Below are 56389 nucleotides of genomic sequence, written 5' to 3'. Positions count from 1 at the left end.
GTACCGCAACCACGGCACACACGCCGAGGCGATCGAGATCACACTCGATCACGACCAGACCGACTTCCGCACGCTGCTGGAGTTTTTCTTCCGATCCACGATCCAACTACGAAGAACCGCCAGGGTAACGACGTCGGTCTCAGCTACCGCTCGGCGATCTATTACGTGGATGAAGAGCAGAGGAAAGATTGAACCCGTCGGTCCCTTCTGAGAGGCCGAGCCCGAGCACCGAGATTACTTGGAGCGCTATCCCAACGGATACACCTGCCACTTTGTCCGCCCGGGATGGCGGCTTCCCACATGCGCGAGGGATTGATGGCGGGCGCCTGAGCGGTCGCGTCGTGCGAGCGACTCGAGAAGGTCACTGATATCCAACGGAGATCCGTGGGTCTGGAACGAACCTCCAGGGTGCGGTGGCTGCGGGCCTCACTGATGTGGGGGCGTGGAGCGTTCAGGCTCCGGCAGTGTCGACGATGATGTTGGTGCGACCGTCAAGGTGGCCGATTCCACCGTGCACGCCACGGTCGGCGGCTTCCGGGCTGCTGATCGTGACGGAGGCGAAAATGCTCACGGTTGGTTACGCTGTCGATACGATGGGTGGTGAGCGACACATGGTCACGCGCGGATTCACGGGACGTCCTCGACGCACGGAAGGCGCGGTCCCGCCGGGGCAGTTCGTCACCAGTGACTTCCCGGTCCTCACGGCGGGCCCGACCCAGCACGTACCGACCCGCGCGTGGGAGCTGGTGGTCACCGACGGGACCACGGAGAGGACCTACGCGTGGGCATCGCTGCGCGATCTGGGCGTGGTGGACCTGACCACCGACATTCACTGCGTCACGCACTGGTCCAAGCTGGGGACGACCTGGCAGGGCGTTCCGGTGGCGGCCGTGCTGGAGGACGCCGGGGTGGCCGACGAGCCCTACGCGCTGGTGTCCTCGTACGGCGGCTACACCACGAACGTCCCGGTGGAGGACCTGGTGGACCGCGACGCGATGGTCGCGGTGGGCTACGAGGGCGGTCCGATCCCGGCCGAGCACGGCGGGCCGGTCCGGCTGCTGGTGCCGCACCTGTATCTGTGGAAGTCTGCCAAGTGGTTGCGCGGGATCCGGGTGATGCCCGAGGACGAGCTAGGGTTCTGGGAGAACGCTGGCTACCACCACCGCGGTGTGCGCGGACATCGTCGACGCCCTCGGACGACCATCGGCACCACGCACACATTCACGACCTCGTCACTCCGACACCAGGCCGGGTCCTGTTCGGGCCGGCGGTCACGATCTCCTTCTTCCCCTCCTGTTCGGTGATGGTGGACCCCGAGACCCACACCTTCGGCGCTCTGTTCCAGCAGGCGGTGGGCGTCAAATCCGACGATGCCCGGGGCAAGGTGCTGGTACTGGCGAGTAACGGCCACCGCGACGTCTCCATCGGCGGCGGCACCAAGCTTTCCCTGCTGGCGCGCTACGGCCTGGCCGGTGTGCTCACCGACGCACGGCTGCGAGACTTCGCCCAGCTGCAGTCCTTTCGTCTCACCACGTTCGAACCGCAACTATCACAAAGCTGCATGAAGACGGCTCTGGCCGGCGGTACACGCCCCCGGGGGAAGGTGCGGGAGACCCCTACTTCCAGCTCGCATACGAGTACTGGGACAAGGGCTGGCACAATGCCCTCTCCCTTCCGGGCAAGGCCATGCTCCTGATCGCCTCGAACCAGAGGAAGCTCGAGTTCACTCTGCCTCAGGAGCGGATACCCGACTGGTACGGCATTTCTGCCGACAGCGCTGGCAAGGGCATCCGTGAGTTGTCGAAGCACGGCATCCTCGTTCAGGTCGATGAGGAGTGGTTCGACACCCTCAAGACTCGATCAGGCCGGGGATTGCGTCCCGTTTACAGCTTGTTGCCGCCCTTCACCCCTCGTGCTCTCGGAGGGCCGACGCCTGACGAAGAGACTGCCACTGTGCTTTTCTCGGGCACCGCTTCGAAGAATTGAGGGTCGCACCACTCCGCATGTGGTTGGCGCCGTGGCGGAGCGGTGCGACTTCACCAGCACATATCACTGGATTCCGGAGTACCTCTTGAACAAGCACTCCATCGGACTCCCCTCCACGGAGAGCCCTACCCCACACTCTACGACCCGGTGGCGCCGCCGTAGCCGCCGCTACTTGCGCATCATTTTCATGAACGCCTTGAAAGGCGCTGGGTACACACTCGGCGGCGCGGCCGTCACCTGGCTGATCTGGTGGGTTCAGACAGGCTGACACGGCAACGCGAACGCTGGCTGCCGCGAGGCGTACAGGTTCGATGGGCGGGTCGATCCGCTCGTGATCTTGCGACAAACAACCCCCGGGTATGGCCTGGGGGTTCGTATTGGAGCGGGTGACGAGAATCGAGCTCGCGCCCTGGAGCCGGAGCACCTGGAGCGCTTCTACCGGAAGATGCAGAGCAACGGCAGTTCGGCCGGGACGGCTCACCATGTGCACCGCACGATGCGCGTTGCCCTCGGTGAGGCCGTACGGCGCGGGCACGTCCCAACGAATGCAGCAGAGATCGCCAAGGCACCGAGGCTCGAAGAAGAGGACATCGAGCCGTACACCATCGAAGAGGTCCAGAGCCTGCTCCTGGAGGCGTCCAAGCTCCGCAACAGCGCGCGGTGGGTCCTCGCCCTGGCGCTCGGGCTCCGTCAAGGGGAAGCGCTCGGGCTGCACTGGGAAGACGTCGACCTCGACGCGGGCTACGTGCGCATCCGCAAGAACCGGCTTCGGCCGAAGTACCGCCATGGCTGCGGCGACCCCCCGTGCGGCAGAAAGGCCGGTTACTGCCCTCAGCGGCAGCAGATCCGGCGCGAGCACAAGTCCACCAAGTCCCGCGCCGGTCGTCGCACGGTCGGTCTGCCCGATCCGCTGATCAAGCTGCTGCGCCACCACCGGGAGGAGCAGGAGCGGGAACGGATCGCGGCCGGTGCCGACTGGGAGGACAAGGGATACGTCTTCGCCTCCCCAACCGGCGGGCCGCTGAGCCCGAACACCGACTACCACGTGTGGAAGCGGCTGCTTCGGGACGCGGGCGTACGCGACGGTCGGCTCCATGACGCTCGCCACACCGCGGCGACCGTGCTTCTTCTCCTCGGTGTCCCGGACGTCGTCGTGGACGCGATCATGGGCTGGGAGCCCGGGGGAGCGGCCCGGATGCGGGCTCGCTACATGCACATCACCGGGCCGATACTGCGGAAGGTGGCTCAGCAGGTTGGAGATGCGCTCTGGGAGCCGCCCGAGGGCAAGTGAGACGGAAACTGAGACGGAGTACGACGAAGGCCCCGACCATGATCGGTCGGGGCCTGTCGTTTGCCCTGGTGGGCGGTGCGGAGGATACGAGATTCGAACTCGTGAGGGGTTGCCCCCAACACGCTTTCCAAGCGTGCGCCCTAGGCCTCTAGGCGAATCCTCCGCGGGAAACAATACAAGACCAGATGCCGTGCTCGCGAACTCGTTCCCAGCCCGGTCGATCCGCTAGGGTGGGGGCCAGCCCCTCACGCGGCGCTATCTCACCGAACTCCCCCAGGGCCGGAAGGCAGCAAGGGTAAGTGAGCTCTGGCGGGTGCGTGAGGGGCCCTTTGCGTTGCGACGGGGGCCGGAGTGGGAGCGGGCGGCTCCGGATGTCGGTGGGCCCCGATATCGTCGTAAGGGTGTCGTCCCTCGCGCTGTACCGCCGCTACCGCCCCGAGACCTTCGCGGAGGTCATCGGGCAGGAGCATGTCACCGGCCCGCTGCAGCAGGCGCTGCGCAACAACCGGGTCAATCACGCGTATCTGTTCAGCGGTCCGCGAGGCTGCGGCAAGACGACCAGTGCGCGCATCCTGGCCCGCTGTCTGAACTGTGAGAAGGGTCCCACCCCGGCGCCGTGCGGGGAGTGCCAGTCGTGCCAGGACCTCGCGCGGAACGGGCCGGGGTCGATCGATGTGATCGAGATCGACGCCGCGTCCCACGGCGGTGTGGACGATGCGCGTGAGCTGCGCGAGAAGGCGTTCTTCGGGCCCGCGTCGAGTCGTTACAAGATCTACATCATCGACGAGGCGCATATGGTCACCTCGGCGGGGTTCAACGCCCTGTTGAAGGTGGTCGAGGAGCCGCCGGAGCATCTGAAGTTCATCTTCGCGACCACCGAGCCCGAAAAGGTCATCGGCACCATCCGGTCGCGTACGCACCACTACCCCTTCCGGCTCGTGCCGCCGGGGACGCTCCGGGAGTATCTGGGGGAGGTCTGCCGGAGCGAGGCGATTCCGGTCGAGGACGGGGTGCTGCCGCTGGTGGTGCGGGCCGGGGCGGGGTCCGTGCGTGACTCGATGTCGGTCATGGACCAGCTGCTCGCGGGCGCGGCTGACGACGGTGTGACATACGCCATGGCCACCTCGCTGCTCGGTTATACGGACGGCTCGCTGCTCGACTCGATCGTGGACGCCTTCGCGGCGGCCGACGGCGCGGCGGCGTTCGAGGTCGTCAACCACGTGATCGAGGGGGGTAACGACCCCCGGCGCTTCGTCGCCGATCTGCTGGAGCGGCTGCGCGATCTGCTGATCCTCGCCGCCGTGCCGGACGCGGCGGACAAGGGGCTCATCGACGCCCCGGCCGATGTCGTCGAGCGGATGCAGGCGCAGGCGTCGGTCTTCGGCGGCGCCGAGCTGAGCCGGGCGGCCGACCTGGTCAATGAGGGCCTTACGGAGATGCGCGGGGCCACCTCGCCGCGGTTGCAGCTGGAGCTGATCTGCGCGCGGGTGCTGCTGCCCGCCGCCTTCGACGACGAGCGATCCGTGCAGTCGCGGCTGGAGCGGCTGGAGCGCGGAGCCCTCGCGGGCGGTCTGGGCGGTGGCGGCGGTGCCGGTGGCGCCGGTGGATTCGCGGCTCCGTCGGGGCCCGGGCCTGCCATGGGGTACGTACCGGGGCCCGATGCCCACGCCCCGGCCGCTGGGCCCGCCGGGCCGGCCGGGGTCCGTGCGGCGATCGGGGCCCAGTCCGGCGGTGGCTCCGGTCCGGCTGACCAAGGCGGCGCTGAGGTGCCCGGCGCGGGTGGACAGCCCGGTGGGCAGTCCGGCGGATGGCCCGCGGGCGCGCGGCCCGCTGCGGAAGGCGGCCCGAGCGGGGCCGCGGACGGTGGACAGCAGGGAGGCGCACCGACCGTGCCCCCACCCGCGGACGGCGGCGGGCAGCGGCCCGGTGCGTGGCCCACGGGCGCGCAGCCCGCGGCCCCGGCGGAGGGCGGCGGATCGCGGCCCGGGGCCTGGCCGACCGCCTCGGCTCCCGGTTCCGGTGCGGGTTCAGGTGCGGGTTCCGGTGCGGGCGGTGCCTCCGGCGGTGGACAGGGCGCCGCGGCGCCCGCCCGGCAGCCCGGCGGCTGGCCCTCGGCCGCCGCACCGGGGCAGGGCGGCGGCCCGCCCGCGCAGGCGCCCGCGCCCAGCCGGCCCGCCCAAGGCTCCGCCCAGGGACCTGGCCAGGGAGCTTCGCCCGCGCAGAACGCGCCGAGCATGGCGCAGGGGGCTGTGCAGGTGCGGCAGATGTGGCCGGACATTCTGGAGGCGGTCAAGAACCGTCGCCGCTTCACTTGGATCCTGCTGAGTCAGAACGCCACGGTTTCCGGGTTCGACGGCACCACCCTCCAGCTCGGCTTCTCCAACCCGGGCGCGCGCGACAGCTTCGCCAACGGTGGGAGTGAGGACGTACTGCGGCAGGCGCTCAGCGACGCCATCGGTGTGCAGTGGCGCATCGAGGCGATCGTCGACCCCTCGGGCGGCGCCGGACAGCAGGGCGGCGGACCAGGTGGTTCCGGAGGCTCCGGTGGCTCCGGTGGTTCCGGTGGCTCCGGTGGTTCGGGCGGCTTCGGTGGTTCGGGCGGCTTCGGCGGCGGTGGCGGAGGCGGCTTCGGCGGCTCGGGCGGTTCCGGTGCCCCCGGCAGCGGCTTCGGCGGCGGCCAGCCCGCGGCGCCGCGGCAGCCCGCGCCCCGGCCCGCCTCCGCGCCCCCGTCCGCTCCCGCCTCGGCGTCCGCGCCCCCCGACGTGGGCCCGCCCGCCGAGTCGGTGTACCGGGAGCCCGAGCCTCCGCCGATCTCGCCGGAGGACGATATGCCGGCCGAGGACGATCCGGATCTCGACGACACCGCGCTGAGCGGGCACGACCTGATCGTGCGCGAGCTCGGTGCCACGGTCATCGAGGAGATCGCCAACGAGTAGGGCGGACGCATAGGGCGGACGAGCAGGGGGCGGAAGAAGGGGCGCGCGGACAGGTGTGCGCCCGGCCCCGCTCCCTCGCGCCCCCGCCCCTTCGCGCCGCGCGCCCGCCCCGCGCCCTGCCGGCCCGTACCGGCCGTACTCCCCGCTCTCCTCCGTACGGCGTAGGGCAAGCGCCCCTGGGAGCACGTAGGCTCGGGCTATCGAAGAGAACGACCTCGACAGCCAGGAGCGAACTCGTGATTCCCGGTGGTGGCCAGCCCAATATGCAGCAGCTGCTGCAGCAGGCTCAGAAGATGCAGCAGGACCTCGCCGCGGCCCAGGAAGAACTGGCCCGGACCCCCGTTGAAGGTTCCTCGGGCGGTGGCCTGGTGAAGGCGACCGTGAACGGTGCCGGTGAGTTGCAGGGCCTGGTCATCGATCCCAAGGCCGTGGATCCTGAGGACACGGAGACCCTCGCGGATCTCGTCGTCGCGGCCGTCCGTGACGCGAACCACTCCGCGCAGGAGCTGCAGCAGCAGAAGCTCGGCCCGCTGGCCCAGGGGCTGGGCGGTATGCCGGGGCTCCCGTTCTGACCGTTCAGTTCCGGCTGAGCGTGCAGACCCGGCTGAGCAGCGAAAAACGCACCACGGCGGCGGCGACACCGCGAAACCGAGTATTCATGTGAAGTACGGCCACCGCGCGGCGGCGCGAGATTGGATGGAGGCGTGTACGAGGGCGTGGTCCAGGACCTCATCGACGAGTTGGGCAGGCTGCCCGGCGTCGGTCCCAAGAGCGCGCAGCGGATCGCCTTCCACATCCTTCAGGCCGAGCCCACCGATGTCCGTCGACTCGCCCATGCGCTGACCGAGGTCAAGGAGAAGGTGCGGTTCTGCGCGGTGTGCGGGAATGTCGCCGAGGCCGAGCAGTGCCGGGTCTGCCAGGATCCGCGCCGTGACCTGTCGGTCATCTGCGTGGTCGAGGAGCCGAAGGACGTCGTCGCGATCGAGCGGACCCGCGAGTTCCGCGGCCGCTATCACGTGCTCGGCGGGGCGATCAGCCCGATCGAGGGCGTGGGCCCGGACGATCTGCGGATCAGGGAGCTGCTGGCGCGGCTCGCGGACGGGTCGGTCACCGAGCTCATCCTGGCCACCGACCCGAATCTGGAGGGCGAAGCCACCGCCACGTACCTCGCGCGCATGATCAAGCCCATGGGCTTGAAGGTCACACGTCTGGCCAGCGGGCTCCCCGTCGGCGGAGACCTGGAGTACGCCGACGAGGTCACGCTGGGTCGTGCCTTCGAAGGGAGAAGACTTCTCGATGTCTGACGCAACGCTGCACGACGCCCACCCGGACCCGGACGACTTCGCGGTCCAGATCTCCGACCAGATCGAGAGTTTCATCGTCGCGGTCACCGAAGTCGCCAAGGGTGACGAGCCGGACAGCGCTGTGCCGTTCCTGCTGCTTGAGCTCTCCCAGCTGCTGCTCGCGGGCGGCCGGCTGGGCGCGCACGAGGACTTCGTCCCGGATGAGCGGTACGAGCCGGACGCCGGGCCGGAGCCGGACGTCGACGAGCTGCGCGAGCGCTTCGCCCAGCTGCTCGAGCCGATCGACGTCTACTCGGAGGTCTTCGACCCGTACGAACCGCGCAGCCAGCCCCTCGCCTGCCGGATCTCCGACGATCTGGCCGGAATCATCGCCGATCTGCGGCACGGCATGGCGCACTACCGCGAGGGCCGGATCAGCGAGGCGCTGTGGTGGTGGCAGTTCTCGTACCTCTCCAATTGGGGTACGACCGCCTCCGCCGCCCTGCGCGCGCTGCAGTCGCTCGTCGCCCACGTACGGCTCGACAGCCCGCTGGACGAGCTGGACGGCCTGGACACGGACAGCAACGCGAGTGGTGACGACGAGCTCGCGGAGGAGGCCGGACGGGTCATGGCGGCGGAGATCGCGGGACCGCTCGGGCTGCGCTCCGTACAGCACTGAGCCCGCGGCGAGACGGCGCTGAGGCCCCGCGGTGAGACGGCGCTGAGGCCCCGCCGCGGGGGCGGCGCCGGGCGCTTCCGGCCTGTGAGGTGGGTTACGTTCCCGTGTGCTTCCGCCGGAAGCGGGCAGGGTTCGTCGCTGAGCGAGCGGGAGGGTTGAGGGGAGTCTCGCCGGTACGTGGACGTTGTACCGGCTGAGCACTCCTGATCCTCATGATCACGCAGTGAGCCTTCGGTCTCGCTATGTGATAACCGGGAGGGAAGATTCCGGCCGCTCGTTAGACTGAGCCGACCGCATTATTGAGAGCTGCGAGGAGCGCACGTGGGCCTTGTCGTGCAGAAGTACGGAGGCTCCTCCGTTGCCGATGCCGAGGGCATCAAGCGGGTCGCCAAGCGAGTCGTGGAAGCCAAGAAGAACGGCCACCAGGTGGTCGTCGTGGTTTCCGCGATGGGCGACACGACGGACGAGCTGATCGATCTCGCCGAGCAGGTATCCCCGATTCCTACTGGGCGCGAGTTCGACATGCTGCTGACCGCGGGAGAGCGGATCTCCATGGCCCTGCTGGCCATGGCGATCAAAAACCTCGGTCACGAGGCGCTGTCCTTCACCGGCAGCCAGGCAGGAGTCATCACCGACGCGGTCCACAACAAAGCGCGGATCATCGACGTCACGCCGGGTCGCATCCGCGACGCGCTCGAGCAGGGTGCCGTCGCGATCGTCGCGGGCTTCCAGGGCGTGTCCCAGAAGAGCAAGGACATCACCACCCTCGGCCGGGGCGGTTCGGACACCACCGCGGTGGCGCTGGCCGCCGCCCTGGACGCCGAGGTGTGCGAGATCTACACCGATGTGGACGGCGTGTTCACCGCCGATCCGCGCGTGGTGAAGAAGGCTCGCAAGATCAACGAGATTCCGTACGAGGACATGCTGGAGCTCGCCGCGAGCGGCTCCAAGGTGCTGCATCTGCGCTGCGTCGAGTACGCGCGCCGGTACACCATCCCCATCCACGTACGGTCGTCTTTCTCCGGCCATGTGGGCACCTGGGTGCGCAATCGGCCGGCAGCGGGAGAAGGAGAAGAAGGCATGGAGCAGGCGATCATCTCCGGGGTCGCGCACGACACGTCCGAGGCCAAGGTCACGGTCGTCGGGGTGCCGGACAAGCCGGGTGAGGCCGCGGCCATCTTCCGTACCATCTCGGACGCCGAGATCAACATCGACATGGTGGTGCAGAACGTCTCCGCCGCGTCGACCGGGCTGACCGACATCTCGTTCACGCTGCCGAAGACGGACGGCCACCGTGCGATGGAGGCGCTGACCAAGGCGAAGCCGCTGATCGGCTTCGACTCGCTGCGCTACGACGACCAGATCGCCAAGATCTCGCTGGTCGGCGCCGGTATGCGCACCAACCCGGGCGTCACCGCGACCTTCTTCGAGGCGCTGTCGAACGCCGGGGTCAACATCGAGCTGATCTCGACCTCCGAGATCCGCATCTCGGTCGTCACCCGCGCCGACGATGTGAAGGACGCGGTCGTCGCCGTGCACAGCGCGTTCGGCCTGGACAGCGACAGCGTCGAGGCCGTGGTGTACGGAGGGACCGGCCGATGACCCGCGCCGGCGGTGCCGGTGGCCGGAAGCCGACGCTTGCCGTCGTCGGTGCGACCGGTGCCGTCGGCACCGTCATGCTCTCGATCCTGTCGGAGCGTGCCGATGTCTGGGGCGAGATCCGGCTGATCGCCTCGCCGCGCTCGGCCGGCCGGAAGCTGACCGTCCGCGGTGAGCAGGTCGAGGTCATCGCGCTGAGCGAGGAGGCGTTCGAGGGCGTCGACGTCGCGATGTTCGACGTACCGGACGAGGTCTCCGCACAGTGGGCGCCGATCGCGGCGAGCAAGGGTGCGGTCGCCGTCGACAACTCCGGCGCCTTCCGGATGGACCCGGACGTCCCGCTGGTGGTCCCGGAGGTGAACGCGCACGCGGCCCGCGTCCGCCCGCGCGGCATCATCTCCAACCCCAACTGCACCACCCTCTCGATGATCGTCGCGATGGGCGCGCTGCACGCCGAGTTCGGGCTGAGCGAGCTGATCGTCTCCTCGTACCAGGCGGTCTCCGGCGCGGGCAAGGAGGGCGTGGACACCCTGCGCGAGCAGATCGCCCTCGTCGCCGGTACGGAGCTGGGCACCCACCCGGGGGATGTGCGGCGGGCGGTCGGCGACACCGGGCCGTTCCCGGGCCCGATGGCGCTCAATGTGGTGCCGTTCGCGGGTTCGCTCAAGGAGGACGGCTGGTCCTCCGAGGAGCTGAAGGTGCGGAACGAGTCCCGCAAGATCCTGGGGCTGCCGGAGCTGCGGGTCACCGCGACCTGTGTCCGGGTGCCCGTGATCACCACGCACTCGCTGGCCGTGCACGCGCGGTTCGAGAACGAGGTGACGGTGGATGCGGCGCACGAGATCCTGGCCGCCGCACCGGGCGTGGTGCTGTGCGACAACCCGGCGGAGGGCGAGTTCCCGACCCCCGCCGATGTCGTGGGCACCGACCCGACGTGGGTGGGCCGGGTGCGGCGCTCGCTGGACGATCCGAACGCGCTGGAGCTGTTCGTATGCGGCGACAATCTGCGGAAGGGCGCGGCGCTGAACACCGCGCAGATCGCGGAGGTCGTCGCGGCAGAGCTCACCGGGGCGTAGCCGGCGGGCCTTGGCCGCCGTGGCTTCCGCTGCCGGGGCTTCAGCCGCCGGGGGCGCGGGCGATGTGGCTTCCGCCCGCCGTGGCCTCGGCCGACGTCGCCGAAAAGTGACGGTTCCTCTGATGCGCCCTCCCGATATTGTGAATATCCTGTGCGCATGTCACTGGCCTGGACTGTATGACCTGGGCCGACGACCACATCGACGTTTCGCTCCCCGTCCGCTGCAACCGGCAGCGGGCGGGGAGCGTCTTTCCCTCCGTCCCGCCGTGGGCGCTGTGGAAACTGGGGCATAGGGGAGAGTTGGGGCGCATGGGGGCATTTGATGCATCGTCAAAAGCGGTGCCTCGCGTGTACAACCCTGACGGGGGGCAGCGTGTCCAACAGACGTGGCAGAGGTATTCGGCATCGCAACGGTTCCAGGGCGCGGCGGCACGGCAGTGCGCCCCCCGCGTCCGCGCATACCAAGCGGCATGCCGGTGATCGCGCCATGGCCGGCCGCCCGCCCCGCGCCCATCTCGACAGGGCGCGAGGACACTGACGACGCGATGGCAGCGGGCACCACAGTCGATCACCTCACCGAGACCTACCGCGCCCACTACCGGTCGCTGCTCGGTCTCGCCGCGCTCCTCCTCGACGACACCGCGTCCTGCGAGGACGTCGTGCAGGAGGCGTTCATCCGGGTGCACTCGGCGCGCAAAAGAGTCCGGGACCCGGAGAAGACCCTCGCCTATCTGCGGCAGACGGTCGTCAATCTCTCCCGCTCCGCGCTGCGCCGCCGCATCCTCGGGCTGAAGCTGCTCTCCAAGCCGATGCCCGACATGGCCAGCGCCGAGGAAGGGGCGTACGACCAACTTGAGCGCGATGAACTGATCAGGGCGATGAAGGGACTGCAGCGCCGCCAGCGCGAGGTCCTGGTGCTGCGCTACTTCGCCGATATGACCGAGGCTCAGGTGGCCGCGACGCTGGGCATATCGCTCGGCTCGGTCAAGGCGTACGGCTCGCGCGGCATCGCGGCGCTTCGCGTCGCCATGGAGGCTCCGGCATGAACCACACAACAGACAAGCCGGGCCCGGGCGATCCCGACCGGCGCGACGGCCACGAGTCCGATGGCCTGGAGCCGGGCGGCCTGAAACCCCTCCGCGTCGAGCTTGACGACGCCGAGTCCGGCAGTGCGGACGAGGAGGCACTGCGGCGGCTGCTGCACCACGCGGTGGACGAGCTCGAACCGTCCCCCGACTCCCTGGAGCATCTGCGGCGCGCCGTGCCCGCCCGCCGTACGCGGCGGCGCCAGGCCCTCATCGGGGCCGTGGCGGCGGTGGTGCTCGGCGGCGCCGCCCTTCCGGCGCTGGTGCATGTCGCGACCACGAGTGACGGGGCGGACGCCCGTCCGGCCAATGCCGCCAGCAGCCACCGCACCCCGCAGAGCGGCGGCGGCCAGCGCGGCGAGGGCAGCGGCGGGAAGGACACCGACCGGCCCGCCGACACCGTCGACCCGGACAAGGGCGACAAGAAGCACGGCAAGAAGAAGGACCGGCCGCCGAAGGACCCCAAGGGCGGCCCGGCCGGTACGGTGCCCGACCCCTCCAGCACGCTGAACGCCACATCGCCCATCTGCAGCCGCTCCCAGCTGAGCAGCGGCGGCGCCGGGTCGGCCGGAGCGGCTGACGCCGAGGGCCGGATCTACGGCTCGTTCCGGGTCTCGAACATCTCGGACCAGGCGTGCACGGTCGGGGGCAGTGGCAGCGTCACCGCGAGCGCGCAGGGCGGTGCGGACTCCTCGCGGATCTTCGTCGTGGACCATACGGCGGGTGACGCGGCCAGCGAGCTGCCCGACCCGTCCACCGAGCCGGGAACGCTCATCCTGCAGCCGGGCCAGGCGTACGAGATCAGGTTTGCCTGGATCCCGGCGTTGGGCGGCGGCACCAGCGGCTGCTCCACCACCGGCGGCGGCAGCACCCCGAGCGCCGACCCGACGCCCGACTCGGCCCAGGCATCCCAGGACGACCCCAGCACCAGCGATCCCGGAGGCACCCCGGGCGGCGGTGACGGTGGCGGCGAGCCGCCCTCCGCGAGCGTCCTGGTCAGCCATGCGCCGGAGGCGGGCGACCCAGCGGCCGCGAGCGTGACCCTCAGCGGCGGCTGCGCCGGGACGATCTACCGCACCGGTCTGCTGCCGGCCTCCTAGCGCGCTCCCCGGCCGGGCGGGCTTCCAGGCACTCCCCGGCTGGGCGGGCTTCCAGGCGCTCCCCGGCTGGGCGGGCTTCCAGGCGCTCCCCGGCCGCGCGGGGCGTCCTCACGCTGCCCGGCCGTGGCGGCCTCCTGGCCCTCCCGGCCGGGCCCCGCACCGGCCCCGCCGCCGACGGTCCGGCGCGGGGCCCGTACCGTGGTGGTGTGTATCGGTTTCTGCTGACCCCCCGCTGGTGGGTGATCAACGTCTTCACCCTGTTGGCGATCCCGGTCTGCCTCTTCATGGGCAGCTGGCAGCTCAGCCGCTTCGAGGCGCGCGTCGACACGCACAAGCAGCAGCAGAACGAGGCGTCCGACGCGAAGAAGGCCGCGGCCGAGCCGCTGCGCGATCTGTTGCCGGTCAGCACCAAGACCTCCGGTCGGCAGGCGACCGCCACCGGCCGATACGACATGGCGCATCAACTCCTCATCCCCGATCGGCGGCTGGACGACCGCGACGGTTTCTATGTGCTGACCCTGCTGCGCACCGACGGCGGCAAGGCGCTGCCCGTCGTCCGCGGCTGGCTCCCCGGCGACGCCCGCGACAAGGCCGATACCGCGAAGGTGCCCCCGCCCCCGTCCGGCGAGGTGACCGTCACCGGGGCGCTCCAGGCGTCCGAACACCAGGGCAGCGACGGGGTGAGCGCGAGCGGCGGCCTCCCCAGGGGCCGGCTCGGCATCATCAGCGCCGCCTCGCTGGTCAACCTGGTGCCGTACCAGGTGTACGACGCGTGGATCACCGCCTCCCAGGCGCCCGGGGCCCTGAAGCCGGTGCCCCCCGTGGTGGCGGAGGGCACCGGGCTCGATCTCAAGGCCTTCCAGAACCTCGGCTACACCGGTGAGTGGTTCGTCTTCGCGGGCTTCGTCGTCTTCATGTGGTTCCGGCTGTTCCGCCGTGAGGTCGAGACGGCCCGCGACCTCGCCCTCGGCATCACCCCGCAGGAGACGCCGCCGGGAACCCCACCCGAGACTCCAGGTGACGCTGAGCGAACTCGATCTCCAAGCGCAGCTGCTTGATCCGCTCCTCGACGACGAGCGAGCCGTGCCCCGCGTCATAGCGGTACACCTCATGCGGGGCGCCGCGCCGCTTGAGCCGCTCCACATAGTTGTCGATCTGCCGTATCGGGCAGCGCGGGTCGTTCACCCCCGCGGAGATATAGACCGGCGCCCGCACCTGGTCCACATACGTCAGCGGGGACGATGCCTCGAACCGCTCCGGAACCTCCTCCGGGGTGCCTCCGAGCAGGGTGCGGTCCATCGCCTTCAGGGCCTCCATTTCGTCGTGGTAGGCCGTGACGTAGTCCGCGACCGGGACCGCGGCCAGCCCCAGCGCCCATGCCTCGGGTTGGGTCCCGAGCCCGAGCAGCGTCAGATAGCCGCCCCAGGAGCCACCGGCCAGCACCAGCCGCTCGGGGTCGGCAAGCCCGGAGGCCACCGCCCACTCCCGCACGGCCGCGATGTCCTCCAGCTCGATCAGCCCGACGCGGTGCTTGAGCGCGTCCGTCCACGCCCGTCCGTACCCCGTGGAGCCGCGGTAGTTGACCCGGACCACGGCGAAGCCGTGGTCCACCCAGGCCGCCGGACCGGCCGCGAAGGCGTCGCTGTCGTGCCAGGTCGGCCCGCCGTGGATGTCGAAGACGGTCGGGAAGGGGCCCTCGCCCGCGGGCTTCTGCACCAGCGCGTGCACCCGCCCGCCCGGACCGTCGACCCATACGTCGCTCACCGGCACGGACTCCGGGGCCTTGAACCCCGGCGGGTCGAGCACGATCCGCCCGCTCGTCGAGCGCACCTGGGGCGGCTGCCCGGCGGACGACCACAGGAACTCCACCGTGCCGTCCGGCCGCGCCGTGGCGCCCGAGATCGTCCCGGCGGGGGTCTCGACGCGGGTCAGCTCGCCGGAGGCGAGGTCGTACCGCCACAGCTCGCTGCGCGCCTCATAGCTGTGCTCGACCAGCAGCGCCGACCCGTCCGGAAACCAGTCGGCCCCGACGTCGCCCGGCAGATCGATCGCCAGCGCCGTCTCCACCCCGGTCAGCGGATCCCACACCATGGGCTCCCACCGGCCGCGCCGCTGGTGCCCGACCAGCAGCCGGGTGTCCCCGTCGACCGGCGCGAACCCCATCACGGACAGGCCGAGCTCCTCGGTGCCACCCTTGGTGTCGTCCAGCTCCGCGACGGCCGTGCCGTCCAGCCGCACCACCCGGATCGCCGAGTGCATCGCGTCGCCGTGCTCGGTGTGCTCGACCGCGATCAGCGTCCCGTCATGGGAGAGATCGCCCACTCCGGCCGACTCCCGGTGGCGGTAGATCTCCTCGGGCCCGGCGCCCGGCCGCACCACATGGATGGTCGAGCCCTCCTCGTCGGTGGACCGCCCGACCACCGCCGTGCCGTCCCGGCCGAGCGCGAGCCCCGCCGGATAGGAGGGCTCCAGACCGGGCGTCGCGGGCTCGTCGGCCCGGTCCCGCGCGTCGTCTCCCTCTCCCTCGCCCCCGTGGAACGGCTGGCGCAGCCACACCCCGAACTCATCGCCATCGGTGTCCGAGAACCACCAGATCCATCGGCCGTCAGGGGTCAGCACCCCGTCCGTCGTCCCGTTCGGCCGGTCCGTCACCTGTCGCTGCGCGCCGGTCGCCCGGTCCCATGCGTACAGCTCGTATGTCCCCGTGGCGTTCGAAACGAACAGCGACCGGTCCGGAGCGTCCTCCGCCCAGTCGGGCAGCCCCACTCGCGGCGCCCGGAAGCGCTTTTCCCAGTCCGGCATGGACTCCGTGCTCTCAGTCATGCCCCCCATTCTGCGCCGCACCCCGACATTCGCGCTGGCGTCCCCTCCCGCCTGTGGATAACGTTTGCGGCGGGCATGGACGGCCGTCACCACATAGCCGCGACGCAGAGGGGGAGCCGATGGGCGACATAGCCGCCACTGTGGAGACGTACTGGGCCACGGCCCAGGCCAGGGACTGGAGGGCGTTCGGTGACACCCTCGCGGACGACGTCCGTTACGAACTGCCGCAGACCCGCGAGCGCGTGCTCGGCCGGGACGGCGTGGTCCGCTTCAACGCCGAGCATCTCGGCGAGTGGAGTCTTGAGGTCGAGCGCGTCGTCGCCGACACCACACAGGCGGTCTCCTGGGTCCGCTTCAGCGTGGACGAGGAGGAGACACAGCGCATCAGCTTCTTCACCTCGGCGCCGGACGGCCGGATCCAGACCATCACCGACTTCCGGCCCGCGCCGTACGAGCCCCCGGCCGGTCACGAGTCGCTTGCCGAGCGCTTCTGATCACGATCCCTCCCCTGCCCCCGACGTCCGCCCCTCGCCCCTCGCCCCTCGCCCCTCGCCCCTCGCCCCTCGTCTCGAGTCCCCTCGCCCCGTCTTCTCTTCCCGCCCCTGCCGCCCCTCTGGCCTCTCCCGGCCCCGCCTGCCCCTCCTGCTTCCTGCCGCCCCGCCGCTACTTGAGCACCACCGGCAGTTCATCCACGCCGTAGACGATGGAGAGCTTCCGGAAGGAGAGCGTCTCCGCCGGGGCCGCCAGCCGCATCTGAGGGAACCGCCGTACGAGCGCGGGGTAGGCCGCCCGCAGTTCCATCCGGGCCAACTCGGCGCCTATGCACCGGTGAATGCCGTATCCGAAGGCCAGATGCGAGGAGGTCTGCCGGTGCGGATCGACCCGCTCCATGTCCGGGCCCAGCTTCTCGTCGCGGTTGGCCCCGCTGAGTGAGCACAGCACCAGATCGCCTGCGGAGATCTCCGTGCCCGCGATCTCCATGTCCTCGCGGGCGAAACGCGGGAAGGCCACCTGTACGACCGTGAGATAGCGCAGCAGCTCCTCGACGAACCGGTCGACCACATCGTCCTCGTCGCGTATCGCCGCGAATTGCTCGGGGGCCTGGAGCAGTACGAGCGTGCCGAGCGCCAGCATGCTCGCGGTCGTCTCCAGACCGCCGGTCAACACCCCGTCGGCGAGACCCGCCAGCTCCTGGTCGTCGAGTTCGTCGCCGTGCTCCTTCACCAGCATGCCGAGCAGCCCGTCGCCCGGCGATCGCCGCTGTTTCTCGACGATGCCGTGCAGATACGAAAGGGAGTCCGACATCGCGCCGAAGGAGGCGTTCGCCCCGCTGAACAGGTCGAATCGCGCCGTGCTGTGCCGCTGGAAGTCATCGCGGTCCTCGTACGGCACGCCGAGCAGCTCGCAGATGACCAGGGCCGGAATGGGGAGCGCGAACGCCTGCACCAGATCGACCGGACCGTCGGCGGCGGCCATCTCGTCGAGGCGCTCTTCCACGATGGCGTGGATACGCGGGGTGAGCCTGCTGAGCCGGCGCATGGTGAATTCCGGCGTCAGCAGGCGTCGCAGTCTCGTATGCGCCGGTGGATCGCTGAAGCCGAGGCCGCCCGGATTCTGCTGCGGGGCGACGCCGATGTTCCGGTCCGCCAGGTTGGTGAAATCGGAGCTGAACCCCTTCGCCTTTCCGAGCACCGCCTTCGTCTCGTCATATCCGGTGACAAGCCAGGCGTTTATCCCGAAAGGCAGCCAAATCTTGCTGATGGGTTCCTTTGCCCTGGTTCGGGACAGATCGGCGACGGGGTCGAGTCCCTCGCGCCTCAGCGGGGCCAGTGTGGCGTCGGGGAGAAACGACATCTTGGACAGGTCGAAGCCGTTCCTCTGGATCCTCGAAAAATACTTGCGGCCCAGCCAGGCGGCGATGTTTGAGCGGAGATTCGACATGGGCGCAATACTGCCCTGCCCCGGCTGGGCGGCCGTCCCCCGGTGCCGGACGTGGCCCGGTGTGATACACCACAACGCGCCGGCGTGCGCCCGCGCCTCCGCCGGCCCGGCCCGCCCGGCCCTGCCCGCCCGCGCGATGGCCCGTGTCGAAGGCCGAGGTGGCGCCGTCCGGGGAATCAGAGGAAAGTGGAGATATCGGGCATGAAGCACGAGCGATGACGGCTGCGCGCGGGACGATGGCCGTGGTCCCAGGGATACGAGTGAGGTGAGCGGCCTTGCGGGAGAGGTTCCGCGCTGTCCAGGGCGCCCCGTGCTGGGTGAGTCTCATGGCAGCCGATCTGGACCGCGCGCACGCCTTCTACGGAGATCTCTTCGGCTGGAGCTTCCGGCCCACCCGGCAGGGCCACGGCCGCTACACCATCGCGTACACCGAGGACGGCGTACCGACCGTCGGTATCGGCGGGTCGGCCCCGTCGGCGGAGGCGACGCTCCCGGTCACCTGGACCACGTACTTCGCGGCGGACAGCGCGGACGAGGTGGCCTGGCGCACCCAGGAGCGCGGTGGCACGGTCGCCGTCGGACCGCTGGAGTTCGGCAACGGGCGGGTGGCGTGGGCGGCCGATCCGGCCGGCGCCGTCTTCGGCATCTGGGAGGGCGATCTCGCCTCCGCGTGGTGGGGCGAACGCAGACCGGGCGCCCCCGTATGGCTGGAATTGCGCACCCGCGACGCGTTCGACGCGGCGCTCTTCTACGGCCAGGTCTTCGGCTGGGACTCCCAGCCACGGGAGCGGTGCGATGTCCGCTTCGAACATGACCGAGTGGTGCTGCATATCGACGGAAAGGCGGTGGCGGGGCTGCGCGGCGGGGCCCTTGAGGCCGCCCCCGATCCGAATGTCCGACCCCGCTGGCACGTCTACTTCCGGGTCGAGGACGCCGACTTTGTCGCCGACCGCGCGGTGGAACTGGGCGGCACCGTCATTTCCCCGCCAGCCGACACCCCCTATGGACGTATCGCGGCGCTGCGTGATCCGGAGGGCGGACTCTTCAGCGTGGCGGCGCTCCCGCGCGCCTGATCCGGTCTCGTGTCGGCCCGCTCCCGGCCCGACCGACGACCCGTCCGCGGTCGTCAGTCAGGAGAGCACGCGGTGGCGGAAATTCCGTAGCCCGAGGCTGAGGAAGAGGACACAGAAAGCGATCAACACGGGATAAACGACATACAGCGGCAGATGGGACGCCTCGGTGAGACCCGCCCGCATTCCCTCGGTGATATAGATCAGCGGATTGACCAGCACCAGGAGCTGCAGCCAGTGGAAGCCGCCGAGATGGACGAGGGACAGCTTCGTCCACTGGTAGTACGTACCGCCGAGAAACACCAGCGGCAGCACGATGAAGCCGAACATGACCCCGATGTTCTGTGGTTCGAACGAGGTGCCGAGCAGCAGCCCGAGCGAGGTCATGGCGATACAGGCCAGCGGAATCAGGGTGACCACGATCCACCAGTGCACGGAGAGACGCGCGTGCACCCCCGGGGCATGGACGACGGCCGCTATCGGAAAGACGAGCACCGCCGAGATCAGGCCCTGGGCCGCCCCCGAAAGCACCCGGGCGACCGCCACCAGCCAGATCGGACAAGGCGCCTGCACCCGGTCCTCGATCTCCCGCGTGAAGCCGAACTCCTGTGACATCTGAATGGCGACCGACTGGATCCCCTGGAACATGACGGCGATAGACACCACGCCCGGCACCAGCACGGTCGCGAAGGCCGATTCACCGGCGGTGCCCGTACCGGCCCCGATGCCCTGCCCGATGGTCGGAAAGACGTAGAGGAAAACGAAGACGAGGAGGAAGGGCTGCATCAGGGTCCGGCCCACGAATTCGCCGAAATTCTTCATCAGAACGGTCAGATCCCGCCGGATCAGCGCGGCCAGCGCGGAGCGGCTCGAAGCCGCGGCGGTCCGGCTCGGACGTACGGCGATGGGGCCCGCGGTCATCCGTCCCTCAACTCCTTTCCGGTCAGTGAGATGAACACCGTCTCCAGCGTGGACGCGGTGATTGACAGATCGATCAGTCCGAAGCCGCCGGACTCGGCGAGGGTGACGATGCGCGGCAGCAGCCGGTCAGCGCCCTTGACCTGGAGCTCCACGCCGCCGGGCACCGGCCGGACCCGCACCACACCGTCGATCGCTCGGGCCAGCCGGTCGCCGAGCGCATCCGCGTCGCCGTGCGCCAGCACGGTGACGACGGTGTCGGCGTCCACGCTCTGCTTGAGGGCGGCGGGGGTGCCGAGGGCGAGGATCCGGCCGTGGTCGATGATGGCGACCCGGTCGCAGAGCTGATCCGCCTCGTCCATGTTGTGCGTGGTGAGCAGGATGGTCTGGCCCTCGGCGATCAGCTGCTCCAGGATTTCCCACAGCGCCAGCCGGCTCTGTGGATCGAGCCCGGCGCTCGGCTCGTCGAGGAAGAGCACGGCCGGGCGGTGGAAGATCGCCCGCGCCACCATCAGCCGCTGGGCCATGCCGCCGGACAGCGCGTACACCGTGGACGAGGCCCATTTGGACAGCCGGAACTGCTCAAGCAACCGGTCGGCTGTCTGCCGTGACCGCTTGCCGGACATTCCGAACAGCAGCCCGTGGAAGTAGAGGTTCTCCCAGACCGTGAGCGAGCGGTCCAGGGTGTTCTGCTGGGTCACGACCGCGATGATCTGCTTGGCCAGGGTGGGATGGGCGATGACGTCGATGTCCCCGATCCACGCGGATCCGGCCGTGGGGACGACGCGGGTGGTGAGCATCCCGACCGTCGTGGTCTTGCCCGCCCCGTTGGGCCCCAGCAGCCCGAAGATCTCCCCCTGGTACACCTCCAGATCCAGCCGGTCCACGGCGGCGAAGTCCGCATGCGGGTAGACCTTGGTCAGCCCGGCGGTGCGGATGGCCGTCGCAGTCGTCACCATGGCGCCCCCCACGGGGATGCGGAGGAAAGAAAACGGATTCTTCGGTGATACCCGAAGTACCCGGACATGCACGGCTCACGCGACCGCATACGGACGAGGGCGTACGGAACGGTCGCGCACGGTGACGGTCCTGGCGCGACTGCCCTCGACGGCGGCGAATGCTGCCGCCTAGGATCGGAGATACGGCATCGCGTGTCGGTCACCGGCTGGGTGAGGCATGGAGGTGCCCGTGAGATTGCCTTACGGAGGCATTCCACAGTGTCGGTCGAGTTGAATCACACGATCATCCATGCCCGGGACAACCGGGAATCCGCCGAATTCCTGGCGAACATCCTGGGTCTTGAGGTAGGCGCCGAATGGGGCCCGTTCATCCCGGTGCAGACCAGTAACGGCGTCACCCTGGACTTCGCCAGCATTCCCGGCGAGTCGATCACCACGCAGCATTACGCGTTCCTCATCTCCGACGAGGAGTTCGACGCGGCATTCGAGCGGATCCAGCAGCAGGGGATCACCTATTACGCGGATCCGCACCGGAAGCAGCCCGGCGAGATCAACCACCACTACGGTGGGCGCGGTCTGTACTTCAAGGACCCGGCCGGTCATGGCATGGAGATCATCACCCGCCCGTACGGGAACGAGGAGTAGCGCATCGGCAGGCCGGGGCGGCGCGCCCCGGCCTGCCGGCCTCAGACGTGGGCGTCAGCCCTGGTCAGCCGGGGCCGCGGAGGGCCGCTCCTGCCGCTCGTGCCACTCCCGTACGACCTCGTCGATGTCGAACGGCGCGAGACCCAGCGGCGGGCCGGGCGGCGGGCGCCGGATCGCCTCGCGGATCTTGTCGTTGACGTCCGAGAGAATCCCGCGCACCGCGCGCTCCGACGGCGCCTCGGCCGCGGCGGCGAGAGCGTCCTCCGCCTCCTTGCGCAGCACAAGCGTCGGCGGCAGAAACGACAAATTCTCGCGCCTCATCTTCTTCTTGACCCACCACTGTTCGTCATAGGGCCTGTCGAGATGGGGGAGGGGTTTGCCGAATCCGGGCAGATCGGCGAAGTCGCCGCGTTCTTCCGCCTCGCGGATCTGCCGGTCGGCCCATGTCTCAAAGCTGATGCCCGGAGGCTTTCGCTCGGTCACGGTCCGATTGTCCCTCGTACGCCGCGGAACGCGCCAGCGACCTTTTAGCGAACGCGCCACGATCAGCGCGGTCCGGGGCCGCCCCTGGACTCGGTATCCGGCCGGGTCTCGGTATCCGCCCGGGAATCGATCACATCGCCGGGGCACGTGCCGGGGAACCGATTTTGATCGCCGAGATCGACCGGGCCAACATGACCAAGCTGGGCCCCGGCGGCCACCCCACCCTGCGTGCCGACGGCAAGGTGCTCAAGGGCGACTACTGCCAGGCCCCGGACGTCCCGTCCGTCCTGCACCGCCAGGGCTGGTCCCGCGAGGACGACCAGACCCCGTCCGGGCGGGCGTCGCCCCGCCGCCGTATATGCATATGGCCATCCCGGGGAAAGGGCGGCTCGGCAGGCAGGACGCGGTCGAACCGATACCGGGTCTTCTCCGCGACGCGGCACGACGCGGGATTGTCCACCTGATGGAGCAGCTCCAAACGCTCCAGTCCCTCGGCGGCGAAGGCATCGAAGGCCCAGACGGTGACTGCCTCAAGGGCACGCGGGGCCACCCCGCGGCCCCGGGCATGGGCTGCCGTCCAGTAGCCCACCTCGGCGGAACCACTCCCTGGATCCGGCCTCTTGACGCCCACACCGGCCACCAACCGGCCTTCCCCGCCCCCGGCCTGCTCCTCATGCACCGCGAAGCTCAGCCGCTCCCCGGTCTCCCACCCCTGTCGCTGAATGTCCAGCCACCGCACCCCGTGCTCGGCGCTCTCCACCAGAAGCCTCGTCCGTTGCCGGAGCACCGGGTCCCGATACACCTCGACCAATGGCTCCAGGTCGTCGTCGGTCCAGGGGCGCAGAAGGAGCGCGGAAGCGGACGGTGTCGCCTCCACCCGTAGTGCGACGGTCATCACGGCCCTCCCCGTACAGCTCGGTCGGCTGCCCGTCTCCTAGGACACCACGCCCCACTGACAACGGAGTTGACAGCCGAACACCCGCACGCCACCATCCGCCGATGGAGATCACCGACCTGACACCAGCGGAACGGCGGGTCTGGGAGGCGTTCCCGCTGGGCGAAGGCGTCTACTTCCGCGAGAGCGATGACGAAGACCCCGGGTCGGGAGCGTCCTGGGGCCCGGAGCGGACCGTACGCGCCGAGGTGCTGCGGACGCTGCTGCTCGACGGTCCGGCGCGGGACGGTGAGATAGCGGGCCTGAAGCTGATCGGCGCCCGCATCACCGGGCGGCTGGACCTCAAGTACGGGATCACCGAGCACCCCATTCGGCTCCGGTCCTGCCACTTCACCCACGCCCCGAACATGTACGGGGCACGGCTGCGCGCCCTGGTGCTGAGCGACTCGGTACTGCCCGAGCTCCTGGCCGGAGCCCTCCGCGTCGACGGCGTGCTACGGATGAGCCGCTGCCGTATCGCCGGCCCCGTACGGCTCGCGGGCGCCCAGATAGCCGGAGCGATCTTCCTCGACGGCGCGCGCCTCGGCCCCCACCCCGGCGAAGCCGGGGGATCGGCCCTCCAGCTCAACCACGCGGTCATCGGCAACGACATCTGGGCCGCCGGCCTCGTCTCACACGGTCAGATCCGGCTGAACGCCGCCACCGTCGACGGTGAGGTGAACCTTGACGACGCCCAACTCCACACCCCCGGCGGCACCGCCCTGCAAGCCGAAACCCTGTCGGTCGGCACCGACCTGCGCGCCATGCGGCTGCGCGCCCACGGGCGCGTCAACCTGAGCGGCGCCAGAATCCCGCGCCAGCTCAATCTCGCTTACGCCCGCCTCTCCACCCCACAAGACCAGGCCCTGCGCGCCAGCAGCTGTGTCATCGGCGAGCTGTGGCTGCGCGAAGCCGCCCCGATCGAGGGCACCGTGAATCTGCGTCGCTCCCAGATCGATCTGCTGCACATTGACCCGGAGACATGGCCCGACAGCGTCCGGCTCGACGGCCTCAGCTACCGCCGCCTCGGCCCCCACCTGCCCGCCGAACAACGACTGCCGCTGCTGGAACGCGAGGAGGGAGGCTATCTCCCGTACGCCTACGAGCAACTGACCACCGCCTACCGCACCGCCGGCGACGAGGCCGCCGCCCGCACCGTCCAACTGGCCAAACTCCGCCGCCACCGCCGCACCCTCCCCCGCTACGCCAGACTCTGGGGCCACCTCCAGGACGCCACCGTCGGCTACGGCTTCCGCCCCATGCGCGCCGCCGCCTGGCTCCTGACCCTCCTCCTCACCGGCGCCCTCGCCTTCACCCTCCACCACCCGCGCCCCCTGAAACCCGACGAAGCCCCCGACTTCAACCCCGTCTTCTACACCGTGGACCTGCTTCTGCCGATCATCGACTTCGGCCAGGAGCCGTCCTACTCCCCCCAGGGCTGGTACCAGTGGCTCTCCTACACCCTGATCGTCACCGGCTGGATCCTGGCCACCACAATCGCCGCAGGCGTCACCCGCTCCCTGAACCGCCAGTAGCCGCGTCGCTTGCCGCCGGGAACTACGCGCGCAAATTCCGGGGACCAAGCGCAGGTTGTGGGGAGTGCACAGATGGACAGCTGTAACACGGTGAGCCAGCCGGTATGCGCAGCGATCAACTCGCGCATCGATGGGGTCAGATGGATGCGGACATTGTCCCGGGCCAGCACGACCGGCCCGCCGAGCGGGATGCGGGCGCTCGATGCTCGGCTCGAGATGTGCCCCACGTCACCCAAGGCAGCGCTCGACGATCTCTTGCACGAGCGCCTGAGAGTGCGTCGGTAGGCACCGTCTGGGAGCGGAATTCCAAGATCTTCTGCTGGATTTCTCCCAAGAGGGCTCAGGAACGAGTCAGGGGCCTGACCCGCTATGCGGATCAGGCCCCTGACCTGGTGTTTCTTCAGTCGGGGTGGCGGGATTTGAACCCACGACCTCTTCGTCCCGAACGAAGCGCGCTGCCAAGCTGCGCTACACCCCGAAGCAACGAGCTCTACTTTAGCGGACCTGTGGCCAGACACGAAATCCGGTTTTCGAGCTATCGCAGGTGGGGGCGGTGGGGGCCGGGGTGGGCCCGGTCAGGTGTCTTCGGGGGTCAGGGTCAGGAGGGTGGCTTCCGGGGGGCAGGCGAAGCGGATGGGGGTGTAGCGGTTGGTGCCGCAGCCTGCGGAGACGTGGAGGTAGGAGGTGTGGCCGCCGGCCTGGTGGTGGGAGAGGCCCTTGACGCGGCGGGTGTCGAGGTCGCAGTTGGTGACCAGGGCGCCGTAGAAGGGGATGCACAGCTGGCCGCCGTGGGTGTGGCCGGCGAGGATCAGGGGGTAGCGGTCGGCGGTGAAGGCGTCGAGCACGCGTAGGTACGGGGCGTGGACCACGGCGAGGGAGAGGTCGGCGCCCTGCTCGGGGCCGCCGGCCACCTCGGCGTAGCGGTCGCGCTTGATGTGGGGGTCGTCGAGGCCGGTGAGGGCGATCTCGATGTCGTTCAGCTTGAGTCGGCCCCGGGTGTTCGACAGCCCGACCCAGCCGGCGGCGTCGAAGGCGTCGCGCAGCTCGTGCCAGGGGTTGTGGATCGCGCCGACGGCCGGGGCGTTGCCGTTCAGACCGTGTCGTCCGCTCGCCTTCTCCATCAGATAGCGGGCGGGATTGCGCAGCTTCGGTCCGTAGTAGTCGTTAGAGCCGAAGACATACGCGCCGGGGAACTCCATCAGGGGGCCGAGCGCGTCCAGGACCTCCGGTACGCCTTCCGGGTCCGAGAGGTTGTCGCCCGTGTTCACGACGAAATCGGGGCGCAGCCCGGCCAGGGACTGGAGCCAACGCTGCTTCTTGCGCTGTCCGCTCACCATGTGGATGTCCGAGACCTGCAGGACGCGCAGGGGCCGCATCCCGCGCGGGAGCACGGGGACGCTGATCCGCCGGAGTCTGAAGGACCGGACTTCGAAGCCGACGGCGTAGGCGAGACCGGCTGCGCCGACCGCCGTGATTCCCAGAGGTACTCCGTATCGCGCGCGCATGGTCACCATGGTCGCAGAACGCCGCCGGGGGTGAAATCTTCGGGTGATTCCCGGCCAGTGCTGGCAGACTCGACGCCATGACCACCACGCTCAAGTCCAAGCTGCATGATGACCTCACCGCAGCGATCAAGGCGCGCGACGAGCTGCGCTCCTCCACTCTCCGGCTGACCCTCACCGCGATCCAGAGGGAAGAGGTCGCGGGCGAGAGCGCTCGTGAGCTGTCCGATGCCGAGGTGGAGAAGATCATCGCGCGCGAGGCGAAGAAGCGCCGCGAGGCGGCCGACGCCTTCGCCAAGGGCGGGCGGGCCGAGCAGGCCGAGCGGGAGCGGGCGGAGGGCGAGGTGCTCGCCGGGTATCTGCCGAAGCCGCTGACGGACGACGAGCTGAACGCGCTGGTGGCCGAGGCGGTACGGGAGGCCGCGGCCGGCGGCGCCGAGGGGCCGCGGGCCATGGGTGCCGTGATGAAGATCGTGAATCCGAAGATCGCCGGCCGGGCTGAGGGCGGCCGGGTCGCGGCCGCCGTGAAGCGGCAGCTCGCGGGCGGGTAGGGACTACGGGTGGTAGGAACCCGCTGACGGTAGGTGTCTGCGGGCGGTAGGTGCCTGCGGGTGGACGGCCGGTTTGCCGGTGTGCGGGAAGGCTGTCGGTTCGCGGGTCGGTGCCCGTCGCCCGTGGGCAGGCGCCGGTCGCCCATGGTTGGTGCCGGTCGCCAGTCGGTCGGTGCCTTGCGCCCATGGCCGACGCCCGTCGTCCGTGGGTCGGTGCCTTCCAGCCTGGGGCCGACGCCCCTCGCCCGTGGGTCGGTGCCGTCGTCGGTAGGGGCTCGGCCGTCGGCCATGGCGCGTATATAGAAGGGGGCCGGACATCTCTGTCCGGCCCCCTTCCACAGCCCCCAGCCCGCCAGCGGTCAGCACTGAGCGCTCAGCCACCGCTACTGCGGCAACCGCCAGCCGCCGTTCCCGTTTCCGTTCCCGCCGCCGTTTCCGTTGCCGCCGCCGATCAGGTCCGGGGGGAGGGAGATGTCCGGCCAGGGCTTCTCCTGGCCGCCGTTGTCTCCGCCGCCGTTGCCGTTACCGGGCCTGCCGCCGCCCGGCTTTTTGCCGGGGTCGGGCTTGTGCTGGCTCGGGTCCTTGATCGGCACGGTGATGAAGTTCGGCGCGGGCTTGCCCTCCAGCGCGCCGCTCATCGCGTCCTTCCAGATGGGGCCGGGGGTGTCCGCGCCGTAGACCTTGTCGTGAGGGACACCGCCGATGGTGATGTTCTCCATCTTGACGCCCTTGGCCCCGGGGCCGCCGACCCATACCGCGCCCGCCAGGTTGGGGGTGTAGCCGACGAACCAGGCGGCCTTCCGCTCGTCCGTCGTACCCGTCTTGCCCGCGCTCGGCCGGTTCCGGAGGCCGGCCTGCTTGCCGGTGCCGTCCTCGACCACACCGCGCAGCAGCGTGTTGATGGTGTCCGCGGTCTTCTCCGACATGGCACGCGAGCATGTCGACTTCGGGACCTGCAGCGCCTTGCCGCCCGGGCCGGTGATCGACTCGATGAAGACGGGGGAGCAGTGGACGCCGCGGTTGGCGAAGGTCGCGTACGCGTTGGCCATGGTCAGAGGGGAGAAGCCCTCGCTGCCGAGGGTGAGGGAGGGCACCTGGTTGTGCTCCTTGCCGTCGGCGCGCTTCACGCCCATCTTGTCGGCCATCTGCGTCACCGGGCAGACCCCGATGTCGCTGATCAGCTGGACGAAGTAGGTGTTGACCGACTTCGCGGTCGCCTCCTTCATGCCGTACGGGCCGACCTCCTTCTCGTTCTCGTTCGAGACGGTCGCGCCTTCGCTGTTGCTCCAGGAGCCCTTGCAGGTGGTGACGGGGCTCGGATACTCCATCTTGTACGGCGAGGAGTAGCGCTGGTACGGCTTCTTGCCCTGTTCGATGGCGGCAGCGGCGGTGATCGGCTTGAAGGTCGAGCCGACCTGGAAGCCGTAGTTCGAGCCGCCCATGGACTTGTCCGCGGAGAGGTTTATCTCGGTTTCGTCCTTGTCGAAGCCGTACGGCTTGGACTGGCCCATCCCCAGCACCTTGCCGGTGCCCGGCTCGACGAGCGAGACGGCGGTGGCGACCGAGTCGGACTGGTAGACATGCGCCTTGATCGACTTCTGGACCGACTTCTGGGCCTGAGGGTCGAGGGTCGTACGGATCGTCAGACCGCCCTGGGTCCAGCGCTTGGCGCGGGCCTCGGGCGTCCTGCCGAAGACCGGATCGTTGAGAAAGACCTCGCGGACGTAGTCACAGAAGAAGCCGGCGCCCTGGAGGGCTGTGATACAGCCGCTTCTGGGCATGCTGACCTTGAGGCCGAGCGGCTTCTTCTTGGCGGCGGCGGCCTGCGCCGGGGTGATGTCCTTCACCTCGGCCATGCGCTGCAGCACGGTGTCGCGGCGGGCCTTGGCCGTCTCCGGGTTCGCGACCGGGTCGTAGCGGCTCGGCGACTGGACGAGGCCGGCCAGCAGCGCGGCCTGCTCCAGCTTCAGATCCTTGGCGGGTTCGCTGAAATAACGCTGGGAGGCGGCCTCGATGCCGTACGCCTGCTGCCCGAAGAACGTGATGTTCAGATAGTTCTCCAGGATCCGCTTCTTGCCCAGTTCCTTCTCGACCTTGATCGCGTACTTCAGTTCCTTGATCTTGCGGCCGATGGACTGCTGGGTGGCCTCGGCGACCTTCTGCTCGTCGTCGCCCGCCTCCTCGACGAAGACGTTCTTCACATACTGCTGGGTGAGTGTGGAGGCACCCTGTGAGACGCCGCCGTTCTGGGCGTTCTTGTTGAGGGCGCGCAGCACGCCCTTGAGGTCGATCGCCCCGTGCTCGTAGAAGCGCGCGTCCTCGATCGCGACGATCGCCTTGCCCATGTACGGGGAGATGTCCTTCAGCTTCACAATGGTGCGGTCGCGGGAGTAGACCTTCGCGATCTCGCCGCCCTTGGCGTCCTGGATGGTGGTCCGCTGGCTGAGCGGCGGTGTCTTGAGATTGGCCGGAATGTCGTCAAATTCCTCGACCGTTCCCTTGGCCGCGAGGCCGAGCGCGCCGACGGCGGGAAGCGCGAGTCCGGCCATGACAGCACCGGCCAGCGCGCTGGCGCCGAGGAACTTGGCGGCCTGTTGAGCGGTGGACAGCCCCCCGCCCGAGCGCGTGTTACCCATAGGGGGCAGCCTACGTGTCGAATCGCCGGACAGGGGACCACGTGTTCGCCTAAGCTGTTTCACGCCAGTCACAGGTGTGTGGCTGTGCCACACCCCCCACTCTCACTCAAGTGAGTGATGAGACCTGTCCGGATTGCGGTCCCCTGTCATGAGCTGCCCGTTGTTCGGCGGGTGAACTGCCCGGGTTTGCACTAGTAATCGCAAATGTCGCCAGCTCACTCCGTTGGGTGATCTGCCGCGTACCCATAGTCCGTTCGGGCCATCCAAGATTGGGCCCGCAGGGGGTGTTGCGCCCTGCCTGCCTTCCGTAACGTCCTCAACTGGCGACGGTGAATATGCCGTTTGTCGCCGTGGGGGAGCTCCGATTCGGGAGAGGACGGCGCCAGCATGGGCTGGGTAACCGACTGGAGTGCGCAGGCCGCCTGCCGCACTACTGATCCAGATGAACTGTTCGTCCAGGGCGCGGCACAGAACAGGGCCAAAGCGGTCTGCACCGGATGCCCGGTGCGCACCGAGTGCCTTGCGGACGCCTTGGACAACCGCGTCGAGTTCGGCGTGTGGGGAGGGATGACCGAGCGCGAGCGGCGGGCACTGCTGCGCCGCCGGCCGACGGTGACCTCCTGGCGCAGGCTCCTGGAGACCGCGCGCACCGAGTACGAGCGCAGCGCGGGCATCCTGCCCTTCGACGACGAGGAGTACGAGCGCTTCGCCGCCGTCGGATAGGCCGAACGGGGGGTGTCGGTCGGCGGTCGGTGAATGGTCGGTTGGGGTCGGTCAGAGATCGACTTCGGCCGGTGATCGGCTGGCGACTGCGTCTCGCCTCCGTGTCATCTCACCCACCTCTCGTCACGGGCACAACGTGCACGAGTGGGGGTGCGCATTACGGGCGCGCCTTGTCAGGGCGGGCACGGGTACGCGCATGCCCCGTCCAGTACGGGCACGGCCGCGGTCATCGACGCGGTCAGCCGTGGGACGGGCGGCGCGGCGTCGACGGGTGTCGGCGGGCCGGGGGTTGGCCCGCCGTGGGGAACTCGCCGGGGCGCCCGCCGCCATGGGCGCGCGATGCCGTGGGCGCCCGCCGCCATGGGCGCGCGATGCCGTGGGCGCCCGCCGCCATGGGCGCCCGCCGCCATGGGCGCCCGCCGCCATGGGCACACCGGGTCAGCCTGCCATGCCCTCAGCCCAGCCTTCAGCCTGTGACCCCGGCCTTCAGCCTGCGACGCGGCAGGCCCGTCACGGCCAAGTCGCCATGGGCCAAGTCGCCATGGACCAGGCCGCTATGGGCCGAGCCCGCCATGGGCCGCAGGCTCAGCCCGCTGCGCGCTTGGTCCGCTCCGCCGGGTCCGCGAGGCGCTCGCCGATCGCCCGCAGCCCTGTCAGGTCGTGTACGTCTCCAGGGAGTGCGGCCACTTGGGCCACCGGAACCTCGGGGTGCAGCGCCGTGAAGCGGTCGTGCGTGCGCCGCTCGCGTCCGAGCACCTGCATACGCTCCGCGTGCAGCCGAAGCAGTCCCGCGGCGAGCCGCTCCGCCGACGTGTCCGCCGACGTGGGGGAGACGTCGGGGTCCGCTGCCGAGGGGTTCCGCGCTTGAGCATTCCCTGAGTGGGGATCGACAATGCCGCCGACGGCAAGATTTTCTGCGCCGTCGCCGTTCTTGGCCGGATCACTCCCCTGGGCGAGGTCCGCCGGGTCGTCCAACAGGGACAGGGTCTCCGCGGCCGCCAGCGCCCGTTCCGCGGACAGCTGTTCGGCCCCGCTGCCGTGCACCCGGTTCAGCACCAGCCCGGCCAGCGGCATCCGGTCCGCGGCCAGCCGCTCGACGAAGTACGCGGCCTCCCGCAGGGCGTCCCGCTCCGGGGCTGCCACGACCAGGAACGCCGTACCAGGAGCCTGGAGCAGCCGGTAGGTGGCCTCCGCGCGGGTACGGAAGCCGCCGAACATCGTGTCCATCGCAGCGGCAAACGTCTGCACATCGCGCATCAGCTGTCCGCCGAGCACCTTGCTGACCGTGCCCGTCATCATCGACACGCCCACGTTCAGGAACTTCATCCCGGCCCTGCCGCCGACCTTCGCCGGGGCCATCAGCACCCGGATGAACTTCCCGTCCAGAAACGAGCCGAGACGTTTCGGCGCGTCCAGGAAGTCCAGCGCCGACCGGCTCGGCGGGGTGTCGACGATGATCAGGTCCCATTCCTCGCGGGCCCGCAGCTGGCCGAGCTTCTCCATGGCCATGTACTCCTGCGTGCCCGCGAAACCGGCCGAAAGTGATTGGTAGAAGGGGTTCGCCAGGATCGCGCGGGCGCGCTCGGGGTCGGCGTGTGCCTCGACGAACTCGTCGAAGGTCCGCTTCATGTCCAGCATCATGGCGTGCAGTTCGCCGCCGTTCTCGCCGCCGACGCCCTCCACCCGCCGCGGTACGTTGTCGAGCGCGTCGATGCCCATCGACTGGGCGAGCCGGCGGGCCGGGTCGATGGTGAGGACGACGACCTTACGGCCGCGTTCGGCGGCCCGTACGCCCAAGGCGGCGGCCGTGGTGGTCTTGCCGACGCCGCCGGAGCCGCAGCACACCACGATGCGGGTCTGCGGGGCGTCCAGCAGCGCGTCGGTGTCCAGCCGGGGTGCCACGTCCATGCTCATGCCGCCTCCTGCGTACGGCTCGAACCGCTGCTCGTACCGCTCGTACCGCTCGTGCTGCCAGTAGTGCCCGTAGCGCCGGTGCCCGTGGCGCCGGTGCCCGTAGCGCCGGTGGCCGTAGCGCCACGGCCCGGCGCGCCGACGCGCGTCGTGTCAGCGTCCAGCGCGTCGGCGTCCGTTGTGCCCGGCATCGTGCCCGTGGCGTCCGTACTACGGTCCGCGCCGGCGCCGCTCACGACGGCCACTGCTTGCGCAGATCCGCCGCCAGCCGATAGAGCCCGGCCAGGTCGATGCCGTCGGTGAGCAGTTCCAGCTCGTGCAGCGGCAGCCCCAGCCCGTCCAGCTCGGCTCGCTGTGCCCGCTCCAGCGCGACGCGCTCCGCGTGCTCGCGCGCCTGTGCCAGCAGCGGGTCGACCAGCCGCTCGGCGAGGCCACCGCGGCGCGCGCCGCCCAGCCCCGCCTGCGAGAGCGCCTTGGCGACGGCCGCGCGCTGTCCGTTCGCGGCGGTCTCGACGGCCTCGTGGTCGAGGATCGCAGGCCGCACCATGTTGATGATGACCGCGCCCGTCGGAAGGCCGTCCGCGCTCAGGTCCGCGATGCCGTCCGCGGTCTCCTGGACCGGCATCTCCTCCAGGAGCGTCACCATATGGACCGCCGTCTGGGGGGACTTCAGGACGCGCATCACGGCCTGGGCCTGATTGTGTATCGGGCCGGTCCGGGCCAGCCCCGCCACCTCATGGTTGACGTTCAGAAAGCGGGTGATCCGGCCCGTCGGCGGGGCGTCCATGATCACGGAGTCGTAGACGAAGCGGCCGTCCTTGCCCTTACGGCGCACCGCCTCGCACGCCTTGCCGGTCAGCAGTACATCCCGCAGCCCCGGGGCGATGGTGGTCGCGAAGTCGATCGCGCCGAGCTTCTTCAGGGCGCGTCCGGCCGAGCCCAGCTTGTAGAACATATGGAGGTAGTCGAGGAGCGCGAACTCCGGATCGATCGCCAGAGCGTGCACCTCCCCGCCGCCCGGCGCGGTGGCGATCTTCCGCTCTTCGTAGGGCAGCGCCTCCGTTTCGAAGAGCTGCGCGATGCCCTGGCGTCCTTCGACCTCGATCAGCAGGGTTCGCCTGCCATCGGCCGCGAGGGCCAGCGCGAGTGCGGCGGCGACCGTGGTCTTGCCGGTTCCGCCCTTGCCACTGACGACATGAAGCCTGCTCACACTGGGGAGCCTAACCAGTAGCCCCGCCGGCTACGCACCAGGGCCCGACGGAGAGGCATTACAGTCGGCCCCATGACCAAGTGGGAATATGCGACCGTACCGCTGCTCGTGCACGCCACGAAGCAGATTCTGGACACCTGGGGCGAGGACGGCTGGGAGCTCGTCCAGGTCGTCCCCGGGCCGAACAACCCGGAGCAGCTGGTGGCCTACCTGAAGCGGGAAAAGCAGTGAGCGGGGTCGAGGAGAAGCTCGCCGGCCTCGGTCTGAAGCTCCCCGAGGTCGCGGCGCCCCTCGCCTCCTATGTGCCCGCGGTCCGCACGGGTTCGTACGTCTACACCTCGGGTCAGCTGCCGCTGGTCGAGGGCACGCTGGGCGTGATCGGCAAGGTCGGCGCGGAGGTGACCCCGGAGGAGGCCAAGGAGCTGGCGCGGATCTGCGCGCTGAACGCCCTGGCCGCCGTGAAGTCGGTCGTCGGCGATCTCGACAAGATCGCGCGGGTCGTGAAGGTCGTGGGCTTCGTCGCCTCGGCGCCGGACTTCACCGGCCAGCCGGGTGTGGTCAATGGCGCGAGCGAGCTGGTGGGCGAGGTACTGGGCGACGCGGGCGTGCACGCGCGCAGCGCGGTGGGCGTGGCGGTGCTGCCGCTGGACGCGCCGGTCGAGGTGGAGATCCAGGTCGAGATCGCGAACCAGTGAACGGAACCGTGTGCGGACCGGTGATCGGACCCGTACACGGACGGGCGCGCGGACCGGGCGGACCGGTGAGTGAGCCGATGACTGAACCGGTGCACTGGACGGCGCACGCACCGGCGCCCGCGCCGGGGGCGGCTCCACGCCGACGGATGCCCCTCGAACATCAGCCCGCAAACGCATAGCATCCGGCCATGTCCACTACGAATGGCCAGTGGTACCCGCCCGAGTGGCCGGAGCGGATCCGGCTGCTGTCGGCCGGCAAGCTCAAGCCGGTGACGCCACGCCGGGCCGCCACCGTGCTGCTGCTGCGGGACGGACCGGACGAGCGGGGCGGGGACGGGGAGTACGCGCCGGAGAGGCCCGACGAGGCGGCAAGCGCCGCCGGGGCCTTGGGAGGGGCTGAGACGGCCGCGGAGGCCGTACGGGACGGGGCGGACGGGCCCGCCGTCTACATGCTGCGCAGACGCGCCTCCATGGCCTTCGCCGGAGGCGCGTACGCCTATCCGGGCGGTTCCGTGGATCCGCGCGACGAACGGATGGTCGCCTGGGCCGGGCCCTCGCGCGCCCAGTGGGCGCAGCGGCTGGGCCTCGACCCGGGCGACGCGACACAGGCGCAGGCCATCGTGTGCGCGGCGGTCCGCGAGACCTTCGAGGAGGCGGGGGTGCTGCTCGCGGGCCCCACGCCGCATACGGTTGTCGCGGACACGACGGGCGACGACTGGGAGGCGGACCGCGCGGCGCTCGTCGCCCGGGACCTGTCCTTCGCCGAGTTCCTCGACCGCCGCGGGCTCGTCCTCCGCTCGGATCTGCTCGGCTGCTGGGCCCGCTGGATCACCCCGGAGTTCGAACCGCGCCGCTACGACACCTGGTTCTTCGTGGCTGCGCTGCCGCGGGGGCAGCGCACCCGCAATGCCTCCACGGAGGCGGACCGGACCGTCTGGATCCGGCCGGGCGCGGCGGCCGACGGCTACGACCGGGGCGAGCTGCTGATGATGCCGCCCACCATCGCGACCCTGCGCGAGCTGCGGCCGCACGGCACGGTCGCCGACGCGCTGGCCGCTGCCGCGGACCGGGATCTGACGCCGGTCCTGGCACAGGCGCGGCTGGAGAACGGGGAGCTCGTGCTGAGCTGGCCGGGCCATGACGAGTTCACCAAGCACATCCCGGGCGCTACGGGGGGAACCTCCGCATGACGTACGCAGCCGCTCTGCCCGGCCGGCCGCGCGCGGGCGCCGTCGGTGGCCCGGCCACCGACCGGGCCGTATGCGTCCTGGCGCCGAACCCCTCGCCCATGACGCTGGACGGCACCAACACCTGGATCGTCGCCGAGCCGGACTCCGATCTCGCCGTCGTCATCGACCCCGGGCCGCTCGACGACGCCCACCTCAAGGACGTCATCGCCACGGCCGAGAGGGCGGGCAAGCGCGTCGCGCTGACGCTGCTCACCCATGGCCACCCGGACCACGCGGAGGGCGCGGCGCGCTTCGCCGAGCTGACGCGTACGCGCGTACAGGCTCTGGACCCGGCGCTGCGGCTGGGGGACGAGGGGCTGGAGCTGGGAGACGTGATAACCACCGGCGGCCTGGAGCTGCGGGTGGTCCCCACGCCGGGCCATACGGCCGACTCGCTGTCTTTCCACCTTCCGGCCGACGCCGCGATCCTCACCGGCGACACGGTGCTCGGCCGCGGTACTACGGTCGTCGCGCACCCGGACGGACGCCTCGGCGACTATCTGGACTCGCTGCGCCGGCTGCGGTCGATGACGGTGGACGACGGCGTCTCGACGGTGCTCCCGGGCCATGGGCCCGTCCTGAACGACGCCCGGGGCGCGGTGGAGTACTACCTGGCGCATCGCGCCAACCGCCTCGCGCAGGTGGAGACGGCGGTCGAGGACGGCCACCGCACACCCTCGGAGGTCGTGGCCCAGGTCTACGCGGACGTGGACCGGTCCCTGTGGCCGGCCGCGGAGTTGTCGGTCCGCGCCCAGCTGGACTATCTGGATGAGCACGATCTGATCTGAGGCCGGTGGGGTGGGCCTGCCGAGCCGAGTGGCCGCCGCACGGCGAAGGGCCCTTGCCGGAGCTTCCGGCGAGGGCCCTTCTGCGCGTTCCGCGGGGTAAACGCCCCCTGCGTCAGCGAGAGCGCTTGGCGAGCCGCTCGACGTCCAGCAGGATCACGGCGCGCGCCTCCAGGCGCAGCCAGCCGCGGCCCGCGAAGTCGGCGAGGGCCTTGTTGACGGTCTCGCGGGAGGCGCCGACCAGCTGGGCCAGCTCCTCCTGGGTCAGGTCGTGGACGACATGGATGCCCTCTTCCGACTGCACGCCGAAGCGGCGCGACAGGTCCAGCAGGGCCCTGGCGACCCGGCCGGGAACGTCGGAGAAGACGAGGTCCGACATCTGGTCGTTGGTCTTGCGCAGACGCCGGGCCACGGCGCGCAGCAGCGCGGAGGCGACCTCGGGGCGTGCGTTGAGCCACGGCTGGAGGTCGCCGTGGCCGAGGCCGAGCAGCTTGACCTCGGTGAGGGCGGTGGCGGTCGCGGTGCGCGGGCCGGGGTCGAACAGTGACAGCTCCCCGATCAGCTCGCCGGGGCCGAGCACGGCCAGCATGTTCTCGCGGCCGTCGGGAGAGGTGCGGTGGAGCTTCACCTTGCCCTCGGTGACCACGTACAGCCGGTCGCCGGGGTCCCCTTCGTGGAAGAGCGCATCACCCCGCGCGAGGGTGACCTCTCCCATGGAGGCGCGCAGCTCAGCGGCCTGCTCGTCATCGAGCGCCGCGAAGAGCGGGGCGCGCCGCAGAACGTCGTCCACGAGTCTCTCCTTGTCGACATGCACAGGGGACCGTCGTCCCCATGATGCCGGACGGTAAAACAGTGCGATCAATCACAAGTTTGACGCACTGGCTTCTCGGACCGTGCGGCAGGGTCCGATTAGCGGCCTCTTCGCGGTGGCCGGGGCGGATGTCAGTGGCTGGGCTTAGGCTGGCCGGGTGTCCAATACGCCGGTGAGAGCACAGGACAAGGGGGCCGGACGGGTGACCGCACCTCGAAATTCCGCTGTGGGCGAACAGGGATCCGACGAGACGGCGAAAGCCGCGAAGCCGCACAAATCTGTCAAGGCTTCCGGGGCCGCCCGGCCCGAGTCCCGGCTCGCGCTCGTCCGCCGCGCCCGGCGCATCAACCGCGATCTCGCCGAGGTGTATCCGTACGCCCATCCCGAGCTGGATTTCGAGAACCCCTTCCAGCTGCTGGTGGCCACCGTCCTGTCCGCCCAGACCACCGATCTGCGGGTCAACCAGACCACCCCCGCGCTCTTCGCCGCCTACCCGACCCCCGAGGACATGGCGGCGGCCGACCCCGAGGTCCTGGAGCAGCTGATCCGGCCGACCGGCTTCTTCCGCGCCAAGGCCAAATCGCTGCTCGGCCTGTCCGCCGCCCTCCGCGACCGGTTCGGCGACGAGGTGCCGGGGCGTCTGAAGGACCTGGTGACGCTGCCCGGCGTCGGCCGTAAGACCGCCAATGTGGTCCTCGGCAATGCCTTCGGAGTGCCGGGTCTGACCGTGGACACCCACTTCGGTCGGCTGGTGCGGCGCTGGAAGTGGACCGAGCAGGAGGATCCGGAGAAGGTCGAGACGGAGATCGCCGCGCTCTTCCCGAAGAGCGAGTGGACGATGCTCTCGCACCGCATCATCTTTCACGGCCGCCGCGTCTGCCACGCCCGCAAGCCCGCGTGCGGCGCCTGCCCGATCGCCCCGCTGTGCCCGTCGTACGGGGAGGGCGAGACCGATCCGGACAAGGCGAAGAAGCTGCTGAAGTACGAAATGGGAGGCCAGCCGGGCCAGCGGCTGCGCCCGCCGGCCGACTACCCGGGCCGCCCGGCCCCGCCCCTGGGGGCGGCAGGAGCCGCCGGAGCCCCGGGAGCCGCCGAGTGACGAGCACCTACGACGGGGGCGTGGGGGTCAGTCTGCAGGGGCTGCCCGAGTGGCTGCTTCCCGTCGCCCGCGTGGCCGAGACGATCGAGCCGCTCCAGCTGAGCCGGTTTCTGCCGCCGCCGCAGGGCGGCGGCCGCCCCTCAGCCGTGCTGGTGCTCTTCGGGGAGGGGCCCGGTGGCCCCGAGCTGCTGCTCATGGAGCGCTCCGGCTCCCTGCGCTCGCACGCGGGCCAGCCCTCCTTCCCCGGCGGTGCGCTCGACCCGGAGGACGGCCATCCGGACGGGGCGGGGCCGCTGCGCGCGGCGCTGCGCGAGGCCGAGGAGGAGACGGGGCTCGACCCCTCGGGCGTCCAGATCTTCGGGGTGCTGCCGCGGCTCTACATCCCGGTCAGCGGCTTCGTCGTGACACCGGTGCTGGGCTGGTGGCACCGGCCCAGCCCGGTCCAGCCGGTGGACCCGGCCGAGACGGCCCGGGTCTTCACGGTTCCCGTGGCGGATCTCACGGAACCGGCGAACCGGGCGACGACGGTCCACCCGAGTGGTCACCGGGGGCCCGGATTCCTGGTTGGAGGGGCTCTGGTCTGGGGTTTCACGGCCGGAGTGATCGATCGCATCCTGCACTACGCGGGATGGGAGCGACCGTGGGACCGTGCCAGGCACGTCCCACTCGACTGGCGCGCGTGAGACGGTGTCCCGGTGAATGTGCTGGACATCCTGTTGCTGCTCGCCGCCGTATGGTTCGCGGTCATCGGCTACCGCCAGGGTTTCGTCGTCGGCGTGCTGTCGGTGACCGGATTCATCGGCGGCGGACTGATCGCGGTCTATCTGCTGCCGGTCATCTGGGACGGCACCTCCGTCAAGGCGTCGCCGGGCACCTTCGGCGCCGTTGTGGCGGTGGTGCTGGTGATCGTGTGTGCCTCGGTTGGCCAAGCTGCCACCACCCATCTGGGCAACAAGCTGCGCCGGTACATCACCTGGTCACCCGCGCGCGCCCTGGACGCGACCGGCGGTGCGCTGGTCAACGTCATGGCGATGCTGATGGTCGCCTGGCTGATCGGCTCGGCCGTGGCCGGCACCTCCCTGCCCACCCTGGGCAAGGAGGTCCGCAGCTCCAAGGTGCTGCTCGGGGTCTCCCGCGTCGTCCCGGAGCAGGCGGACACCTGGTTCACCGACTTCTCCTCGGTGCTCGCGCAGGGCGGCTTCCCGCAGGTCTTCTCGCCCTTCGCGAACGAGCCGATCACCTCGGTGCCGCAGCCGGACCCGGCGCTCGGGCAGTCCCCGGTGGCCACCCGCGCCCAGCAGAGCATCGTGAAGGTGGTCGGCACCGCCCCCGGCTGCGGCAAGGTCCTCGAAGGCAGCGGCTTCGTCTTCGCGCCGAACCGGGTGATGACCAACGCCCACGTGGTCGGCGGGGTCGACGAGCCGACCGTCCAGATAGGCGGCGAGGGCCGGCTCTACGACGCGAAGGTCGTGCTCTACGACTGGAAGCGCGATATCGCGGTCCTCGACGTGCCCTCGCTGGGCGCGCCGGCGCTCCAGTTCGCCCAGGACGACGCGCGCACCGGCGATGACGCGATCGTCGCCGGATTCCCGGAGAACGGCGCGTTCGATGTGCGCGCCGCCCGCGTCCGCGGCCGTATCCAGGCCAACGGCCCGGACATCTACCGCCGCACCACCGTGCACCGCGATGTGTACTCGCTGTACGCGACGGTGCGGCAGGGCAACTCCGGCGGCCCGCTGCTCACCCCGCAGGGCCGGGTGTACGGCGTCGTCTTCGCCAAGTCGCTCGACGACGCCAACACCGGGTACGCGCTGACGGCGGACGAGGTGCGCACGGACGCCGAGCAGGGGCGTACCGCCGACCAGCCGGTGGACAGCCAGGGGTGTGCCCTCTAGCGAGCGGCGGTGGTACCGGAGACGCCGGGCGATGCCGGTGGTGCCGGGCGATGCCGGGCGATACCCGTCGTGCCGGGCGATGCCAGTGGTGCGGTGCTAGCGGCTGCGGGGATGGCGCAGCCGCGCCGACACCCAGCGGGCACGGCGGCGGATGATGCGAGGAATCCCCATATCGGGGTCATGGCCTTGGATAGGCCCGGAGCCGCCCCGCCCGGAAACGCTCAGCGCGGCATTGGCAGCGGCGGCGGCTTCGGAGCCGCGGCCGCTTGGTGCGTCACGGTAGTCGTGCGTCCAGCCCATACCCCGGTCTCTGCCCGTGGCCCAAGGTCCGTAATCGCCACTGGCTGCGCCAATTGGCCTATGCTCCAGGCAATTGGCTGTTCGTACGACACGTGTTCGCACGCGGTGGGCGAGATGGCCGCTATGCGTACCGCCGGTCACGCTCAGCGGTCGGGTTCGGGGTCCTTCAGCCAGTTGATCAGCTCGGTGGAGAAGGCCGTCGGATCCTCCTCGTGCGGGAAATGGCCGAGCCCGTCGAAGAGCCGCCAGCGGTACGGCGCCTCCACGTACTCCCCGGAGCCCGCCGCGCTGCGCGTGCGCATCACCGGGTCGAGTGACCCGTGCAGATGCAGTGTCGGCACCCGCACCGGCCGCTTCATCCGCCGGTTGAACTGGAAACCGTCCGGGCGTGCCAGCGACCGCACCATCCAGCGGTAGGGCTCGATCGAGCAGTGCGCGGTCGACGGGATCATCATCGCCCGCCGGTACGCCTCCACCGCCTCGTCCTCGGGCAGCCGCGGCCCGGACCAGTCCCGGATCAGCCGGCCCACGGCCGCCGCGTCGTCCGCGACCAGGGCGCGCTCGGGCAGCCAGGGCCGCTGGAAGCTCCAGATGTGCGAGCTGGCGGCGCTCTGCTTGACGTCCGCGAGCATCGCCGAGCGCCAGCGCCGCGGATGCGGCATCGAGGCCACCGCAAGCCGCCGGACCAGCTTCGGCCGCATCACGGCGGCCGTCCACGCCAGATATCCGCCCAGGTCATGGCCGACGAGCGCGGCGTCCGGCTCGCCGAGCGAGCGGACCACACCGGTGATGTCGAGGGCCAGGTTGGCCGGGTCGTAGCCCCGGGGCGTACGGTCGCTGCCGCCCACCCCGCGCAGATCCATCGCGACCGCCCGGTAGCCGGCGTCGGCGAGCGCGGTCAGCTGGTGCCGCCAGGCCCACCAGAACTGCGGAAAGCCGTGCAGCAGCAGCACCAGCGGGCCGTCACCCAGCTCGGCGATGTGGAAGCGCGCGCCGTTGGCCGCGACATCCCGGTGGGTCCAGGGGCCGTCGAGCCGTACGACCGACGCGGAGCTGTCAGGGACGGTCATGTCGATGAGCGTGTCACATCCCGTGCCGGGCGTCCGCCATTGGCCGCCGCGCGCGGATGCGGCTTGACGTTCCCCAGTACGGCCGCCGTCTCCTTGGACGAGGCGATGGACCGCTTGGGGGGCTTGACCTTCTTGAACTTCAGCAGCGCGAACAGGCCCGCGATTCCGGCGAGCAGCCAGTAGATGCCGCCCACGATCAGAAAGCACCAGGCGAGGCCGAGGCCGGTCCAGGCGCGCATACCGTAGGCGAGGGCGAAACTCAGCACCGGAAGCGAGAACAGCACCAGCACACCGGCCACCATGCCCGCGCCGCTGCCGGCCGCGGCACGCTTGGCCCCCACCCGGAGCTCGGCCTTGGCCAGCGCGATCTCGTCGTGCATCAGCACGGACAGCTCGGTGGTCGCCGTTGCCACCAGCTGGCCGAGGCTGCGGTTGCCGCCGTCGTCGGCTGCGCTCATCGCCCATCTCCCTCTGCTCTTGTGTGTCTTCCGCTCTTACCGCGTCTATTGCCGCGTTCTGCGCTTGCCACGTCAACCGCGCTTGATGTGTCTTCTGCGCTTGGTAGGTCTTCTGCGCATTTCCACGGTCGTCAAGCCTCTCAGATCATGCCGGACCATCGTCGCCGGAGTCGTCCGCGGCAGCCACTTCGGCAAGCCGCCGGTGCTCGGCGGCCTTCGCCTCATGAATGGCGGCCATCCGCAGGTGGTACTCCGGGCTGTCGAGCTCATAGATGTCGGGGATGCCGTCCATGTCCTCGTCCCGCTCCTCCTCCTGACACAGCCGCTGGTACTCGTTGTTACGCAGCTTCAGCAGGACGCCCGCGATCAGCGCGGCGCACACCGAGCCGATGAGGACCGCCGCCTTCACCTTCTCGGCGAGCGCGGGGTCGTCGGGGAAGGCCAGTTCGCCGATGAGGAGGGAGACGGTGAAGCCGATTCCGGCGAGGGTGGCGACGGCGAGCACATCCGCCCAGGCCAGATCCTCATTGAGCTTGGCCCTGGTGAAGCGGGCGGCGAGCCAGGAGCCCCCGAAGACGCCGATGGCCTTGCCGACGACGAGGCCGAGGACGACGCCGAGGGTCTCGGGGCGGGTGAAGACGTCCGCGACGGCGTCGCCGGAGATCGGCACCCCGGCCGCGAACAGGGCGAAGAGCGGCACGGCGAGCCCCGCCGACAGGGGGCGCACCCGGTGTTCGATGCGCTCGGCGGGGGAGTGGTCCTCGCCTTCGCGCACGGTGCAGCGCAGGATCAGGCCCATCGCGACGCCCGCGACGGTGGCGTGCACTCCGCTCGCGTGCATCAGCGCCCAGATCACGATCCCGAGCGGGACATAGACATAGGCGCCGCGCACGCCTTTGTGGTGCAGCAGCCAGAAGAGGGCGAGACCGGCGAAGGACAGGCCCAGGGCGACGAGGTCGATGTCCTGGGTGAAGAAGATCGCGATGATCAGGATCGCGCCGAGATCGTCGACCACCGCGAGGGTGAGCAGAAACGCGCGCAGGGCGGCGGGCAGCGCGGTGCCGATGACGGCGAGGACGGCGAGCGCGAAGGCGATGTCGGTCGCGGTCGGCACCGCCCAGCCCCGGAGGCTGCCGCCGCCGGCCGCGCTGACGGTGACGTAGACGAGCGCGGGTGCGGCCATACCGCAGACGGCGGCGACCACGGGCAGCGCGGCGGCCTTCGGGTCGCGCAGCTCGCCCGCCACGAGCTCGCGCTTGAGCTCGATACCGGCCACGAAGAAGAAGACGGTGAGCAGCCCGTCGGTGGCCCAGGAGGCGACCGACAGATGGAGATGCAGCGCCTGCGGGCCGAAGGAGAAGTCCCGTACGTCGCCGTAGAAGTCGCTGAGCGGGGTGTTCGCGAGGATCAGCGCGGCGATCGCGGCGACGAGCAGGATCATGCCGCCGACGGTCTCGGTGCGCAGCGCGTCGGTGACGAACGTCCGCTCGGGCAGCGGCATGCGCCCGAGGAACTTACGGCTGGTGGGCGCGGCCACTGGCGGGGCCTCCTGGGGGTCGGTGGTGCGGACACACATGTCGTGTGTGCCGACCAGTCTTCCCGGCGCGCCTCTGACACTCTTGTCGCGCTCTTTACACGACCGGTAACCACCCTAACCGCAATCGTTGAGGGGCGCCCCCTTGCCAGGCGGGGGCGCCCATCATCCGCTACACCGCTATGACCAGGCCGGTCCTCGGTGGCCGACCGCAGTGTGAGCCCGGTGTCAGTCCTCGCTGGGGGCGGACGGCAGCTTGCTCTGGATCAGCTCCATGACGGAGGAATCGGTGAGCGTGGTGACATCGCCGAGCGCGCGGTTCTCGGCGACATCGCGCAGCAGCCGGCGCATGATCTTGCCGGAGCGGGTCTTGGGCAGCTCCGCCACCGGCATGATCCGCTGGGGCTTGGCGATCGGGCCCAGCTGCTTGGCCACATGGGCCCGCAACTCCTCGACCAGCCCATCGTCCTCGGCGGCGCCGCCGCGCAGGATGACGAAGGCGCAGATGGCCTGGGTGGTTTGCGGATCGGTGGCCCCGACGACGGCGGCCTCGGCGACCTTGGGGTGCGAGACGAGCGCCGACTCGACCTCGGTCGTCGAGATGTTGTGGCCGGAGACCAGCATGACGTCATCCACCCGGCCGAGCAGCCAGATGTCGCCGTCGTCGTCCTTCTTGGCTCCGTCGCCCGCGAAGTAGCGCTTGTCGAAGCGGGACCAGTAGGTGTCCAGATAGCGCTGGTCGTCGCCCCAGATCGTACGGAGCATCGACGGCCACGGCTCGGTGAGCACCAGATAGCCGCCGGAGCCGTTCGGCACCTCGTTCGCCTCGTCGTCGACGACGGTGGCGGCGATCCCGGGAAGCGCCACCTGGGCCGAGCCGGGCTTGGTCGCGGTGGCGCCCGGCAGCGGGCTGATCATGATGCCGCCGGTCTCGGTCTGCCACCAGGTGTCGACGACGGGCGTCGTGTCCGCGCCGATGTTCTTGCGGTACCAGACCCATGCCTCGGGGTTGATCGGCTCGCCGACCGAGCCGAGGAGGCGCAGCGAGGACAGATCGAACTTGGCCGGGATGTCGTCGCCCCACTTCATGCAGGCGCGGATCGCGGTCGGGGCGGTGTACAGGATCGTGACCCCGTACTTCTGGACGATCTCCCACCAGCGGCCCTGGTGCGGGGTGTCCGGCGTGCCCTCGTAGAGCACCTCGGTCGCACCGTTGGAGAGCGGGCCGTAGACGATGTACGAGTGACCGGTGACCCAGCCGACGTCCGCCGTGCACCAGAAGACGTCGGACTCCGGCTTGAGGTCGAAGACGGCGTGGTGGGTGTAGGAGACCTGGGTGAGATAGCCGCCGGTGGTGTGCAGGATGCCCTTCGGCTTACCGGTCGTGCCCGAGGTGTAGAGGATGAACAGCGGGTGCTCGGCGTCGAACGCCTCCGGGGTGTGCTGCTCCGGCTGGCGGGAGACGATCTCGTGCCACCACACATCGCGGCCCTCGCTCCAGGCCGTCTCCTGGCCGGTGCGGCGGATGACCAGCACACTGCGCACGTTCTCGGTGCCCGGGCGGGTCAGCGCCTCGTCGACGGCGGGCTTGAGCGCGGACGGCTTGCCCCGGCGGTAGCCGCCGTCGGCGGTGATGACGACGCGGGCGTCGGCGTCCTGGATCCGGGTGGCGAGAGCGTCGGCCGAGAAGCCGCCGAAGACCACGGAGTGGGGGGCGCCGATACGGGCACAGGCCAGCATCGCGACCACGGTCTCGGGGATCATCGGCAGATAGATGGCGACCCGGTCACCCGCCTGGACCCCCAGCTCGGTCAGCGCGTGGGCCGCTTGGGAGACCTCCCGCTGCAGCTCCGCATAGGTCAGGCTCCGGGTGTCACCTGGCTCCCCCTCGAAGTGGATGGCCACGCGGTCGCCCAGGCCGTTCTCGACGTGCCGGTCGACGCAGTTGTACGCCACATTGAGCTTGCCGTCGGCGAACCACTTCGCGAACGGCGGGTTCGACCAGTCCAGCGTCTCGTTCGGCTCGGTTGCCCAGGTCAGCCGACGGGCCTGTTCGGCCCAGAAGCCCAGGCGGTCCGCCTTTGCCCGCTCATACGCCTCCGCTGTGACGTTGGCGTTCGCGGCCAGGTCGGCGGGCGGCGCGAAGCGACGCTCCTCCCGAAGAAGGTTGGCCAGGCTTTCGTTGCTCACGACATCTCCCATTCCCAGGGTGTCCGTTGTGTCCCGGGCCATAGCTCATCAGGCCACGGCACACCCTGACAAGGGCTGTCGTGCGAAAATTGGTTTAGACCTGTCATCGCTCCTGCGCTGATCACCTCACCTCCAGGACTTCCGGTGCCGGACCGCAGCCGCCGGACTCCACGCCGGCCTCACCGCCGACACAGGCGGCCATCGGCCCGCCATGGTCCGGCCGGACGGCCAGGAAGGTGCCCGAAGCGGTGTCCAGGACATACGCCTGCGCCTCCGCCACATGGAAATACATCCCGTGCAGCGCCAGCCCGCCCTCCGCTACCCGCCGCGCGACGCAGGGGTGCTCCATCAGATGGTCGAGCTGCTGCATCACATTGATCAGTGCCAGCCGCTCCACATCGTCGGCCACCGGCCGGTCGGCCAGCGCGACCTCGCCACGCCCCAACCGCCCGATCCGCTCCATCCGCGCCAGCCCCGGTCTGCCGTGGCGCAGCCAGCGCGCCAGTGGCGTCTGCGCGCCGGCGCCGGACGCCCCGTCGCAGGCCCCGCCCGATGTCCCGCCGGACGTCCCATCGGACGCCCCGGGTGGTGGCGTCTGAACCGGGACCGACGAGCCGAGCAGCGCCTGCATCGCCCCGCACCCGGAGTGCCCGCACACCGTGATGCTGCTGACCCTGAGCACCTCCACCGCGTACTCGATCGCCGCGCCCACCGAATCGCAGGAGGCATCGGTGCCCGGCGGTGGCACCAGATTGCCCACATTGCGCACGGTGAACAGATCGCCGGGTCCGCTGGAGGTGATCATGCTGGTGACCAGACGGGAGTCGGCGCAGGTCAGAAAGAGCTGGGTGGGCCGCTGTCCCTCCCGCGCCAGCCGTGCCAGCTCTTCGCGCACCAGCGGTGCGGTGTTGCGCTGGAACGCGCTCACGCCGCCGAGCAGCTGCCCGCCGCTGTGTCCGCCGCCGGGTGCGGCCGCCGGGGCGGGGCGGGTGCAGTGGTGGTTGCGCCAGGGCGTCCACGGCCGGCAGGCATGCGTGCTGACCGGCTCCGCGATCGGCCGCCCCGACCGGCCGCCGAGCGTGACCCCGCCGCCGCGCGCCCGGTGCCCGTCGGACCAGGACTGCAGGGCGTCGTACGCGGCGTGGTCCATGAACGAGCCCCTCAGCTCGACCACCACACTCGCCCCCGCGGGCAGCTGCGCCAGGGCCCGGGTGAGCCGGGGCACCGCGAGGAAGGTCAGCTGACCGCTCACCCGCACCCGGTGGTGGCCGCCCTCCTCGGTCACGGTGATCCGGGTGCGGGTCAGCCGGCGCAGCGCCGTGAAGACGGCGACCGCGATGCCGACGGCCACACCCTGACCCACCCCGAGGAGGACGACGGCGCCCAGCGTCGCCGCGTACACCGGGAACGCGCGATTGCGCTGGACGTCCCTGATATGCGCGAAGTTCACCATTTTCACGCCCACCACCATGATCAGCGCGGCGAGCGCGGCCAGCGGGATCAGCTCCAGCACCCCGGCCAGCAGCCCCGCGCACAGCAGCACCCATGCACCGTGCAGCACCGTGGAGAGCCGGGTCACGGCACCGGCCCGTACATTCGTCGAGCCCCGGATGGCGCCACCCGCGATCGGCAGCCCGCCCAGCAGCCCGGACACCACATTGGCGGCGCCCTGCCCGGCCAACTCCCGATTGAGCCGGGCGGGCCGGTCGGAGTGAGGGCCGGGGCGAGCGCCCGGATGGGCGCCGTGGTGAGTACTGCCGTGAGCGCCCGGGCCGCTGCCCGTGGGTGTGTCGACCGGTGGTGTGTCGACCGGTGTGGTCCTCAGGCGATCGACAGCGGCGGCGGACAGCAGCGACTCCGTACTCGCCACGAGCGTGACGGTCAGCACGGCGGCGATCAAACCGAGCACCGGGCCGTCCGGGAGCCCGGGGAGCGCGGGCGCTTCCCAGGACGGCAGCTCGACGCGCGGCAGGGACATCCCCGCGCCGGTCGCGCTGGCCGCCGCCACCGCAGCGAGCGGCGCCGGAACCGCTCGCGCCATACGCCCCGCCCGGCCCGGCAGCCGCGGCCAGAGCGTGAGCACCCCGACGGTGATCGCCCCGACCAGCAGGGCGGCCGGGTGCGGATCGCTCAACTCGGCGGGCAGTGCGGCGAGATTGTCGATCACCGAGCTGTCGGGGCTGTCTCCGAGCACCACATGGAGCTGGCCGACCGCGATGACGACGCCGATCCCCGCGAGCATGCCATGGACGATGGCCGGGCTGATCGCGAGCGCCGCGCGGGCGACCCGCAGCGCGCCGAGGGCCAGCTGGGCGACGCCCGCGAGCACGGTGATCGCACAGGTGGTGCGCCAGCCGTATCTCTGCACCAGGTCGGCGGTGACCACCACGAGGCCGGTGGCGGCCCCGCTGACCTGCAACGGGGCACCACCGAGCAGCCCCGCCACGATGCCGCCGACGGCGGCGGCCACGAGTCCGGCATGGAGCGGGGCGCCGGTGGCCAGCGCGATGCCCAGGGAGAGAGGAATAGCGATCAGGAAGACGACGATCGAGGCGGAGAGATCCCTGCGGCAGGAAGCTCCGTCGATCCGGTCCACGAGCTTCAACATTCCCGTCTCCTCCGGGGCTTCGCGGTCGCGGGCAAGCGCGCGGCCGTGGGTCACGGCGTACTGCGGTGATGACTCCCAAGCGTTGGTAAATGAATCGTAATGCTGAGTAAAGTCAACGGGGAGCGTTTTGCGGGGAAGTGCGCTGATATTCCATCTATCGGGTGAATAGTCATTTGAAATGCCTTGTCATCCTCTGTCCTTTGGTGCCTCTATGTGAGGTTGGCTCCCATCCGGCCAAAGCTCCCCGGGTCAAGGAACGACAAGAGGGACGAGGTGGCGGCGTGAGAGTCAGAAGAAACGTCACTGCATGGCTCGCCGTGACGGCGGCGCTCTCCGTGCTGGTCAACTGTTCCGGAGGATCCGGAGGTTCGCACGGCTCAGGCGGCTACGCGGGTCCGCGCCACGACAGGGACCGTCCGCAGAAGGGCCCGGCCGCGCCGAAGCATCCCGAGCAGGCCGCGAAGGCGGTCCGGGTCATCGGCGACGGATCGACCTCCGACACCGGCCCTCAGCCCCATCAGCCAAGGACCGAGCCGCTCCAACCCGGTGAGAAACCGCCGCAGTTCGTCGTCTTCTCCTGGGACGGCGCGGGCCAGGACGAGCAGAAGCTGTTCTCCCACTTCCGTGCGGTCGGCACGAAGTACGACGCGACGATGACGTACTTCCTCAGCGGTGTGTACCTGCTGCCCGCAGACAAGCGCGATCTCTACGACCCGCCGAAGCATCCGCGCGGCGCCTCGTCCATCGGCTTCAACAGCGTCAAGGGCATCAAGGACACCGTGGAGCAGCTCCGGGGCGCCTGGCTGGACGGCAATGAGATCGGCACCCACTTCAACGGGCACTTCTGCGGGCCCCACGGCGGTGTCGGCACCTGGTCCACCCGCCAGTGGATCAGCGAGACCCGGCAGGCCGAGTCGTTCGTCAAGAACTGGAAGACCAACTCGGGCCTCGGGCACGAGGAGTCGCTGCCTTTCGACTACGACAAGGAGCTCGTCGGCGGCCGTGCCCCCTGCCTGGAGGGGCAGAAGAATCTGATCCGGGCGGCCAGGAAGATGGGCTGGCGCTACGACGCGAGCTCGGTCGGCGGCCTTCAGATCTGGCCCCACACGATCCACGGCATCTGGGACTTCCCGCTCCAGCAGATCCCGGTGCCGGGCCGCCAGTTCGAGACGCTCTCGATGGACTACAACTTCCTCGCCAACCAGTCGGGTACGGGCAAGGGCACCCGGTCGAAGCGCGCCGCATGGGGCCACCAGATGCGCGACGGCATGCTCGCCGCCTTCGAGCGGGCGTACGAAGGCAATCGCGCACCCCTGTTCATCGGCAACCACTTCGAGTCCTGGAACGGCGGAACCTATATGCGCGCCGTCGAGGACGTCATCAAGGAGGTCTGCCCGCGCGAGGGCGTGCGCTGTGTCTCCTTCAAACAGCTGGCCGATTGGCTGGACGCGCAGAACCCCGACGTCCTGGAGAAGCTGCGCGCGCTGGACGTCGGCAGGCGGCCGCCGGGCGGCTGGAAGCGCTATCTGGCCGCCGAGCCGACCTTCCCCCGCTCGGCGGCCCCGGCCGAGCGGGAGCGGGAGCACGCGTCCGGGCGGGAGCACGCATCCGAGCGGAAACGGACATCCGAGCGGGAGCGGAAGCGGGATCCCGAGCGTGAGGGGCGGACTAGGCGGGAGCGGGAGTAGCCGCCGGCCGCTCGTCCGTGACGAACTCATCCAGCGTGAAGGCGGGGTCGACCTGGGCGGCCAGATCGGTACCCGTCTTCGCGTTTCCCCAACTCTGCGCGTTCTTCAGGTGGAAGTGCACCATCTGACGCGTGTACCGCCGCCAGTCGCGCCGGTCGTACGAGGCGTCCACCGCGTCGTGCAGCGTCCGCAGCGCATCGCGGTTCGGCTGCTCCAACTCCGCGAACCGGGGCGGGCGGCCCTTCTCCATCGTCCGGACCCAGTCGGAATGGCCGAAGGTGACCAGCAGGTCCTCGCCCACCTCCGCGCGCAGAAAGGCGAGGTCGTCCGGTCCCTGCACCTTGTTGCCGACCACGCGCAACGCCACATCGAAGTCGCGGGCGTACTCCTTGTACTGGCGGTAGACGGCGATTCCCTTCCGGGTGGGCTCGGCGACCAGGAACGTCATGTCGAAGCGGGTGAAGAGCCCGGAGGCGAAGGAGTCGCTGCCCGCCGTCATATCGACGACGACGAACTCCCCGCGCCCGTCCACGAGATGGTTCAGGCACAGCTCGATCGCGCCGACCTTGGAGTGATAGCAGGCGACGCCGAGATCGAACTCGGTGAAGGGGCCGGTCGCCATCAGCCGCACCTCCCCGTCGTCCAGCGGTACGGTCCGGGCGCATGCCTCGTAGACGGGGTTGTCCTCGGCGATCCGCAGCAGCCGCGACCCCTCACCCGGCGGGGTTGTCTTGATCATGGTCTCGGCGGAGGCGATCCGGGGGTTCGTACCGCGCAAGTAGTCCTTGATCAATGGAAGATGGGCGCCCATGGCGGGCAGTGCGGCGGCCTCCTCCTCGTCGAGACCCAGCGCCGCGCCCAGGTGCTGGTTGATATCGGCGTCGACGGCGACGACCGGGGCGCGAGTGGCGGCGAGATGGCGGATGAACAGCGACGACAGCGTCGTCTTGCCGCTGCCGCCCTTGCCTACGAAAGCGATCTTCATGTTCACGTAGCGTAGGTGAGCGACCCCCTTCCCCGAGGGATTTACGTGAAGAAGACCACTCCAACGAGGGGTGCCGGCGGGCGGGTGCGTAGGGTCGTACTCATGAGTACGTCAGCAGACCCCCTCGCCGCCCTGGCCGCGCTGCCCGGCGTGACCGAGTCCGTGGACGCCGTACGTAAGGCCGTGGACCGGGGTTACGGCCACCGGGTGATGCGCCGCCGCAGCAATGAGGTCACCTCCGAGGCCGCATTGCGCGGAGCGCGTGGCTCCGCCGCGCTGGCCGGCGCCGACTGGGCGCTTGAAGAGGTGCGCCGGCGCACCGACTTCGGGGCCGAGGGGGAGCCGCGGACGGTGGGTGCGGCGCTGCGGCTGACCGCAGAGGCGGGGCAGCTGTTGAGCGTCTGGCGCCAGTCGCCGCTGCGGGTGCTGGCCCGGCTGCATCTGGTCGCGGCGGGCGGAGCGGAGGCGGACGACAGAGTGGGGCGGCCCCGGCTGGCGGGTGAGCTGGTGGAGGAACCGCTGGTCGGACTGGATCTGCCGCTGCCGGACGCGGACGAGGTGGCGGGACGGCTCGACGGGCTGGCGCGGTTGCTGCTCGCGGGCAGCGAGGCCCCGGCGCTGGTGACGGCTGCGGTGGTGCACGGCGAACTGCTCGCCCTGCGGCCCTTCGTCTCCCGCAATGGCCTGGTGGCGCGCGCGGCCGAGCGGATCGTCCTGGTCGGCAGCGGGCTCGACCCCAAGTCGATCTGCCCTGCCGAGGTGGGGCATGCGGAGCAGGGTGTCGCCGCGTATATGGCGGCGCTGGAGGGCTATGCGTCCGGGACGCCAGAGGGAATGGCGGCGTGGATCGCGCACTGCGGACGGGCGGTTGAGTTCGGGGTGCGGGAGTCCACGGCGGTCTGCGAGGCCCTGCAGCGCGGAGCGGCCTGACGCCCGGACAGAGTTGCGGCGGCACCACTTGGGTACCGCCGCTGGCACATCCGCCGGGTTACCATGCGTGCACAATATTTGCCCATCAGGCCGAGATCTTTGCCCGTTACCTGGTGCGGCGGGCCCGTATTCGACGGGTCGGCGTCGCGTGGGTGCTCAGCATCCGTGCTCGGTCCGTGGGCCTTGGTGCGTCTGGGGGAAATCCTCCCGGATACCCCTGGTCTCGCGGGCCGTCGATTCCTTTCTACTCCTGCGAGAGGCCAAGCGGAACCCCTGGCCGCAGATCTTTGCTATTACCCCTCAAATGCGGGCATACAGGGCGCGGCGCCGATTGGTGTACCAGACCAGACCGGCGGTGGCGGCGGCCGCGCCGACGGCAGCGGCCACGGCGAGCACCGGGCGCGGCGGCATGGAGAGTGAGGGCACGCGCTGCTTCAGCCGGACCGGGCGGTCGAAGGTGAGGACCGGCCAGCCACGGGCTCCCGCCTCGCGCCGCAGGGCCCGGTCCGGATTGACCGCATGCGGATGGCCGACCGACTCCAGCATGGGAAGGTCGGTCGCCGAATCGCTGTAGGCGTAACAACGCGACAAGTCGTATCCCTCGGACTCCGCCAGCTCGGCGATTGCCTCCGCCTTGGTCGGGCCATAGGCGTAGTACTCCACCTCGCCGGTGAACACCCCGTCCTTGACGACCATGCGGGTGGCCACCACGCGGTCGGCGCCCAGCAGCTCGCCGATCGGCTCGACGACCTCGGCCCCCGAGGTGCTGACGATGACCACATCCCGCCCGGCGGTGTGGTGCTCCTCGATGAGCGAGGCGGCCTCGTCATAGATGATGGGATCGATGAGGTCGTGCAGGGTTTCCGCGACGATCTCCTTCACCTGCTGGACATTCCACCCGCGGCAGAGCGCCGAGAGGTACTCGCGCATCCGCTCCATCTGCTCGTGATCGGCGCCGCCGGTGAGGAAGAGGAACTGGGCATAGGCGGTGCGCAGTACGGCGCGGCGGTTGATCAACCCACCCTGGTAGAAGGACTTGCTGAAGGTGAGCGTGCTTGACTTCGCAATGACCGTCTTGTCCAGGTCAAAGAAGGCGGCTGTCCGAGGCAAGGAGTGGTTTTCCACGACGCCGAGCATAGGGCCCACCATTCGGCGTAAGCTGAGGCGCGTGGGTTTGCCTGAGAAGGCTCTCGGGTACACCATGGAAGTCACGGATCGTTCGCGACCGTGCTAACCCGGCCCGACTCCTCCCCCCCCGAGTCGGCCGTGGGGACGACCCCCGCTCTCCCCCCCGGCGGGGGTCGTCGCATGTCCGGATGCCTTTTCGGTGTTCTCGCCAGAGCGTGCTCCCCTTATCGGGGCCCGTGCGGCCCTTCCTCCCCACCAGCCTGAACGGTAACCGTACGTAATCGCTAGGCTGCTCTCCGGAAGTCACTGGTTTAGGTGACGGGGATATTCACAACTGATGAGTTGTCCACGGTTTTGGACCAAGATCCCCAAGATTTCCTGGATCCCCACATCGTGATTCTCGGCGATGTTCGCACTCGCCGTTCGCGGCAGTGAGAGCGCGTAACGATATGGGGAGGGATCGTGACTGCATCCATCACACCGGAACGTCCGACGGCGGCCGAAGTCCAGCGGAGCAGACCGCTGATCGTCACCGAGGACGAGGAGCTTCTCGACGATCTGCTGCGGCTGTGCGCGGCGGCCGGAGCCGAGCCCGAAGTGGCGCACGGCGCGCCCACCCGCCGGGGCAGTTGGGAAGGCGCGCCGCTGATTCTGGTCGGCGACGACGCCGCGGCCCGGCTGTGTGGCCGCACCCGCAGAGAAGGCGTCCTGCTCATCGGGCGCGACCTCGACGACCACGGCATCTGGCGGCGGGCGGTGGCTCTCGGCGTCGACAATGTGGCGTTCCTGCCTAATGCCGAGACCTGGCTGGTGGACCGGATCGCCGATGTCGCGGAGGGCGTGGGCCGGCAGGCCCTGACGATCGGGGTCATCGGCGGGCGCGGCGGAGCGGGCGCCTCCACACTCGCCTGCGCCCTGGCGGTCAGCGCGGCCCGCTCGGGCCGGCGCACCATGCTCGTCGACGGCGATCCGCTGGGCGGTGGCCTCGATGTGCTGCTCGGCGGCGAGGCCGCGGAGGGGCTGAGATGGCCGGCCTTCGCCGAATCGCGGGGCCGGGTCGCCGGAAGCGCGCTCGAGGAATCGCTGCCCGAGCTCCACTCCCTGCGGGTGCTCAGCTGGGACCGCGGCGATTCGGTCGTCATTCCGCCGTCGGCCGTGCGGGCGGTGCTGGCCGCGGCCCGGCGGCGCGGCGGGGTCGTGGTGGTGGATCTGCCACGGCGGGTCGACGATGCGGCTGCCGAGGCCCTGGCCCAGGTGGACCTCGGTCTGCTGGTCGTCCCCGCGGAGCTGAGGGCCGTCGCGGCCGCCCACCGGGTGGCCTCCACGGTGGGGATGGTGCTGAGCGATCTGCGTGCGGTGGTGCGGGGCCCGTGCGGACCGGAGCTCGACGACGAGGAGATCGCGCGGCTGCTCGGGCTGCCGCTCGCCGGTCAACTCCCGTCGGAGCCGGGGCTGCTGGACGCGCTCGACGGCGGGGAGCCCCCGGGCGGCAGCGTGCACGGGCCCCTCGCCCGGTTCTGCGCCGAGTTCTGGGCCCGTGCCCTGGCCGGCGAAGGGGGTGTCCCCGCATGAGCGTCACCTCGCCCGACCTGCTGGACGCGGTGCGGCTGCGGCTGGCCGAGAGCGGGGCGGAGCCGACGCCCGCGCGGGTGGCGGCGGCCCTGCGCGAGGAGGGGCGGCTGCTCGGCGACACCGAAGTGCTGGGTGTGGTCGCGGCCCTGCGCTCCGAGCTGGTCGGCACCGGGCCCCTGGAGCCGCTGCTGGCCGCGCCCAATGTCACGGACGTCCTGGTCACCGCCCCCGACGAGGTATGGGTCGACCGGGGTTCGGGGCTGGAGCGGACGACCGTCACCTTCGCGGATACGGCCGCCGTGCGCAGGCTCGCCCAGCGGCTCGCCGCGGTGGCCGGGCGGCGGCTGGACGACGCCCGGCCATGGGTGGACGCCCGGCTGCCGGACGGGACGCGGATGCACGCGGTGCTCCCACCGGTGGCGGTCGGCTCGACCTGTCTGTCGCTGCGGGTGATGCGCCCGAGGGCGTTCTCGCTCGCGGAGCTGAGGGCGGCTGGGACCGTGCCGCCCGGCGGCGCGGAGCTGCTGCGGGCAATGCTGGACGCCCGGCTGTCGTTCCTGGTCAGCGGCGGCACCGGATCGGGCAAGACGACTCTGCTGAGCACCCTGCTGGGGCTGGTCGGCAAGGGGGAGCGGATCGTCCTCGCCGAGGATTCGGCCGAGCTGCGCCCCGACCATCCGCATGTGGTCCGGCTGGAGACCCGCCCCGCCAATCAGGAAGGCCGGGGCCAGGTCACCCTGCGGGACCTGGTGCGGCAGGCGCTGCGGATGCGCCCGGACCGGCTGGTGGTCGGAGAGGTGAGGGGCCCCGAGGTCTGCGATCTCCTTGGCGCCTTGAACACCGGCCATGAGGGTGGCTGCGGCACCGTCCACGCCAATTCGGCGGCGGATGTACCGGCACGGCTGGAGGCGCTCGGCTCGACCGCGGGCCTTGACCGGGCCGCGCTGCACAGCCAGTTGGCTGCCGCCCTGTCGGTCCTGGTCCATCTGGTGCGGGACCGCGGCGGGCGGCGCAGGATCGCCGAGCTGCATGTGCTGGACCGGGACCGGGCGGGCTATGTGACGACCGTGCCGGCGGCCGTGTGTGGCCCGGAGGGCTTCGAGCGGGCGGCGGGCTGGCAGCGGCTCCAGAAGCTGTGCGTACGGGGCGGAGGTGCGTCATGACCGGCGCGGGAGGGGACCCTGGGGCGCTGGCGCTGTGCGCCGCGGTGCTGTGTGCGGGAGCGGCCGTCTGGCTGCTGGCCGGACGGGACCGGGAGCTGCGTCGGGCCAGGGTGCTGTTCGCGGGCGGCGGGCCTGTGGAGCCCGCCGGGCCGGACCCGGCTCGGCGACTGTCCGAGACGGCCGCCTGGCTGCGGGAGCGTTGGCGGGTCAGGTACGGCGGGCGGATGGGGCGTGAGCTGCTGTGTCTGCCGGTGGGATGTGTGATCGCGCTGCTCGGCGCGTCGGTCCTGCCGCTGCTCGGCGCGCTGGCGGCGGTCCCGGCCGTCGGCCGGTGGCTGCGGGCCCGGGAGCGCGGCCGGGACCGTGAGCGGCGCGCCGCCAGGGTGATCGAGCTGTGCGGCGCGGTGGCGGGCGAGCTGCGGGCCGGGCGGCAGCCCGGCGAGGCACTGCTGGCCGTGCCCCCCGGAGACCTCGGGGAGCGATGGGGGCTCGTCTCGGCAGCCGCGCGGTTCGGCGGGGATGTGCCCGAGGCGCTGCGGAGGGCGGCCCGGCTGCCGGGCGCTGAGGGGCTGACCGGAGTCGCGGCCTGCTGGCAGGTGGCGGTCGACGAGGGGGCGGGTCTCGCGGCCGGGCTCGACCGGGTGGCCGCGGCGCTGCGCGCCGAGCGGGACCAGCGGGAGAGCCTGCGCGCCAAGCTCGCGGGGCCCAGAGCCACCGCCGTCGCGCTGGCCGTGCTGCCCGTCGTCGGGCTGGTGATGGGCAGTGCGCTGGGCGCCGAGCCGCTGCGGGTGCTGCTGCACACCCCGGCCGGGCTGGGTTGTCTGCTGGTGGGCGGCCTGCTGGAGTGGGCGGGGCTCGCCTGGACCGCCCGGATGGTGCGATCGGCGCGCGGGCCGGAGCGGCCGGTGGCCCATGAGCGCTGACGTTGTCCACAGTCTGGGGATCGCGCTGTCCTTCGTGGCGGCCGTCCTGTGTACGGCGATCACCGTGGCCGAGGCCCGTCGGGAGCGGGCCGCCCGGCGGCGGCTGGCGGTACTGCTGCCGGTCGCGCCGAACATTCGCCGCAAGCGGTCCCGCCCGCCCCGGCGCTGGCGCGCCGGGGCGGGCGAGGGCGCGTTCCTGGCCTGGGCGGCGGCGGGCGGCGCCCTGCTGGCCGGCCTCGTCCTCGTCAAAGGGCCGCTGGGCTGCCTGCTGGGGCTCGCCGCCGCGTGCGGTGTCCGGCGGTGGCAGCGGCACCGCCGGGCCGTCAGCGGACGGGACGGCCGCGACGGGCCCCTCACGGGCCTCGCCGCAGACCAGATCCCGCTGGCCGCCGATCTGCTGACCGCCTGCCTGGCGGCCGGAGCGGGCCCGCACAGGGCGGCGGAGGCGGTG

51 protein-coding genes, 2 tRNA genes, 1 other RNA gene and 2 pseudogenes (2 of these 56 only partly in view) are annotated in these 56389 nt (G+C 70.5%); 34 read left to right on the top strand and 22 right to left on the bottom strand.

Annotated features, from left to right (window positions below):
- The 5 genes and pseudogenes from msrA to ABZS71_RS20410 form a co-directional block, all read left to right on the top strand.
- Positions 1–316, top strand: a pseudogene (msrA, locus tag ABZS71_RS20430) (peptide-methionine (S)-S-oxide reductase MsrA); it begins 131 nt to the left of the window's first position.
- 295 nt (positions 317–611) lie between these two features.
- Entirely contained in the window at positions 612–1304 is a 693-nt protein-coding gene (locus tag ABZS71_RS20425; RefSeq protein ID WP_356211978.1) for a molybdopterin-dependent oxidoreductase, read from the top strand.
- Positions 1220–1696, top strand: a complete 477-nt coding sequence (locus tag ABZS71_RS20420) for a hypothetical protein (RefSeq protein WP_356211987.1) — start codon at positions 1220–1222, stop codon at positions 1694–1696. The genes ABZS71_RS20425 and ABZS71_RS20420 overlap by 85 nt, the downstream gene beginning before the upstream one ends.
- Positions 1687–1986, top strand: a complete 300-nt coding sequence (locus ABZS71_RS20415) for a hypothetical protein (RefSeq protein WP_355841411.1) — start codon at positions 1687–1689, stop codon at positions 1984–1986. Before ABZS71_RS20420 ends, ABZS71_RS20415 begins: the two co-directional genes overlap by 10 nt.
- Positions 1987–2395: 409 nt before the next feature.
- A pseudogene (locus ABZS71_RS20410) lies at positions 2396–3277 on the top strand (tyrosine-type recombinase/integrase); the annotation flags it as partial.
- Between the two features lie 78 nt (positions 3278–3355).
- Here the strand turns inward: ABZS71_RS20410 and ABZS71_RS20405 are convergent.
- A tRNA-Ser gene (locus ABZS71_RS20405) sits at positions 3356–3440 on the bottom strand.
- A 74-nt stretch (positions 3441–3514) separates the two neighbouring features.
- Between ABZS71_RS20405 and ffs the strand changes: the two genes are divergently transcribed.
- The 10 genes from ffs (at position 3515) to ABZS71_RS20355 (ending at position 14092) form a co-directional block, all read left to right on the top strand.
- An RNA gene (gene ffs, locus ABZS71_RS20400) (signal recognition particle sRNA small type) lies at positions 3515–3609 on the top strand.
- 69 nt (positions 3610–3678) lie between these two features.
- Positions 3679–6213, top strand: coding sequence for a DNA polymerase III subunit gamma and tau (locus ABZS71_RS20395; protein WP_356211975.1), 2535 nt, complete (start codon positions 3679–3681; stop codon positions 6211–6213).
- A 236-nt stretch (positions 6214–6449) separates the two neighbouring features.
- Complete coding sequence (locus tag ABZS71_RS20390; RefSeq protein WP_355841459.1) at positions 6450–6785, top strand: YbaB/EbfC family nucleoid-associated protein; 336 nt, start codon at positions 6450–6452, stop codon at positions 6783–6785.
- A 132-nt stretch (positions 6786–6917) separates the two neighbouring features.
- Entirely contained in the window at positions 6918–7517 is a 600-nt protein-coding gene (recR, locus tag ABZS71_RS20385) for a recombination mediator RecR (RefSeq protein ID WP_355841461.1), read from the top strand.
- A complete protein-coding gene (locus ABZS71_RS20380; RefSeq protein WP_355841463.1) occupies positions 7510–8175 on the top strand; it encodes a DUF5063 domain-containing protein in 666 nt (221 codons plus the stop codon). Before recR ends, ABZS71_RS20380 begins: the two co-directional genes overlap by 8 nt.
- A gap of 321 nt (positions 8176–8496) precedes the next feature.
- Positions 8497–9777: an aspartate kinase gene (locus tag ABZS71_RS20375; protein ID WP_355841465.1), complete on the top strand. Its 1281-nt coding sequence runs from the start codon at positions 8497–8499 to the stop codon at positions 9775–9777.
- On the top strand, positions 9774–10850 hold the full coding sequence (locus ABZS71_RS20370) for an aspartate-semialdehyde dehydrogenase (RefSeq protein WP_355841468.1): 1077 nt from the start codon (positions 9774–9776) through the stop codon (positions 10848–10850). The genes ABZS71_RS20375 and ABZS71_RS20370 overlap by 4 nt, the downstream gene beginning before the upstream one ends.
- Positions 10851–11319: 469 nt before the next feature.
- Positions 11320–11895 carry a SigE family RNA polymerase sigma factor gene (locus ABZS71_RS20365; protein ID WP_355841471.1) on the top strand — a complete coding sequence of 192 codons (576 nt, stop codon included), beginning with the start codon at positions 11320–11322 and terminating at the stop codon, positions 11893–11895.
- Positions 11892–13034, top strand: a complete 1143-nt coding sequence (locus ABZS71_RS20360) for a hypothetical protein (RefSeq protein WP_356211972.1) — start codon at positions 11892–11894, stop codon at positions 13032–13034. Before ABZS71_RS20365 ends, ABZS71_RS20360 begins: the two co-directional genes overlap by 4 nt.
- Positions 13035–13240: 206 nt before the next feature.
- Positions 13241–14092: an SURF1 family protein gene (locus ABZS71_RS20355; RefSeq protein WP_355841477.1), complete on the top strand. Its 852-nt coding sequence runs from the start codon at positions 13241–13243 to the stop codon at positions 14090–14092.
- Here the strand turns inward: ABZS71_RS20355 and ABZS71_RS20350 are convergent.
- Complete coding sequence (locus ABZS71_RS20350) at positions 14007–15836, bottom strand: prolyl oligopeptidase family serine peptidase (protein WP_356211984.1); 1830 nt, start codon at positions 15834–15836, stop codon at positions 14007–14009. The genes ABZS71_RS20355 and ABZS71_RS20350 overlap by 86 nt on opposite strands.
- 140 nt (positions 15837–15976) lie before the next feature.
- Between ABZS71_RS20350 and ABZS71_RS20345 the strand changes: the two genes are divergently transcribed.
- Complete coding sequence (locus tag ABZS71_RS20345; RefSeq protein WP_355841480.1) at positions 15977–16351, top strand: nuclear transport factor 2 family protein; 375 nt, start codon at positions 15977–15979, stop codon at positions 16349–16351.
- A gap of 169 nt (positions 16352–16520) precedes the next feature.
- Here ABZS71_RS20345 and ABZS71_RS20340 read toward each other — a convergent pair whose 3' ends face one another.
- The gene (locus tag ABZS71_RS20340) at positions 16521–17798 is read right to left on the bottom strand and encodes a cytochrome P450 (RefSeq protein WP_356211969.1); all 1278 of its coding nucleotides are present in this window, start codon (positions 17796–17798) and stop codon (positions 16521–16523) included.
- 326 nt (positions 17799–18124) lie between these two features.
- On the opposite strand from ABZS71_RS20340, the gene ABZS71_RS20335 reads away from it, so the two are divergent.
- Positions 18125–18871, top strand: a complete 747-nt coding sequence (locus ABZS71_RS20335) for a VOC family protein (RefSeq protein WP_355841486.1) — start codon at positions 18125–18127, stop codon at positions 18869–18871.
- 57 nt (positions 18872–18928) lie between these two features.
- Here the strand turns inward: ABZS71_RS20335 and ABZS71_RS20330 are convergent, their stop codons facing one another.
- Both ABZS71_RS20330 and ABZS71_RS20325 read right to left on the bottom strand, forming a co-directional pair.
- Complete coding sequence (locus ABZS71_RS20330) at positions 18929–19789, bottom strand: ABC transporter permease (RefSeq protein WP_356211966.1); 861 nt, start codon at positions 19787–19789, stop codon at positions 18929–18931.
- The gene (locus tag ABZS71_RS20325) at positions 19786–20745 is read right to left on the bottom strand and encodes an ATP-binding cassette domain-containing protein (protein WP_356211963.1); all 960 of its coding nucleotides are present in this window, start codon (positions 20743–20745) and stop codon (positions 19786–19788) included. The genes ABZS71_RS20330 and ABZS71_RS20325 overlap by 4 nt, the downstream gene beginning before the upstream one ends.
- Before the next feature lie 258 nt (positions 20746–21003).
- Between ABZS71_RS20325 and ABZS71_RS20320 the strand changes: the two genes are divergently transcribed.
- On the top strand, positions 21004–21390 hold the full coding sequence (locus ABZS71_RS20320) for a VOC family protein (RefSeq protein WP_356211960.1): 387 nt from the start codon (positions 21004–21006) through the stop codon (positions 21388–21390).
- 54 nt (positions 21391–21444) lie between these two features.
- Here ABZS71_RS20320 and ABZS71_RS20315 read toward each other — a convergent pair whose 3' ends face one another.
- Positions 21445–21873, bottom strand: coding sequence for a DUF1992 domain-containing protein (locus tag ABZS71_RS20315; RefSeq protein WP_356211957.1), 429 nt, complete (start codon positions 21871–21873; stop codon positions 21445–21447).
- Positions 21874–22129: 256 nt separating this feature from the next.
- A complete protein-coding gene (locus ABZS71_RS20310; RefSeq protein ID WP_356211954.1) occupies positions 22130–22768 on the bottom strand; it encodes a GNAT family N-acetyltransferase in 639 nt (212 codons plus the stop codon).
- 104 nt (positions 22769–22872) lie between these two features.
- On the opposite strand from ABZS71_RS20310, the gene ABZS71_RS20305 reads away from it, so the two are divergent.
- Complete coding sequence (locus ABZS71_RS20305) at positions 22873–24342, top strand: membrane-associated oxidoreductase (protein ID WP_356211951.1); 1470 nt, start codon at positions 22873–22875, stop codon at positions 24340–24342.
- A gap of 404 nt (positions 24343–24746) precedes the next feature.
- On the opposite strand, the gene ABZS71_RS20300 is transcribed toward ABZS71_RS20305, so the two are convergent.
- A tRNA-Pro gene (locus ABZS71_RS20300) sits at positions 24747–24820 on the bottom strand.
- A 97-nt stretch (positions 24821–24917) separates the two neighbouring features.
- Positions 24918–25847: a metallophosphoesterase gene (locus tag ABZS71_RS20295; protein ID WP_355841507.1), complete on the bottom strand. Its 930-nt coding sequence runs from the start codon at positions 25845–25847 to the stop codon at positions 24918–24920.
- Between the two features lie 77 nt (positions 25848–25924).
- Here ABZS71_RS20295 and ABZS71_RS20290 point away from each other — a divergent pair, with 77 nt between their 5' ends.
- Positions 25925–26395, top strand: a complete 471-nt coding sequence (locus ABZS71_RS20290; RefSeq protein ID WP_355841510.1) for a GatB/YqeY domain-containing protein — start codon at positions 25925–25927, stop codon at positions 26393–26395.
- Positions 26396–26778: 383 nt separating this feature from the next.
- Here the strand turns inward: ABZS71_RS20290 and ABZS71_RS20285 are convergent, their stop codons facing one another.
- Positions 26779–29031, bottom strand: a complete 2253-nt coding sequence (locus ABZS71_RS20285) for a transglycosylase domain-containing protein (protein ID WP_356211948.1) — start codon at positions 29029–29031, stop codon at positions 26779–26781.
- A gap of 387 nt (positions 29032–29418) precedes the next feature.
- Here ABZS71_RS20285 and ABZS71_RS20280 point away from each other — a divergent pair, with 387 nt between their 5' ends.
- Positions 29419–29754, top strand: coding sequence for a WhiB family transcriptional regulator (locus ABZS71_RS20280; protein ID WP_030829787.1), 336 nt, complete (start codon positions 29419–29421; stop codon positions 29752–29754).
- A gap of 585 nt (positions 29755–30339) precedes the next feature.
- Here ABZS71_RS20280 and ABZS71_RS20275 read toward each other — a convergent pair.
- From ABZS71_RS20275 to ABZS71_RS20265, 3 genes are read right to left on the bottom strand one after another with little or no spacing between them, the layout of a single operon-like run.
- A complete protein-coding gene (locus tag ABZS71_RS20275; protein ID WP_356211946.1) occupies positions 30340–31668 on the bottom strand; it encodes an ArsA family ATPase in 1329 nt (442 codons plus the stop codon).
- A complete protein-coding gene (locus ABZS71_RS20270; RefSeq protein ID WP_356211944.1) occupies positions 31665–31901 on the bottom strand; it encodes a hypothetical protein in 237 nt (78 codons plus the stop codon). The genes ABZS71_RS20275 and ABZS71_RS20270 overlap by 4 nt, the downstream gene beginning before the upstream one ends.
- Positions 31898–32875 (bottom strand): ArsA-related P-loop ATPase, encoded by a 978-nt coding sequence (locus tag ABZS71_RS20265; protein ID WP_356211941.1) that lies wholly within the window; start codon positions 32873–32875, stop codon positions 31898–31900. The genes ABZS71_RS20270 and ABZS71_RS20265 overlap by 4 nt, the downstream gene beginning before the upstream one ends.
- 72 nt (positions 32876–32947) lie before the next feature.
- Here ABZS71_RS20265 and ABZS71_RS20260 point away from each other — a divergent pair, with 72 nt between their 5' ends.
- The 4 genes from ABZS71_RS20260 to ABZS71_RS20245 all read left to right on the top strand — a co-directional run bounded on the left by ABZS71_RS20260 (position 32948) and on the right by ABZS71_RS20245 (position 35587).
- Positions 32948–33106 (top strand): DUF4177 domain-containing protein, encoded by a 159-nt coding sequence (locus ABZS71_RS20260; protein ID WP_003991873.1) that lies wholly within the window; start codon positions 32948–32950, stop codon positions 33104–33106.
- Entirely contained in the window at positions 33103–33570 is a 468-nt protein-coding gene (locus tag ABZS71_RS20255) for a RidA family protein (protein WP_356211938.1), read from the top strand. The genes ABZS71_RS20260 and ABZS71_RS20255 overlap by 4 nt, the downstream gene beginning before the upstream one ends.
- Before the next feature lie 188 nt (positions 33571–33758).
- Entirely contained in the window at positions 33759–34760 is a 1002-nt protein-coding gene (locus ABZS71_RS20250) for an NUDIX hydrolase (RefSeq protein WP_356211935.1), read from the top strand.
- The gene (locus ABZS71_RS20245) at positions 34757–35587 is read left to right on the top strand and encodes an MBL fold metallo-hydrolase (protein ID WP_356211932.1); all 831 of its coding nucleotides are present in this window, start codon (positions 34757–34759) and stop codon (positions 35585–35587) included. The genes ABZS71_RS20250 and ABZS71_RS20245 overlap by 4 nt, the downstream gene beginning before the upstream one ends.
- Before the next feature lie 112 nt (positions 35588–35699).
- On the opposite strand, the gene ABZS71_RS20240 is transcribed toward ABZS71_RS20245, so the two are convergent.
- Entirely contained in the window at positions 35700–36374 is a 675-nt protein-coding gene (locus tag ABZS71_RS20240) for a Crp/Fnr family transcriptional regulator (RefSeq protein ID WP_014061749.1), read from the bottom strand.
- Between the two features lie 223 nt (positions 36375–36597).
- Here ABZS71_RS20240 and nth point away from each other — a divergent pair, with 223 nt between their 5' ends.
- The 3 genes from nth to ABZS71_RS20225 are packed head-to-tail and all read left to right on the top strand — an operon-like array spanning position 36598 to position 39389.
- The gene (gene nth / locus ABZS71_RS20235) at positions 36598–37494 is read left to right on the top strand and encodes an endonuclease III (protein ID WP_356211929.1); all 897 of its coding nucleotides are present in this window, start codon (positions 36598–36600) and stop codon (positions 37492–37494) included.
- On the top strand, positions 37491–38177 hold the full coding sequence (locus ABZS71_RS20230; RefSeq protein WP_356211926.1) for a CoA pyrophosphatase: 687 nt from the start codon (positions 37491–37493) through the stop codon (positions 38175–38177). The genes nth and ABZS71_RS20230 overlap by 4 nt, the downstream gene beginning before the upstream one ends.
- Before the next feature lie 12 nt (positions 38178–38189).
- The gene (locus ABZS71_RS20225) at positions 38190–39389 is read left to right on the top strand and encodes a MarP family serine protease (protein ID WP_356211923.1); all 1200 of its coding nucleotides are present in this window, start codon (positions 38190–38192) and stop codon (positions 39387–39389) included.
- A gap of 96 nt (positions 39390–39485) precedes the next feature.
- On the opposite strand, the gene ABZS71_RS20220 is transcribed toward ABZS71_RS20225, so the two are convergent.
- The 6 genes from ABZS71_RS20220 to ABZS71_RS20195 form a co-directional block, all read right to left on the bottom strand.
- Positions 39486–39689, bottom strand: a complete 204-nt coding sequence (locus tag ABZS71_RS20220; protein WP_355841539.1) for a hypothetical protein — start codon at positions 39687–39689, stop codon at positions 39486–39488.
- Between the two features lie 143 nt (positions 39690–39832).
- Complete coding sequence (locus tag ABZS71_RS20215; RefSeq protein WP_355841542.1) at positions 39833–40759, bottom strand: alpha/beta hydrolase; 927 nt, start codon at positions 40757–40759, stop codon at positions 39833–39835.
- A complete protein-coding gene (locus ABZS71_RS20210; protein WP_355841545.1) occupies positions 40756–41217 on the bottom strand; it encodes a phage holin family protein in 462 nt (153 codons plus the stop codon). The genes ABZS71_RS20215 and ABZS71_RS20210 overlap by 4 nt, the downstream gene beginning before the upstream one ends.
- 145 nt (positions 41218–41362) lie before the next feature.
- The gene (gene nhaA / locus ABZS71_RS20205) at positions 41363–42754 is read right to left on the bottom strand and encodes a Na+/H+ antiporter NhaA (protein ID WP_356211920.1); all 1392 of its coding nucleotides are present in this window, start codon (positions 42752–42754) and stop codon (positions 41363–41365) included.
- Between the two features lie 225 nt (positions 42755–42979).
- Positions 42980–44941 (bottom strand): acetate--CoA ligase, encoded by a 1962-nt coding sequence (gene acs, locus ABZS71_RS20200; protein ID WP_356211917.1) that lies wholly within the window; start codon positions 44939–44941, stop codon positions 42980–42982.
- 121 nt (positions 44942–45062) lie between these two features.
- Complete coding sequence (locus ABZS71_RS20195) at positions 45063–47549, bottom strand: SulP family inorganic anion transporter (RefSeq protein ID WP_356211914.1); 2487 nt, start codon at positions 47547–47549, stop codon at positions 45063–45065.
- Between the two features lie 281 nt (positions 47550–47830).
- Between ABZS71_RS20195 and ABZS71_RS20190 the strand changes: the two genes are divergently transcribed.
- The gene (locus tag ABZS71_RS20190; RefSeq protein ID WP_356211911.1) at positions 47831–49237 is read left to right on the top strand and encodes a hypothetical protein; all 1407 of its coding nucleotides are present in this window, start codon (positions 47831–47833) and stop codon (positions 49235–49237) included.
- Here ABZS71_RS20190 and ABZS71_RS20185 read toward each other — a convergent pair.
- The gene (locus ABZS71_RS20185) at positions 49218–50222 is read right to left on the bottom strand and encodes an ATP-binding protein (protein WP_356211908.1); all 1005 of its coding nucleotides are present in this window, start codon (positions 50220–50222) and stop codon (positions 49218–49220) included. The genes ABZS71_RS20190 and ABZS71_RS20185 overlap by 20 nt on opposite strands.
- 102 nt (positions 50223–50324) lie before the next feature.
- Between ABZS71_RS20185 and ABZS71_RS20180 the strand changes: the two genes are divergently transcribed.
- A complete protein-coding gene (locus tag ABZS71_RS20180) occupies positions 50325–51152 on the top strand; it encodes an oxidoreductase (RefSeq protein WP_356211905.1) in 828 nt (275 codons plus the stop codon).
- 300 nt (positions 51153–51452) lie between these two features.
- On the opposite strand, the gene ABZS71_RS20175 is transcribed toward ABZS71_RS20180, so the two are convergent.
- Positions 51453–52289 carry an HAD family hydrolase gene (locus ABZS71_RS20175; RefSeq protein WP_355841566.1) on the bottom strand — a complete coding sequence of 279 codons (837 nt, stop codon included), beginning with the start codon at positions 52287–52289 and terminating at the stop codon, positions 51453–51455.
- A gap of 453 nt (positions 52290–52742) precedes the next feature.
- On the opposite strand from ABZS71_RS20175, the gene ssd reads away from it, so the two are divergent.
- The 4 genes in view from ssd to ABZS71_RS20155 are tightly spaced (each overlapping or abutting the next) and all read left to right on the top strand, a layout consistent with a single transcriptional unit that may run on beyond the window.
- Positions 52743–53852, top strand: coding sequence for a septum site-determining protein Ssd (ssd, locus tag ABZS71_RS20170; protein WP_356211902.1), 1110 nt, complete (start codon positions 52743–52745; stop codon positions 53850–53852).
- A complete protein-coding gene (locus ABZS71_RS20165; RefSeq protein WP_356211899.1) occupies positions 53849–55015 on the top strand; it encodes a TadA family conjugal transfer-associated ATPase in 1167 nt (388 codons plus the stop codon). Before ssd ends, ABZS71_RS20165 begins: the two co-directional genes overlap by 4 nt.
- Positions 55012–55938, top strand: a complete 927-nt coding sequence (locus ABZS71_RS20160) for a type II secretion system F family protein (RefSeq protein WP_356211896.1) — start codon at positions 55012–55014, stop codon at positions 55936–55938. Before ABZS71_RS20165 ends, ABZS71_RS20160 begins: the two co-directional genes overlap by 4 nt.
- On the top strand, positions 55928–56389 hold the 5' portion of the coding sequence (locus ABZS71_RS20155) for a type II secretion system F family protein (protein ID WP_356211893.1). 354 nt of this gene lie beyond the right edge of the window; only the first 462 of its 816 coding nucleotides appear in the window; its start codon is at positions 55928–55930; the stop codon falls past the right edge of the window. The genes ABZS71_RS20160 and ABZS71_RS20155 overlap by 11 nt, the downstream gene beginning before the upstream one ends.

It is taken from the genome of Streptomyces sp. NPDC005393, assembly GCF_040606675.1.
GTDB lineage: Bacteria > Actinomycetota > Actinomycetes > Streptomycetales > Streptomycetaceae > Streptomyces.
This window is presented reverse-complemented; position numbering and strand designations above follow the sequence as displayed.

Excerpts from the sequence above, each read along its gene's own strand:
- ABZS71_RS20250 (WP_356211935.1), top strand. The coding sequence starts at position 33,759 with ATGTCCACTACGAATGGCCAGTGGTACCCGCCCGAGTGGCCGGAGCGG.
- ABZS71_RS20350 (WP_356211984.1), bottom strand. The coding sequence starts at position 15,836 with ATGCCGGACTGGGAAAAGCGCTTCCGGGCGCCGCGAGTGGGGCTGCCC.
- ABZS71_RS20365 (WP_355841471.1), top strand. The coding sequence starts at position 11,320 with ATGCCGGTGATCGCGCCATGGCCGGCCGCCCGCCCCGCGCCCATCTCG.
- ABZS71_RS20330 (WP_356211966.1), bottom strand. The coding sequence starts at position 19,789 with ATGACCGCGGGCCCCATCGCCGTACGTCCGAGCCGGACCGCCGCGGCT.
- ABZS71_RS20215 (WP_355841542.1), bottom strand. The coding sequence starts at position 40,759 with ATGACCGTCCCTGACAGCTCCGCGTCGGTCGTACGGCTCGACGGCCCC.
- ABZS71_RS20260 (WP_003991873.1), top strand. The coding sequence starts at position 32,948 with ATGACCAAGTGGGAATATGCGACCGTACCGCTGCTCGTGCACGCCACG.
- ABZS71_RS20370 (WP_355841468.1), top strand. The coding sequence starts at position 9,774 with ATGACCCGCGCCGGCGGTGCCGGTGGCCGGAAGCCGACGCTTGCCGTC.
- ABZS71_RS20195 (WP_356211914.1), bottom strand. The coding sequence starts at position 47,549 with ATGTTGAAGCTCGTGGACCGGATCGACGGAGCTTCCTGCCGCAGGGAT.
- ABZS71_RS20280 (WP_030829787.1), top strand. The coding sequence starts at position 29,419 with ATGGGCTGGGTAACCGACTGGAGTGCGCAGGCCGCCTGCCGCACTACT.
- ABZS71_RS20295 (WP_355841507.1), bottom strand. The coding sequence starts at position 25,847 with ATGCGCGCGCGATACGGAGTACCTCTGGGAATCACGGCGGTCGGCGCA.
- ABZS71_RS20275 (WP_356211946.1), bottom strand. The coding sequence starts at position 31,668 with ATGAGCATGGACGTGGCACCCCGGCTGGACACCGACGCGCTGCTGGAC.
- ABZS71_RS20220 (WP_355841539.1), bottom strand. The coding sequence starts at position 39,689 with ATGGGCTGGACGCACGACTACCGTGACGCACCAAGCGGCCGCGGCTCC.
- ABZS71_RS20290 (WP_355841510.1), top strand. The coding sequence starts at position 25,925 with ATGACCACCACGCTCAAGTCCAAGCTGCATGATGACCTCACCGCAGCG.
- ABZS71_RS20175 (WP_355841566.1), bottom strand. The coding sequence starts at position 52,289 with ATGCTCGGCGTCGTGGAAAACCACTCCTTGCCTCGGACAGCCGCCTTC.
- ABZS71_RS20325 (WP_356211963.1), bottom strand. The coding sequence starts at position 20,745 with ATGGTGACGACTGCGACGGCCATCCGCACCGCCGGGCTGACCAAGGTC.
- ABZS71_RS20160 (WP_356211896.1), top strand. The coding sequence starts at position 55,012 with ATGACCGGCGCGGGAGGGGACCCTGGGGCGCTGGCGCTGTGCGCCGCG.
- ABZS71_RS20285 (WP_356211948.1), bottom strand. The coding sequence starts at position 29,031 with ATGGGTAACACGCGCTCGGGCGGGGGGCTGTCCACCGCTCAACAGGCC.
- ABZS71_RS20165 (WP_356211899.1), top strand. The coding sequence starts at position 53,849 with ATGAGCGTCACCTCGCCCGACCTGCTGGACGCGGTGCGGCTGCGGCTG.
- ABZS71_RS20245 (WP_356211932.1), top strand. The coding sequence starts at position 34,757 with ATGACGTACGCAGCCGCTCTGCCCGGCCGGCCGCGCGCGGGCGCCGTC.
- ABZS71_RS20415 (WP_355841411.1), top strand. The coding sequence starts at position 1,687 with ATGCTCCTGATCGCCTCGAACCAGAGGAAGCTCGAGTTCACTCTGCCT.
- ABZS71_RS20425 (WP_356211978.1), top strand. The coding sequence starts at position 612 with ATGGTCACGCGCGGATTCACGGGACGTCCTCGACGCACGGAAGGCGCG.
- ABZS71_RS20380 (WP_355841463.1), top strand. The coding sequence starts at position 7,510 with ATGTCTGACGCAACGCTGCACGACGCCCACCCGGACCCGGACGACTTC.
- ABZS71_RS20310 (WP_356211954.1), bottom strand. The coding sequence starts at position 22,768 with ATGACCGTCGCACTACGGGTGGAGGCGACACCGTCCGCTTCCGCGCTC.
- ABZS71_RS20335 (WP_355841486.1), top strand. The coding sequence starts at position 18,125 with ATGGCAGCCGATCTGGACCGCGCGCACGCCTTCTACGGAGATCTCTTC.
- ABZS71_RS20180 (WP_356211905.1), top strand. The coding sequence starts at position 50,325 with ATGAGTACGTCAGCAGACCCCCTCGCCGCCCTGGCCGCGCTGCCCGGC.
- ABZS71_RS20340 (WP_356211969.1), bottom strand. The coding sequence starts at position 17,798 with ATGTCGAATCTCCGCTCAAACATCGCCGCCTGGCTGGGCCGCAAGTAT.
- ABZS71_RS20185 (WP_356211908.1), bottom strand. The coding sequence starts at position 50,222 with ATGAAGATCGCTTTCGTAGGCAAGGGCGGCAGCGGCAAGACGACGCTG.
- ABZS71_RS20305 (WP_356211951.1), top strand. The coding sequence starts at position 22,873 with ATGGAGATCACCGACCTGACACCAGCGGAACGGCGGGTCTGGGAGGCG.
- ABZS71_RS20345 (WP_355841480.1), top strand. The coding sequence starts at position 15,977 with ATGGGCGACATAGCCGCCACTGTGGAGACGTACTGGGCCACGGCCCAG.
- ABZS71_RS20360 (WP_356211972.1), top strand. The coding sequence starts at position 11,892 with ATGAACCACACAACAGACAAGCCGGGCCCGGGCGATCCCGACCGGCGC.
- ABZS71_RS20210 (WP_355841545.1), bottom strand. The coding sequence starts at position 41,217 with ATGAGCGCAGCCGACGACGGCGGCAACCGCAGCCTCGGCCAGCTGGTG.